At 45.0% G+C, this 57,671-nt stretch carries 55 protein-coding genes, 5 tRNA genes, 1 other RNA gene, 3 pseudogenes and 1 riboswitch (1 of these 65 running past the window's edge); of the genes and pseudogenes, 35 read left to right on the top strand and 29 right to left on the bottom strand.

The window, feature by feature from the left end; all coding sequences use genetic code 11:
• The 5 genes and pseudogenes from AZH43_RS19155 to coaD form a co-directional block, all read right to left on the bottom strand.
• A pseudogene (locus AZH43_RS19155) lies at positions 1 to 382 on the bottom strand (KAP family P-loop NTPase fold protein); it reaches 1,045 nt to the left of the window's first position.
• Positions 383 to 503: 121 nt separating this feature from the next.
• A tRNA-Met gene (locus tag AZH43_RS08150) sits at positions 504 to 580 on the bottom strand.
• Positions 581 to 653: 73 nt separating this feature from the next.
• Positions 654 to 1,030: RNase P RNA component class A (gene rnpB / locus AZH43_RS08145), an RNA gene on the bottom strand.
• Between the two features lie 26 nt (positions 1,031 to 1,056).
• Entirely contained in the window at positions 1,057 to 1,320 is a 264-nt protein-coding gene (locus AZH43_RS08140) for a YfhL family 4Fe-4S dicluster ferredoxin (RefSeq protein ID WP_067668545.1), read from the bottom strand.
• Between the two features lies 1 nt (position 1,321).
• Positions 1,322 to 1,813 carry a pantetheine-phosphate adenylyltransferase gene (coaD, locus tag AZH43_RS08135; RefSeq protein ID WP_067668543.1) on the bottom strand — a complete coding sequence of 164 codons (492 nt, stop codon included), beginning with the start codon at positions 1,811 to 1,813 and terminating at the stop codon, positions 1,322 to 1,324.
• 137 nt (positions 1,814 to 1,950) lie between these two features.
• On the opposite strand from coaD, the gene smpB reads away from it, so the two are divergent.
• Complete coding sequence (smpB, locus tag AZH43_RS08130; protein WP_067668541.1) at positions 1,951 to 2,427, top strand: SsrA-binding protein SmpB; 477 nt, start codon at positions 1,951 to 1,953, stop codon at positions 2,425 to 2,427.
• A 50-nt stretch (positions 2,428 to 2,477) separates the two neighbouring features.
• On the opposite strand, the gene AZH43_RS08125 is transcribed toward smpB, so the two are convergent.
• From AZH43_RS08125 to rluD, 4 genes are all read right to left on the bottom strand, one after another.
• Positions 2,478 to 3,827 carry a hypothetical protein gene (locus tag AZH43_RS08125; protein WP_067668537.1) on the bottom strand — a complete coding sequence of 450 codons (1,350 nt, stop codon included), beginning with the start codon at positions 3,825 to 3,827 and terminating at the stop codon, positions 2,478 to 2,480.
• A 220-nt stretch (positions 3,828 to 4,047) separates the two neighbouring features.
• On the bottom strand, positions 4,048 to 4,611 hold the full coding sequence (locus AZH43_RS08120; protein ID WP_067668535.1) for a flavodoxin family protein: 564 nt from the start codon (positions 4,609 to 4,611) through the stop codon (positions 4,048 to 4,050).
• Positions 4,612 to 4,651: 40 nt separating this feature from the next.
• Complete coding sequence (gene pgeF, locus AZH43_RS08115; protein WP_067668579.1) at positions 4,652 to 5,392, bottom strand: peptidoglycan editing factor PgeF; 741 nt, start codon at positions 5,390 to 5,392, stop codon at positions 4,652 to 4,654.
• Positions 5,393 to 5,462: 70 nt separating this feature from the next.
• Positions 5,463 to 6,515 carry a 23S rRNA pseudouridine(1911/1915/1917) synthase RluD gene (gene rluD, locus AZH43_RS08110; RefSeq protein ID WP_067668533.1) on the bottom strand — a complete coding sequence of 351 codons (1,053 nt, stop codon included), beginning with the start codon at positions 6,513 to 6,515 and terminating at the stop codon, positions 5,463 to 5,465.
• A gap of 71 nt (positions 6,516 to 6,586) precedes the next feature.
• Here rluD and AZH43_RS08105 point away from each other — a divergent pair, with 71 nt between their 5' ends.
• Positions 6,587 to 7,609, top strand: a complete 1,023-nt coding sequence (locus tag AZH43_RS08105) for an outer membrane protein assembly factor BamD (RefSeq protein WP_067668531.1) — start codon at positions 6,587 to 6,589, stop codon at positions 7,607 to 7,609.
• A 95-nt stretch (positions 7,610 to 7,704) separates the two neighbouring features.
• On the opposite strand, the gene AZH43_RS18545 is transcribed toward AZH43_RS08105, so the two are convergent.
• Positions 7,705 to 7,848 (bottom strand): hypothetical protein, encoded by a 144-nt coding sequence (locus tag AZH43_RS18545; protein WP_161485910.1) that lies wholly within the window; start codon positions 7,846 to 7,848, stop codon positions 7,705 to 7,707.
• Between AZH43_RS18545 and AZH43_RS08100 the strand changes: the two genes are divergently transcribed.
• Positions 7,847 to 9,763 carry a DNA primase gene (locus AZH43_RS08100; RefSeq protein WP_067668529.1) on the top strand — a complete coding sequence of 639 codons (1,917 nt, stop codon included), beginning with the start codon at positions 7,847 to 7,849 and terminating at the stop codon, positions 9,761 to 9,763. The genes AZH43_RS18545 and AZH43_RS08100 overlap by 2 nt on opposite strands.
• A 52-nt stretch (positions 9,764 to 9,815) precedes the next feature.
• Here the strand turns inward: AZH43_RS08100 and hemA are convergent, their stop codons facing one another.
• Positions 9,816 to 11,099 (bottom strand): glutamyl-tRNA reductase, encoded by a 1,284-nt coding sequence (hemA, locus tag AZH43_RS08095; RefSeq protein WP_067668527.1) that lies wholly within the window; start codon positions 11,097 to 11,099, stop codon positions 9,816 to 9,818.
• A 78-nt stretch (positions 11,100 to 11,177) separates the two neighbouring features.
• Here hemA and AZH43_RS08090 point away from each other — a divergent pair, with 78 nt between their 5' ends.
• From AZH43_RS08090 to panD, 11 genes are all read left to right on the top strand, one after another.
• Complete coding sequence (locus AZH43_RS08090; protein WP_067668577.1) at positions 11,178 to 12,890, top strand: tetratricopeptide repeat protein; 1,713 nt, start codon at positions 11,178 to 11,180, stop codon at positions 12,888 to 12,890.
• A 9-nt stretch (positions 12,891 to 12,899) separates the two neighbouring features.
• Complete coding sequence (lolB, locus tag AZH43_RS08085; protein WP_067668525.1) at positions 12,900 to 13,481, top strand: lipoprotein insertase outer membrane protein LolB; 582 nt, start codon at positions 12,900 to 12,902, stop codon at positions 13,479 to 13,481.
• Between the two features lie 23 nt (positions 13,482 to 13,504).
• Positions 13,505 to 14,332, top strand: coding sequence for a 4-(cytidine 5'-diphospho)-2-C-methyl-D-erythritol kinase (gene ispE, locus AZH43_RS08080; protein WP_067668523.1), 828 nt, complete (start codon positions 13,505 to 13,507; stop codon positions 14,330 to 14,332).
• Between the two features lies 1 nt (position 14,333).
• Positions 14,334 to 14,408, top strand: a tRNA-Gln gene (locus AZH43_RS08075).
• A 28-nt stretch (positions 14,409 to 14,436) separates the two neighbouring features.
• Positions 14,437 to 14,511: transfer RNA gene (locus AZH43_RS08070), tRNA-Gln, on the top strand.
• Positions 14,512 to 14,529: 18 nt separating this feature from the next.
• A tRNA-Gln gene (locus AZH43_RS08065) sits at positions 14,530 to 14,604 on the top strand.
• Positions 14,605 to 14,695: 91 nt separating this feature from the next.
• Positions 14,696 to 14,770 (top strand) — tRNA-Gln (locus tag AZH43_RS08060).
• Positions 14,771 to 14,806: 36 nt separating this feature from the next.
• Positions 14,807 to 15,760: a ribose-phosphate pyrophosphokinase gene (locus tag AZH43_RS08055; RefSeq protein WP_067668521.1), complete on the top strand. Its 954-nt coding sequence runs from the start codon at positions 14,807 to 14,809 to the stop codon at positions 15,758 to 15,760.
• A gap of 98 nt (positions 15,761 to 15,858) precedes the next feature.
• Positions 15,859 to 16,155 carry a 50S ribosomal protein L25 gene (gene rplY, locus AZH43_RS08050; RefSeq protein WP_067668519.1) on the top strand — a complete coding sequence of 99 codons (297 nt, stop codon included), beginning with the start codon at positions 15,859 to 15,861 and terminating at the stop codon, positions 16,153 to 16,155.
• Between the two features lie 18 nt (positions 16,156 to 16,173).
• Entirely contained in the window at positions 16,174 to 16,755 is a 582-nt protein-coding gene (gene pth, locus AZH43_RS08045; RefSeq protein WP_067668517.1) for an aminoacyl-tRNA hydrolase, read from the top strand.
• 143 nt (positions 16,756 to 16,898) lie between these two features.
• Complete coding sequence (gene panD, locus AZH43_RS08040; RefSeq protein WP_067668515.1) at positions 16,899 to 17,279, top strand: aspartate 1-decarboxylase; 381 nt, start codon at positions 16,899 to 16,901, stop codon at positions 17,277 to 17,279.
• A gap of 56 nt (positions 17,280 to 17,335) precedes the next feature.
• On the opposite strand, the gene AZH43_RS08035 is transcribed toward panD, so the two are convergent.
• Together AZH43_RS08035 and AZH43_RS08030 are read right to left on the bottom strand one after the other, a co-directional pair.
• The gene (locus AZH43_RS08035; protein ID WP_067668513.1) at positions 17,336 to 17,917 is read right to left on the bottom strand and encodes a GDYXXLXY domain-containing protein; all 582 of its coding nucleotides are present in this window, start codon (positions 17,915 to 17,917) and stop codon (positions 17,336 to 17,338) included.
• Positions 17,914 to 19,734 carry a DUF2157 domain-containing protein gene (locus AZH43_RS08030; RefSeq protein WP_067668511.1) on the bottom strand — a complete coding sequence of 607 codons (1,821 nt, stop codon included), beginning with the start codon at positions 19,732 to 19,734 and terminating at the stop codon, positions 17,914 to 17,916. The genes AZH43_RS08035 and AZH43_RS08030 overlap by 4 nt, the downstream gene beginning before the upstream one ends.
• Positions 19,735 to 19,905: 171 nt before the next feature.
• A riboswitch (FMN riboswitch) is annotated at positions 19,906 to 20,058 on the top strand.
• A 103-nt stretch (positions 20,059 to 20,161) separates the two neighbouring features.
• Here AZH43_RS08030 and ribB point away from each other — a divergent pair.
• Positions 20,162 to 20,821, top strand: coding sequence for a 3,4-dihydroxy-2-butanone-4-phosphate synthase (gene ribB / locus AZH43_RS08025; protein ID WP_067668509.1), 660 nt, complete (start codon positions 20,162 to 20,164; stop codon positions 20,819 to 20,821).
• Between the two features lie 74 nt (positions 20,822 to 20,895).
• Here ribB and AZH43_RS08020 read toward each other — a convergent pair whose 3' ends face one another.
• Complete coding sequence (locus tag AZH43_RS08020; RefSeq protein WP_171254446.1) at positions 20,896 to 21,390, bottom strand: HPP family protein; 495 nt, start codon at positions 21,388 to 21,390, stop codon at positions 20,896 to 20,898.
• 168 nt (positions 21,391 to 21,558) lie between these two features.
• Between AZH43_RS08020 and AZH43_RS08015 the strand changes: the two genes are divergently transcribed.
• Positions 21,559 to 22,119, top strand: coding sequence for a TetR/AcrR family transcriptional regulator (locus AZH43_RS08015; RefSeq protein WP_067668505.1), 561 nt, complete (start codon positions 21,559 to 21,561; stop codon positions 22,117 to 22,119).
• Here the strand turns inward: AZH43_RS08015 and AZH43_RS08010 are convergent.
• Both AZH43_RS08010 and AZH43_RS08005 read right to left on the bottom strand, forming a co-directional pair.
• Positions 22,101 to 22,699: pseudogene (locus tag AZH43_RS08010) on the bottom strand (LysE family translocator). The gene AZH43_RS08015 and the pseudogene AZH43_RS08010 overlap by 19 nt on opposite strands.
• Positions 22,700 to 22,747: 48 nt before the next feature.
• On the bottom strand, positions 22,748 to 23,236 hold the full coding sequence (locus tag AZH43_RS08005) for a DUF1289 domain-containing protein (protein ID WP_067668503.1): 489 nt from the start codon (positions 23,234 to 23,236) through the stop codon (positions 22,748 to 22,750).
• 179 nt (positions 23,237 to 23,415) lie between these two features.
• Here AZH43_RS08005 and trhO point away from each other — a divergent pair, with 179 nt between their 5' ends.
• The 4 genes from trhO (at position 23,416) to AZH43_RS07985 (ending at position 26,267) form a co-directional block, all read left to right on the top strand.
• Positions 23,416 to 24,348: an oxygen-dependent tRNA uridine(34) hydroxylase TrhO gene (gene trhO / locus AZH43_RS08000; RefSeq protein WP_067668501.1), complete on the top strand. Its 933-nt coding sequence runs from the start codon at positions 23,416 to 23,418 to the stop codon at positions 24,346 to 24,348.
• A 196-nt stretch (positions 24,349 to 24,544) separates the two neighbouring features.
• A complete protein-coding gene (locus AZH43_RS07995) occupies positions 24,545 to 24,832 on the top strand; it encodes a hypothetical protein (protein WP_067668499.1) in 288 nt (95 codons plus the stop codon).
• Between the two features lie 173 nt (positions 24,833 to 25,005).
• Entirely contained in the window at positions 25,006 to 25,629 is a 624-nt protein-coding gene (locus AZH43_RS07990) for a DedA family protein (RefSeq protein ID WP_067668497.1), read from the top strand.
• A 224-nt stretch (positions 25,630 to 25,853) separates the two neighbouring features.
• Positions 25,854 to 26,267, top strand: a complete 414-nt coding sequence (locus tag AZH43_RS07985) for an ABZJ_00895 family protein (protein WP_081406792.1) — start codon at positions 25,854 to 25,856, stop codon at positions 26,265 to 26,267.
• Between the two features lie 63 nt (positions 26,268 to 26,330).
• Here AZH43_RS07985 and AZH43_RS07980 read toward each other — a convergent pair whose 3' ends face one another.
• A complete protein-coding gene (locus AZH43_RS07980) occupies positions 26,331 to 26,855 on the bottom strand; it encodes a YecA/YgfB family protein (protein ID WP_067668493.1) in 525 nt (174 codons plus the stop codon).
• A 67-nt stretch (positions 26,856 to 26,922) separates the two neighbouring features.
• Positions 26,923 to 27,129 (bottom strand): PA3496 family putative envelope integrity protein, encoded by a 207-nt coding sequence (locus AZH43_RS07975; RefSeq protein ID WP_067668491.1) that lies wholly within the window; start codon positions 27,127 to 27,129, stop codon positions 26,923 to 26,925.
• 276 nt (positions 27,130 to 27,405) lie between these two features.
• Here AZH43_RS07975 and rpoD point away from each other — a divergent pair, with 276 nt between their 5' ends.
• From rpoD to AZH43_RS07945, 6 genes are all read left to right on the top strand, one after another.
• Positions 27,406 to 29,481, top strand: a complete 2,076-nt coding sequence (gene rpoD / locus AZH43_RS07970; RefSeq protein ID WP_264753348.1) for an RNA polymerase sigma factor RpoD — start codon at positions 27,406 to 27,408, stop codon at positions 29,479 to 29,481.
• A 132-nt stretch (positions 29,482 to 29,613) separates the two neighbouring features.
• A complete protein-coding gene (locus AZH43_RS07965; RefSeq protein ID WP_067668489.1) occupies positions 29,614 to 29,901 on the top strand; it encodes a YbeD family protein in 288 nt (95 codons plus the stop codon).
• Between the two features lie 152 nt (positions 29,902 to 30,053).
• Positions 30,054 to 30,713 carry a lipoyl(octanoyl) transferase LipB gene (lipB, locus tag AZH43_RS07960; protein ID WP_067668487.1) on the top strand — a complete coding sequence of 220 codons (660 nt, stop codon included), beginning with the start codon at positions 30,054 to 30,056 and terminating at the stop codon, positions 30,711 to 30,713.
• Between the two features lie 75 nt (positions 30,714 to 30,788).
• Positions 30,789 to 31,322, top strand: a complete 534-nt coding sequence (locus tag AZH43_RS07955; RefSeq protein ID WP_067668485.1) for a hypothetical protein — start codon at positions 30,789 to 30,791, stop codon at positions 31,320 to 31,322.
• Positions 31,323 to 31,325: 3 nt separating this feature from the next.
• Entirely contained in the window at positions 31,326 to 32,510 is a 1,185-nt protein-coding gene (locus tag AZH43_RS07950; protein ID WP_067668483.1) for an iron-containing alcohol dehydrogenase, read from the top strand.
• 266 nt (positions 32,511 to 32,776) lie between these two features.
• Positions 32,777 to 34,171 (top strand): APC family permease, encoded by a 1,395-nt coding sequence (locus AZH43_RS07945; protein WP_067668482.1) that lies wholly within the window; start codon positions 32,777 to 32,779, stop codon positions 34,169 to 34,171.
• Positions 34,172 to 34,251: 80 nt separating this feature from the next.
• On the opposite strand, the gene AZH43_RS07940 is transcribed toward AZH43_RS07945, so the two are convergent.
• From AZH43_RS07940 to rplU, 9 genes are all read right to left on the bottom strand, one after another.
• Positions 34,252 to 34,728, bottom strand: a complete 477-nt coding sequence (locus tag AZH43_RS07940) for a hypothetical protein (RefSeq protein ID WP_067668480.1) — start codon at positions 34,726 to 34,728, stop codon at positions 34,252 to 34,254.
• 165 nt (positions 34,729 to 34,893) lie between these two features.
• Positions 34,894 to 35,373, bottom strand: coding sequence for a tRNA (cytidine(34)-2'-O)-methyltransferase (locus AZH43_RS07935; protein WP_067668478.1), 480 nt, complete (start codon positions 35,371 to 35,373; stop codon positions 34,894 to 34,896).
• A gap of 70 nt (positions 35,374 to 35,443) precedes the next feature.
• Positions 35,444 to 36,826 (bottom strand): siroheme synthase CysG, encoded by a 1,383-nt coding sequence (cysG, locus tag AZH43_RS07930; RefSeq protein ID WP_067668476.1) that lies wholly within the window; start codon positions 36,824 to 36,826, stop codon positions 35,444 to 35,446.
• A gap of 76 nt (positions 36,827 to 36,902) precedes the next feature.
• Positions 36,903 to 38,174, bottom strand: a complete 1,272-nt coding sequence (serS, locus tag AZH43_RS07925) for a serine--tRNA ligase (RefSeq protein ID WP_067668474.1) — start codon at positions 38,172 to 38,174, stop codon at positions 36,903 to 36,905.
• A 119-nt stretch (positions 38,175 to 38,293) separates the two neighbouring features.
• Entirely contained in the window at positions 38,294 to 39,097 is an 804-nt protein-coding gene (locus AZH43_RS07920) for an RsiV family protein (protein WP_406564614.1), read from the bottom strand.
• A 214-nt stretch (positions 39,098 to 39,311) separates the two neighbouring features.
• A complete protein-coding gene (gene lolA / locus AZH43_RS07915) occupies positions 39,312 to 40,004 on the bottom strand; it encodes an outer membrane lipoprotein chaperone LolA (RefSeq protein WP_067668470.1) in 693 nt (230 codons plus the stop codon).
• Positions 40,005 to 40,226: 222 nt separating this feature from the next.
• Positions 40,227 to 41,867 carry a YadA family autotransporter adhesin gene (locus AZH43_RS19215; protein WP_106386926.1) on the bottom strand — a complete coding sequence of 547 codons (1,641 nt, stop codon included), beginning with the start codon at positions 41,865 to 41,867 and terminating at the stop codon, positions 40,227 to 40,229.
• Positions 41,868 to 42,093: 226 nt separating this feature from the next.
• The gene (gene rpmA / locus AZH43_RS07905; RefSeq protein ID WP_005011531.1) at positions 42,094 to 42,348 is read right to left on the bottom strand and encodes a 50S ribosomal protein L27; all 255 of its coding nucleotides are present in this window, start codon (positions 42,346 to 42,348) and stop codon (positions 42,094 to 42,096) included.
• A gap of 19 nt (positions 42,349 to 42,367) precedes the next feature.
• Positions 42,368 to 42,679, bottom strand: coding sequence for a 50S ribosomal protein L21 (gene rplU / locus AZH43_RS07900; RefSeq protein WP_067668468.1), 312 nt, complete (start codon positions 42,677 to 42,679; stop codon positions 42,368 to 42,370).
• A gap of 441 nt (positions 42,680 to 43,120) precedes the next feature.
• Between rplU and sdsA the strand changes: the two genes are divergently transcribed.
• From sdsA to AZH43_RS07860, 8 genes are all read left to right on the top strand, one after another.
• Positions 43,121 to 44,098 carry an All-trans-nonaprenyl-diphosphate synthase gene (gene sdsA, locus AZH43_RS07895; RefSeq protein ID WP_067668466.1) on the top strand — a complete coding sequence of 326 codons (978 nt, stop codon included), beginning with the start codon at positions 43,121 to 43,123 and terminating at the stop codon, positions 44,096 to 44,098.
• A 26-nt stretch (positions 44,099 to 44,124) separates the two neighbouring features.
• Positions 44,125 to 46,176, top strand: a complete 2,052-nt coding sequence (locus AZH43_RS07890) for a site-specific recombinase (RefSeq protein WP_067668464.1) — start codon at positions 44,125 to 44,127, stop codon at positions 46,174 to 46,176.
• Positions 46,177 to 46,328: 152 nt separating this feature from the next.
• Complete coding sequence (locus tag AZH43_RS07885; RefSeq protein WP_067668462.1) at positions 46,329 to 46,928, top strand: phosphatase PAP2 family protein; 600 nt, start codon at positions 46,329 to 46,331, stop codon at positions 46,926 to 46,928.
• Between the two features lie 35 nt (positions 46,929 to 46,963).
• Positions 46,964 to 48,220, top strand: coding sequence for an efflux RND transporter periplasmic adaptor subunit (locus AZH43_RS07880; RefSeq protein WP_067668460.1), 1,257 nt, complete (start codon positions 46,964 to 46,966; stop codon positions 48,218 to 48,220).
• Positions 48,221 to 48,232: 12 nt separating this feature from the next.
• Positions 48,233 to 51,412 (top strand): efflux RND transporter permease subunit, encoded by a 3,180-nt coding sequence (locus AZH43_RS07875; protein WP_067668458.1) that lies wholly within the window; start codon positions 48,233 to 48,235, stop codon positions 51,410 to 51,412.
• The gene (gene adeK, locus AZH43_RS07870; RefSeq protein WP_067668456.1) at positions 51,412 to 52,866 is read left to right on the top strand and encodes a multidrug efflux RND transporter AdeIJK outer membrane channel subunit AdeK; all 1,455 of its coding nucleotides are present in this window, start codon (positions 51,412 to 51,414) and stop codon (positions 52,864 to 52,866) included. Before AZH43_RS07875 ends, adeK begins: the two co-directional genes overlap by 1 nt.
• Before the next feature lie 134 nt (positions 52,867 to 53,000).
• Positions 53,001 to 53,357 (top strand): YbjQ family protein, encoded by a 357-nt coding sequence (locus AZH43_RS07865; RefSeq protein WP_067668454.1) that lies wholly within the window; start codon positions 53,001 to 53,003, stop codon positions 53,355 to 53,357.
• Positions 53,358 to 53,361: 4 nt separating this feature from the next.
• Complete coding sequence (locus tag AZH43_RS07860; protein WP_067668452.1) at positions 53,362 to 53,796, top strand: YbjQ family protein; 435 nt, start codon at positions 53,362 to 53,364, stop codon at positions 53,794 to 53,796.
• A gap of 93 nt (positions 53,797 to 53,889) precedes the next feature.
• Here AZH43_RS07860 and AZH43_RS07855 read toward each other — a convergent pair whose 3' ends face one another.
• Both AZH43_RS07855 and AZH43_RS07850 read right to left on the bottom strand, forming a co-directional pair.
• Positions 53,890 to 54,696, bottom strand: coding sequence for an SDR family oxidoreductase (locus AZH43_RS07855; RefSeq protein ID WP_067668450.1), 807 nt, complete (start codon positions 54,694 to 54,696; stop codon positions 53,890 to 53,892).
• 52 nt (positions 54,697 to 54,748) lie between these two features.
• Positions 54,749 to 55,420: a hypothetical protein gene (locus AZH43_RS07850; protein WP_067668448.1), complete on the bottom strand. Its 672-nt coding sequence runs from the start codon at positions 55,418 to 55,420 to the stop codon at positions 54,749 to 54,751.
• A gap of 207 nt (positions 55,421 to 55,627) precedes the next feature.
• Here AZH43_RS07850 and AZH43_RS07845 point away from each other — a divergent pair.
• Positions 55,628 to 57,671: pseudogene (locus AZH43_RS07845) on the top strand (valine--tRNA ligase); the annotation flags it as partial.

Below are 57,671 nucleotides of genomic sequence, written 5' to 3'. Positions count from 1 at the left end.
GCAACAATGCTGTACCTACAGATGCTGATAGATCTATTAGTTTTTTAACCTTACTTTTGGTCTTTTTGTCTTTACTTAAAGTATTTGTAATTTCTGAAGTCACAACTAAAAAAGGATCTTCCAAATAATCATTCGCAAAAGCATCTAGATAAATCACGTTGTGATCAGTATCTGTTAAATGCTTAGCCCAATGCCGCACAAACCACGTTTTACCCTCGCCCCAACGGGCATCCAAAGCAAGAACAGCTCCACAATTCAAACGATCAACATAGTTAGAAAGTTGTTCACCTAAACGACGACGATCCCAAAGATCACCATCCCATGCTGTTTCAATATTATCTAAGTTTGTACGAGACCAATTGAGCTGACTTTGTTCAAGCATTTTTAATTCATTATTAAGAAGTAAAATATAAACTATCTGAACAGAAAATTTTAATCAACTTATGACACTGCAAAAACTGCAGACAAAAAAAGACCACGTTTTGGAACGTGGTCTATAAAAATGGTGGCTATGACGGGACTTGAACCTGTGACCCCCGCATTATGAGTGCGGTGCTCTAACCAACTGAGCTACATAGCCTTAAACTGTGCGCGCATTATGTGGTTTTATCCAAAGTACGTCAAGTACTTAATGCGCTTAATTGATCAAAATTTGGTGAAGTGAGCCGATAAGCCGGGTTCTGTCGTGAACGATCATTCCTCTAGGCGTACAATCACTCGTACGCTCAAGCGACCTACCCGGATCCAGCACGGGCCGTGCCTCAGGATCCCTATTTGGTCTTGCTTCTGGTGGGGTTTACCTTGCCGTGAACTGTTGCCAGACACGCGGTGCGCTCTTACCGCACCCTTTCACCCTTACCTCCGAATTCGATTGCTCGAAAACATAATGGAGGCGGTCTACTCTCTGCTGCACTTGCCGTCGGCTTTCGCCGCCCAGGCGTTACCTGGCACCCTGCCCTATGAAGCCCGGACTTTCCTCCCCTGCTTCAATCACGGAGATTTCCACAGCAGCGATCGTCTGGCTCACTTCGAGCGGGATAATATCAAAGAAACAAACTAATTGCTTGATGTTTTTTGATCAGTCAGTCTTTCATACTTCAAATGCAGCTCTTCCTGCGTCTCTGCATGATTTGGATCAAGCGGAATACAGTCTACAGGGCAAAATAATTGACACTGCGGTTTGTCATGATGCCCAACGCATTCTGTACATAAATCCGGGTTAATCTCATAAATAGACTCCCCCATGTATATAGCCTCATTCGGGCATACAGGTTCACACACATCGCAATTGATGCATTCATCAGTGATATATAAGGACACTCTACCAGCCTTGTTGTTGTTTCCGCTTAAACGCGTCCACGACAGCCTGTGGTACAAACTGCGTTACGTCGCCATTTAAGCGTGCAATTTCACGTACTAATGTAGATGAAATAAAGGAATATTGTTCTGAAGGCGTCAAAAACACTGCTTCAAATTTTGAATCCAGCCGGCGGTTCATATTGGCTAACTGAAACTCATATTCAAAATCTGATACGGCGCGCAATCCGCGAAGTACAGCAGTCGCTTTCTGCTCATTAAAGAAGTTTACCAGCAGACCATCAAAACCTACAAATTCTACATTAGATAAATGGCTCAGCGAGTTTTTGGCCAGCTCTACACGCTCTTCTAAGCTAAACACCGGGTTTTTATGGTGACCAATAGCTATTGCGACCACCACTTCATCAAACATTCGTGATGCACGCGTGACTAAATCAATATGCCCATTGGTAATTGGATCAAATGTGCCCGGATAAATTACGCGAGTTTGAGACATCCATTTGTACTCAGTTTGTTGTGTAGATCTTTATTTTAGCAAAATCTTGTTTTTGGGTGAAGAAACTCCATCAATTTAAAAAGTTCATATATTTGCAAGTTCGGGTACAATAGTCCTAACTTTGGAATTTTTAGATTATGTCGAAAGTAACTGTAGTTAAAAAAAATAACGGCGGTACCATCGCGCAAAACAAACGCGCCCGCCATGATTATTTTATTGAAGAGAAATTTGAAGCCGGACTTTCTTTGCAAGGCTGGGAAGTTAAGTCGCTTCGCGCTGGCCGCATGACTCTCAGTGAAAGCTATATCACCTTTAAGAATGGCGAAGCTTATTTATTTGGCGCCCAAATTCAGCCCTTGCTGAGTGCATCTACCCATATTGTGCCCGAAGCGCGCCGTACCCGTAAATTGCTGCTCAGCAAGCGTGAACTTGAAAAATTAATGGGTTCGGTAGACCAAAAAGGCTATTCGTGCGTTCCTCTGGCGTGCTACTGGAAAGGCCGTTTAGCCAAGCTGGAAATTGCATTGGTTAAAGGCAAGCAATTGCATGACAAGCGCGCCACTGAAAAAGACCGTGACTGGCAGCGCGATAAAGCTCGAATTTTTCATAAATGATTGGCTTCAATTAAAAAAACCTCCTGTTTGGAGGTTTTTTTAATTGGCGGTCAGCAAAACTTTAAACCGCCAAAGCAGTTTGACTTCACTTCTTGATTGCCCAATATTTGATTGCGCAATGTTAAAGCCGCCGCGCCTGAATTGGACAAATCTAAAGAGCCGACATTTTTATAGATAGGCAAGCCAAAAGCTGCGCCAATTGAGGATCCTAAAGGAATATAAATCGGATCACGGTTTAAAATTTCAGAGACTTTTTGCGCCACCTGCGGCAGCACCCCTGAAATATCAACCGTCTCTGTCGGGTTCAATTTCCCAATATCAATCGGATCTTTAAACGACATCCACCAGCCCTTCTGCGCCACATCATCCGCATTTGCACCGGGCCAGCTGATATCCTGCGACTGCAGCGACAGATAGCCTGCTGTGCCGTTTAACGGGATGTTATGAATCATGTTCAGCGCCTGTTCAAAGGTAATATCCATTTTCAAGCCATCAATGGATGAACCGCTGTCCATAAAGAATTGCGCGCCTTGCACCCATAATACATTTTGATTGAGCTTAACCTGCAGGCTGCCGCTCTCCCGATCCAGCTGAATACTGGGCACAGAAGCTGAAATATTTTTTGCCACTGCCTGAGTTTGGCGTTTTCCATTCACCGTAATTTCAGGCACATTAAACGGCACATTCATTGCCGGAATAGTTAAACCTGCGCTGCTGCCCGGCTGGCTGACAAAGGTCCGGTCATTATTCCATATCGTATTGATGGTCAGCTTGCCCGTTAAAGTTTCATTGGCATCATTGCCGAATATAGCCGCTTGAGTTTTTGCCATTCCCGTTGTTTGTGCAATTTTCATATAACCGCTGAGTGATTTAATGCCATCTATGGGTGACTTGGCATTCGCTGTCCCCGCCGTAAGCAATCCGGTAATGGATTCTGCACTGAGCCGAAATCCCTTAACTTCACGAGTGGAGGCCTGATTTGGATTTTTAACTGCAAATTCAATAAATGGATTTTTAAATTCAGCACTGGTCGATGCCCGTTCACCATTAAAGGTCGGATTGCCTTGCGCATCCACGCCATTGGCTTTTCCGCTCAGCGCTAAATTTGAAATATCAATATCACATGCGCCTGCCCCATTGTCACCGCCGCAACCCAACTGCAAGTTTTTCACATTTGCATTCAGCTCCATAATTGCATCTAAACCCAGTTTATAGAAGCCGATATTCTGCGTTTTCATTTGCGCATTGCTTTGAGATGGGTCTGTATAGCTTAGATTCATCAATGCCTGTCCATTAATGCTAGACAGCTCACTATCATCCATTTGTGTTAAGCCGTCCGAAGCCAAACACCCTGAAGAATAAATGATTGATATTCCAAATACTGCAATGGCACTTCTCATTCTGATTTATTCCTTTTCATTTTTTGTGCCGTTCATGGCATTTTTTTATAACAAGATTAAATCAACTTATGACCCCAACTAAAATATCTTTTTGTGACAGAGTTGCCAGAATACTGATGAAAAATGCCAATCACGGAAAAGAAAAAGCCAAAAGACCGGTTAAGTTCTTTTGGCTTTTCATCATGTTATAAACGAATATTTACATGATTCTAAAAATGAATTATTTAAACTTATTCAAGAGAAATCCTAAATATTCACCAAACCAGATGGCTGTATCCAAATCGCCTTTTGGCGGTGTCACTTCTGCCGGCGCATTGTCCGATTGCGTCATTAAACCCAAAAAACTGGACATCCGGTTTAAATCATCACTGCCGCGTCCGGATGGCATCATCGGCAAGCCAGACCACAGCATGCCATGCTGCATGGCAAACAAATTAATTTGCTGCAACACTGCCAATTTATCGCCGCTTAAGCCGCCGCCATTGGTAAAACCCGCGGCCAGCTTGCCTTGCCAAGCCCGCGCCAGCCAACGCTTGGAAGACTGCTCCATAAACAGCTTTAAAGCCGAAGTAATACTGCCCATATAAGTTGGACAGCCAAATACAAGGGCATCGGCTTGGTCTAAAATGTCCCAGTCTATCTGTTCAACATTCATGACATGCACAGCAGCGCCCGTTTTTTCGGCGCCGTTCGCAATAAATGAAGCAACTTTGGCGGTATGCCCATAAGGGCTATGATAAACAATAGCAATAGATTTCATGGATAAAGGCGCGGGTAAAGACATAATAATTAAAAGTCTACAGATTCAATCAAGTTTAACAGTTTCATGCCATGAACACGAATGTCGCCATACGGCCTGTGTTGGATTTTCTGCGGTAAGAAAAATAATCATCTGGCTGTTCAAACGAACACTGATCGCCGCCTAAAACGGTTTGAACACCGTGCAGCGCCAAAATATAGCGGGCTATGGCATACAAGTCAGCATAAAATTTTCCGTCTTGCATGCCAGCTTTAAAAGCGCAGTCCAATTCAGGATATTTAGCGCAAAACGCTAATTTCACTTCTTCGCCAATCTCGAAATTGTCCTGACAAATCGCAGCGCCCAGCCACGCCCATGAAGGCTGGCTTTGCATTGTTTCAATGGTGTTTTCAATAATGCCGCCAGCCAAGCCGCGCCAGCCTGCATGCAAATTGGCGACTTCTGTACCGTCAGCATTGCCTAAGACCACAGGCAAGCAATCTGCCGTCATCATCATCAAGGCATGGCCAGCAGTTTGAGTCACCAAACCGTCTCCTTCTGGCGCATCAAAAGGCATTTCAGCATTGACCGTACGGCAGATGGTGCTGTGCGTTTGAGTCATCCACGTAATCTTTTTCACAGCATGAACAGAAAACTCGTCCAGCAACGCCATACGGTGCTGCTGAACCCGCTGAGGATCGTCCTGAACATGCAAGGCCAGATTAAAGCCTGCCAATTCGGGTGTTGATGCCGGCAGCGCCTTTTCATGATGCACTCGGGTCTGGCCAGCAAATACGCCTTTAGGCAAACCTTGAACAAATTGCATGTCCCATTCCTTTTGTCGGTAATCTATAGCGGCCGGCTGAATGCTGACCTCAGCCAGCATCCAACTCCGATCAATACGCCTTGTTTTCGCTGCGTAAAACCTCAACCAAATGGGTGAAATCTTCAGGCCAAGGCGCTTCAAACATCATTTCTTCACCTGTCCGCGGATGCACCAAACCTAATTTAGCTGCATGCAGCGCCTGACGCTTAAAGCCGCGCAGCGTATCTGCCAAAAGTTCTGATGCGCCGGCTGGCACCCGCACACGGTTCATGTATACAGGGTCACCGATTAAGCCGTGCCCAATATAGCTGAAGTGCACACGGATCTGATGCGTGCGCCCGGTTTCCAAACGCGCTTGAATGCGGGTGAAATGCTGGAAACGCTCTTTCACATTATAATGTGTGACTGCATCTTTCCCGCCCGGCAAAATCGCCATTTTAACGCGTTCCACAGGATGGCGCTTAATCGGCTCATCAATGGTGCCGCCGGCAATAATGGCGCCATACGCCACTAAATCATAAATTCGGTAAACCGATTTCTTGGCCAGCTGCTTGCTCAGCGAGAACTGCGCTTCCAGATTTTTAGCAACAACCAATAAACCGGATGTGTCTTTATCAATACGGTGCACTAAGCCCGCACGGGTCAGCTCCACCGATTTAGGATAATGGTGCAGCAGCGCGTTCACCAAAGTTCCAGACGAATTTCCTGCTCCAGGATGTACAACCATACCGACGGCTTTATTAATGACAATAATGTCATCATCTTCATACACAATGTCTAAAGGAATATCTTCGGGCATGCTTTTAGTTTGCGCTTCGAGTTCAACTTCCAGCGTAAGCAGTTCATCACCCTCAGATTTATACTTCGGTTTGACGCTGTTACCATTCACTAACAAATGGCCTTCTTTCATCCATTGTTTCAGTTTTTCACGGGAAAAATCAGGCCAGACAATAGCTGCGACCTGATCTATACGCTGTCCAAAAAAGCTGTCATCCAATTGAAATTGCAACGATAAACGTGTTGCAGTTGAGTCTGAAGTATGGTTATCTGCATCCTCAGAATCTTCAAGCAAATTGAAGTCAGTTTCAGGGATATTGGAATTAGAAGATTGTGCTTGAGTCATTTGATCATTCAGGCAAAAGTGGTTTAATAGTGCAATTGTAGCTCATTGCCAGTATTAACAGAGGAATTTTTATGTCGCTACCACATTATAAAATGACAATGCTTGCTCTAACCCTTGGCATTGCAACAGCAATGGCGGGCTGCAGCAGCAATCCCAAAAAAGATGTGGTCGATACTGGTCCGCAATCCAGCGAACAAGTTTATATAGAAAAAGCAAAAAAAGCGCTTGATCGCCATCAATATACAGATGCGGCTAAACACTTGGAAGCGCTGGAAACTTACTACCCGACCGGCAGCTATGCCACTCAGGCGCAGCTGGAGCTTCTTTACGTTAAATTCCAGCAAAAAGATTATGAAGGCGCAATCACACTGGCCGAACGCTTTATCCGCCTGAATCCGCAGCATCCGAATGTAGATTATGCCTACTATGTCCGCGGCGTTTCCAATATGGAACAAAACTATGACGGCCTGCTGCGCTATACGTCTTTAAAGCAGTCGCACCGTGATGTCAGCTATTTGAAAGTCGCCTATCAAAACTTTGTTGACTTTATCCGCCGCTATCCTTCCAGCACCTATGCAGTAGATGCTGCACAGCGCATGAAGTTCATTGGTCAGGAACTGGCTGAAAGCGAAATGAACGCAGCCCGCTTCAACATTAAGCGTAAAGCGTATTTGGCTGCCATTGAACGCTCACTGTGGGTAATTGAACATTATCCGCAAACGCCTCAAATACCGGAAGCTTTGGCAACCGTGGCTTACGGCTATGACAAATTAGGCGACAAAGCAGCGTCTCAGCAATACATCCAAGTGCTGAAAATGAACTATCCAGAATTGGTTAAATCTGACGGTACGGTAAATATGCGTGCGGCCCGCAGTGAAGGCAGCTTCTGGAACCGTGCAACATTAGGTGTATTCGGCAAAGAAGCTCAGACCCACTCTGAGCAGGATGAAGTTAAAAATACTGAAACAGAAGAAAAGCGCAGCTTAACCAACCGCTTATCTTTTGGATTGCTGGACCGTCCGAAAGCCGAAGCTGCTGAAATTCAGCCGCCTGCAGAAGCAGAAGCCTCAGATGCAGCGCAGCCAGCCGAATAAATCCTGCTTTTAGGATGATTTTTCGCAAAGGGCAAGTTATCATACTTGCCCTTTTATCATTCTAAGCTCGGCGTTTCAGTGCTTGAACTGAGTGATCAAAAAGGATACAAATGATTCATTGGCGCACATGCCAGCTGGTTCAGTTTGCTTAAGCGGCATTCACTTAAGCATAATCGCCGCAGTTTATTCAGCTGCTGTAATTTTCCAATGACTTTAAAGACATATTGATATAACAGCATGGCTATTCCTCAGCATACCATTGATCAGATTCTGGACCGCACCGATATTATCGATGTGATTGGCCAATTTGTGAAATTAAAAAAAACTGGGCGTACCTACTCAGGCTGTTGTCCTTTTCATCAGGAAAAATCTCCTTCATTTCACGTTTACCGCGACAAGCAGTATTTTCACTGTTTTGGCTGTCAGGCCAATGGCAATGCCATCCGTTTTTTAATGGATATCGGCAGCCGGAATTTCATCGAAGTGATGAAAGACCTGTCCAGCCAAACAGGCATTGAACTGCCCAAAGATAATTTTGATTCCAATAAATTAAAATATAAACGCGAAGCCCCTAAGCCCAAAGCGCCCGCACCGGCTGTCCAGCCCGCCGCCGCTGAAAAGAAAACTGCGTCAAATGAACAGGCGCCGGCATTTGAACATGATCCATTTGCCGAGTTTCAGCCTCAGGATGATGCTTTTTATGGCAATGATCCTTTTGCTGCGTTTGATCAAACGCCAGCATTTGAACAAACGCAGCCGGACGGCAACCTGTATGACTTGCTGGAAAATATCGTGCAATTTTACGAAAGCCAGCTTCCCAACAGCCAAACCGCGCAGCAGTATTTCAAACAGCGCGGTTTATCGGCAGAAACCATTGCCTATTGGCGCCTAGGTTATGCGCCAGAAGACTGGCAGCATTTAGAAAAAGCGTTTCCGCAAGATATTGAAGGCTTAAAAGTGCTGGGCCTGATCCGCACCAGTGACAGCGGGCGTGACTTTGACCTGCTGCGTGATCGGGTGATTTTCCCAATCCGCGATGCCAAAGGCCGTGTAGTCGGCTTCGGCGGCCGTGCGCTGAATGACGAGATCAAGCCCAAGTATATCAACTCCCCCGATTCTGAAGTCTTTCACAAAAACCAGCTGCTGTATGGCTTGTATGAAGGCCGCAAGCAAAAAGCGCAAGACTGGCTGATGGTCGAAGGCTACATGGATGTCATCGCCCTGCAGCAGTATGGCATTGCCGGCGCTGTCGCGACTTTAGGCACGGCCAGCAACACTGAACATCTGAATATTCTATTTAAGCAGAATAGCCGCATTACGATTGCTTTTGACGGTGATGCTGCGGGCCAGAAAGCTGCCCGCAGAACACTTGAGATTGCGCTGCCGCTGCTGAATGACGGCCGTGAATTGAAATTCTTTGTCTTGCCCAATGAGCATGATCCAGACTCATTGATCCGCCGCGAAGGCATTGAAAATTTTAGACGGCTTTTAGACACAGCTCCACTGTTGTCCGAATTTGTCTTTGCGCATTTGACCCAAAACTTTGATGTCGCCTCTCCGGAAGGCAAAAGTCAGGTGATGGGCGAACTGAAACAGCTGACAGAGCTGCTGCCGAAAGGCGGTTCCTACCGTTATCTGCTGCAGCAGTACTTCCGCGAAAAACTCGGTTTTAGCCGCAAATGGCAGCCGCAAGTGAATAATGACGCTTCACTGAGCTTCAGCACCAAAATTGATGCCGAAGAATATGTGATTGCCATTCTGATCAATCACCCCTATCTGTATATTCACTTTGAACCATTGCGCGCCTTAATCTCGCCTGATCTGCTGCTGTTCAACATTTTAAATATTTTCAATATTATTTTTGATGATCTGCCGGATGATCCTGAGCTGTCCCGCTACTATGCTTTAGGCGCATGTTCAGCCTATCATCATGAATTGCACAATATTTTAGAAAACGCCAATATCAGCGACTACACCTCATCGCCTGAACAGGCCGACAAATTAGCCGCTGATTTTTCAACCAAACTGCAGTACGAATGCCTGCAGCAAAAAATCAAATCCAAGAAATTTTCAAGCCTTGCAGAAATGCGCAATCTGAAACAGAAAATTTATGAAATTGGCAAAAAAAGATCGCTTACTCTTTTAGATGAGTAAACGATCTTAAAAATACAATTGTGAGCGCAGTTGCAGCCTAACTATTGCCGCATCAGCGCTTAGGCTTCCGGCGTTTTTCAGCCGCTTCAGTTAAATCCTGTTCCAGCATTTCAAAATAAGCCGGATCTTCTGCAGTCGCGGCATGACGCAGCGCAATTGATGTCGGATGCAGCAGCTTATTTGTCAAACGGTAAGAAAACTCCTGCAGTACTTGGGCAGCAGATTCGCCTTTTTGCAGACGCTCTAAAGCCTGAGCCAGCTCTTCCTGCCTTAAGACCTCACCTTGCTCTCGGTAAGCCTGAATGGTGGCCCCGGCCAAGTTGACTTTTTGCTTAGTCACCAGCTCAGTCGCCAGCTGATTGACCATGACCTCCGCTTCAACAGCCGCTTGGCGTCGCTGCGCAAGATTTTCATCAATCACGCTTTGCAAGTCATCTACGCCGTAAAGATAAACACCATCCAAGCTTTCAACTTTGCCTTCAATATCACGCGGCACAGCCAAATCGACCAAAAGCATCTGCTTATAGCGGCGTTTTTTTAAAGCGGCTTTAACATCTTTAAAATAAATGACTTGATGCAAACTGCCCGTGCAGCTGGAAATCACATCGGCGCGGTGCAGATTATCCGCCAGCTGATCAAAATCGATAATTTCAACTTCGACACGGTGCGCAATTTCCTGCGCCAGCGCTTCTGCACGGCTGCGGGTGCGGTTACAGATAATGATCCTGCCGACACCCATTTCAGCCAAATGCTTCGCCACTAAGCTGTTCATTTCTCCAGCAGCCACCACCATGACTGTTAACTGTTCGGGCTTGCTGAACACCTGCAGCGCCAGCTGGGCAACAGCATAGCCCATAGACACTGCATGACTGCCTACGGCTGTTTCCGAACGCACGCGCTTGGCCGCATAAAAAGCATATTCGAATATTTTGTTTAAACTGGCCGATACTGTCTCTGCATCTTTGGCCAAGGACAGCGCTGTTTTCACTTGTCCTAAAATTTGCGGCTCACCCAGCATTAAAGAATCCAGTCCGCTGGCAACCCGCATAAGATGAGTCACCGCTTGTGCATTTTCATAGCGGTAAACATGATTTGACAGCTGCTTGACATCAATCTGATTTGCTTGGGCGAGCCAGTTCAGCACCATATCTGCATTTTCAGACATGGCGTAAACTTCTGTACGGTTGCATGTAGACACGACCACCATATCATTCAGGCAGCCGTTCTGGCTTTGCTGCGCAAGTAAAGCACTTAACTTTTCAGGGTTAAATGCAATTTTTTCACGCAGCTCTACAGAGGCGGTTTGATGGTTGACACCCAATGCAAAGAAAGACATATCAGATCATCATTCCGCTAAATTTATGCTATTGTGCAATATCGGTGTCATAAAAAGCATTACTTGGATCAAGAAAAATTGCGTCAAACAAATAGCCGACTGAGCGGCGCGACAATTAAGCAGTATTCTACCACATTCTTGCTGGTCGGTAGCATGGCTTCCAGTGTTCCAGTTCGAGCAGCGGGAGAAGTTTACCACGCCAATTCAAATTATGATGCCATAAAACAGAGCATGATTGCAGAGTTTGCGCTTGCTTATGATGACATTCCGACCGCTCTTCACAACTATACCGTTCTGGCGATTAAAAGCAATTCCACCGCAGTCAAGCAGCGCGCCCTGAACGTTGCGCTGGAACAAAATGACTTGCAGGCCGCTTTAGATATTGCGACCCATTGGGTCGTGCAGGAGCCTGAAGACGTTCCCGCCCTATTTTACCTTTCACATATTGCGCTCAAAGCACATGAATATGATCTGGCGGCAGAAACATTAGATAAAATCCTGAATATCGACCCGAATGCCGATTTAGAACAGATTTTAGCCGGCATCTCCCCCGAATCTGCCGATGACCGGGACTTTCTTATTAACGCCTTGCGCGCCAGCAAAGAAAATAAAAACCCCTCCATTCTGGTACTGATTGCGGCTTTAGAAGCGCAAAACGGGCAATTGAACGAAGCTCTGAATACAGTTAATACAGCATTAAAAAAACGCCCGAAAACAACGGGCTATATTTTAATGAAAGCCAATTTATTAACTGCGCTTGGCGATGAAGACGCCACATTGCAATGGTATGCAAAATCCAGCCGCAAGCACCGCAATAACGTAGATGTCCGTTTAGCGGAAGCTAAATATTTGGTTAAGATCAATCAATCCGAACTGGCGCTGCAAAAACTTGATGAAATCATCAAGAAATGGCCCAAAGCCGATGAAGCCCTGTTCCTTGGCGGTTTAACCAGCATTGACTTGGAACAATATGAAAAAGCTGAAAAATACTTGGTTGAGCTACGCTATTCCGCACAGTATCAAAATGAAGCCTATTACTATTTAGCTGTCAATGCCGAACGCAAGCAGCACTTTGAAACAGCAAAAGCCTATTACCGCTTGGTGGATGGCAGCCTGTACACGGTTTCACGCCGCAGCATGATTAATATTTTTACCCAGCAGGATAAACTGCATGATGCCTTGCGTTTTTTAACGCAGGAACGGGTCAATTACCCGCAGCACGCCAGTTTTCTATATCTTACGCAAGCCGATATTTTAAAGCGCATGAACAATAAAAAAGCAGCGATGCGCCTGTTAGATGAAGCGATAAAAAATCTGCCCGATGACCCTGAGCTGATTTATGCGGAAGTCCTGATTCTTGATCCCTATCAAGAAAGAGACAAGCTCGACAATCTCCTGACAAGGCTTTTAACAATTGAACCGAACAGCCCGACTTATCTGAATGCCTATGCCTATACACTCGCATTGCAGAACAGGCGGCTGGATGATGCGCGAAAATTTGTCGAACATGCTTTGGAATTTGCGCCAGAGCAAGCCTCCATTTTAGATACTCTAGGATATATCTGCTTTTTGCAAAACGATTTTGCAACCTCCGCAGCCGTACTGAAAAAAGCGTATGAACTCAGCGGCAGCATAAAAATTGGTGTCCGTTATGCGCGTTCCGTATACATGCAAGGCCACATTGCAGAATTTAGCCAAGTGTTACAACAACTCAAACAAAAACACCCGAATGATCCTCAATTAGATCAATTAAATACGCTATTGTTACCCCAGCAAATGAAAAAGAGTTAAACCCAGTCTATGCATACCTTTTCAAAATTCTGCTTGTCTGTCATGACCATCAGCACCTTGGCTTTGGCTGGATGCCAGCAATATATTCAGCCTCAGGAGCAGCATCCTGCGCCAGCTGTTGAAGCGCCGGATCAATTTAATTTGCAAGGTAAAATTGGTGTCAAAACACCGCAGCAGTCTGGCAGCGCTTTTTTTACTTGGGTGCAGGAACAAGATGAATTCGATATAGAGCTGAGCGGCATTCTAGGTGTGGGTAAAACTCAAATTAATGGCAAACCGGGCGAAGTTACGTTAAACAGCGCCAAAACAGGCCTCATCAGCGCAGCCACACCAGAAGAACTGCTGGAGCGCGCAACCGGCTGGAATGCGCCCATCACCCATTTAGTGAAATGGGTACAGGCCAAACCGGCCACTCGGCAAGCGCAGCTGAACAAAGACAGCAGCGGACGCATTGGCCAAATTATTGAAGATGGCTGGACAGTCGATTTAAACTACAGCGACAACACAGAACTGCCAAATAAGCTGGTTTTGAAGCAAGCGCTTGAAACTGGAAAAGAAAACCGTATTACAATGGTCATTCAAAACCGCTAAGTTCATTTTAAGCTGATATTGCTATGATTCGAGTTCCCTCTCCTGCCAAACTCAACCTGTTTTTGCATATTACCGGGCGCCGCGCAGACGGCTACCATGAACTGCAAAGCATCTTTCAGCTGATTGATCTATTCGATTGGCTGGAATTTACGCAAACAGAATCAAATCAAATTTCCATAGATGGACTAGACGCCGTCGATCTTGAACAAAATCTCATCTATCGCGCCGCGCAGCTGCTGCAGCCATATGCAAAGCAGCCTTCCGGCTTGAATATCCGCATTGAAAAAAACATTCCCATGGGCGCGGGTCTGGGCGGCGGATCTTCAAATGCCGCGACTGTGCTGATTGTGCTGAATCAGTTATGGCAATGTGGATTGAATACTGATCAGTTAGCAAAACTTGGGCTTAAACTGGGTGCAGATGTGCCTATTTTTGTTCATGGACGCAATGCCTGGGCGGAAGGCATTGGTGAACACTTAACATTCATAGACTTAGATCAAAAACAATACATTGTGCTAAAACCTGATTGTTTTATCAGCACTCAATTGCTTTTTTCGCAAAAAACATTGACAAGAGACACGAAGCCTACTAAATTTTGCGCCTATCAGCTAACGCCGTTTAGTTTTGGAAATAATTTTGAGCCTGTGGCAAGAAGTTTATATCCTGAAGTAGACGAAGCGATGCAGTACTTAGATCAGTTCGGTACCGCGAAGCTTACAGGTACAGGTGCTTGTGTTTTTGCTGAAATAACTGAACAAATGAATGTAAATGACATTCTGAAAAACGCGCCATGTAAAGCTTATATGGTCAACAGTTTGACAGAGTCGCCATTGCTTCATTTTAAAGTTTGATAGGGGCGTCGCCAAGTGGTAAGGCACCGGGTTTTGATCTCGGCATCCGTTGGTTCGAATCCAGCCGCCCCTGCCATTAAATTCACCTGTAGATGATCTGTATTAGGGGTATCGCCAAGTGGTAAGGCACCGGGTTTTGATCTCGGCATCCGTTGGTTCGAATCCAGCTACCCCTGCCATTTTACAGTCATCAAATTAGGGGCGTCGCCAAGTGGTAAGGCACCGGGTTTTGATCTCGGCATCCGTTGGTTCGAATCCAGCCGCCCCTGCCATTTTCTCAAAAAAGACAGAATATTCTTTTGTGGCTGGCCTGTTAAATTACCTTGACAAAAAAGCTCGAAAATATTAAAATTCTGCCGCATTAGGGGCGTCGCCAAGTGGTAAGGCACCGGGTTTTGATCTCGGCATCCGTTGGTTCGAATCCAGCCGCCCCTGCCATCTATTCCCATACAAATCAACCGCCAAGGGTGCTTCATGCCCAATCTTGTCGTTTTTAGTGGAACCGCGCATCCACAATTCGCTCAAAAAGTCGTTAGCCACTTACACATTCCTTTAGGTGCTGCTTCAGTTTCAACCTTTTCTGATGGTGAAATTGCTGTAGAAATCACTGAGAACGTGCGTGGTAAAGACGTATTTGTTGTACAGCCAACTTGTGCCCCAACTAATGATAACCTTATGGAAATCTTAGTTATGGCCGATGCTTTACGCCGTGCAAGTGCTGGCCGTATTACAGCTGTCATTCCTTACTTCGGTTATGCCCGTCAAGACCGTCGTCCCCGTTCAAGCCGTGTGCCTATTACCGCTAAAGTTGTTGCCGATATGCTGACAACTGTAGGTATTGACCGTGTGGTAATGATCGATCTTCACGCAGACCAAATCCAAGGCTTCTTCGACATTCCTGTAGATAACATCTACGGTACACCAGCCTTGCTTGCAGACTTGCGTCAACAGTCACATGACAACTTAATGGTTGTTTCTCCTGACGTTGGCGGTGTAGTCCGTGCCCGCGCTGTTGCGAAGCAGATGGGGGATATTGATCTCGCAATCATCGATAAACGCCGTCAAAAAGCAAATGAATCACAAGTGATGCATTTGATTGGTGACGTAAAAGGCCGTGACTGCGTTATTGTCGATGACATGGTTGATACAGCAGGTACGCTATGTAAAGCTGCTGACGCGCTGAAAACATTCGGTGCGCGCCGTGTCGTTGCTTATGCAACTCATCCGGTACTGTCTGGCAAAGCTATTGAAAATTTGAAAAACTCTGTTATTGATGAATTGGTCGTTACTGACACAATCCCTCTTTCAGATGAAGCTAAAGCTCTTGGCAAGATTCGCCAAGTTTCAGTAGCAAGCATGGTTGCTGAAACAATTCGTCGTATTAACAACGAAGAATCTATTAGCGCAATGTTTGATTCTTATCTATAATATAGCGCTGAATTTTCAAAACCCTGCATTTTGCAGGGTTTTCTATCGCTGAACTGGTCGAAAGCTCAGCTCAATTAACTTAAAATAGGATGTCTATCATGGCAAACTTCGTATTAAACGCAGCAGCACGTGAAGAAGCAATTCAAGGGAAAGGTTCGAGCCGCCGCCTTCGTTTGCAAAACAAAGTACCAGCAATCATCTATGGCGGTGCTGCTGAGCCTGTAGCGGTAACTTTAGAACTTCGCGAGCTTGTTAAAGCTTTAGAAAACAACGCTTTCTTTGAAGAAGTTGTAGAAATCAAAGTAGGCGACAAAACTGAAAGCGTTAAAATCAAAGCGTTACAGCGTCACCCTGCTAAAAACACGCCTATGCACGCTGACTTCGTTCGCGCATAAGTGTTATTGGTGTAATTAGTGTCAAATATTTCACTGATTGTCGGTTTGGGCAACCCAGGTTCTGAGTATGCCCAAACCCGCCATAATGCAGGCTTCTGGTTCGTACAGCGCCTTTCAGATCAATATGGCATTAATCTGAAAGCAGACCCTAAATTCTATGGAATCAGCGGTCGCGGCAATATTGAAGGTCAAGACGTTCGTCTGCTATTGCCAACAACCTTTATGAACCTTTCCGGTAAAAGCGTTGTCCCCTTCGCCAAATTCTATAATATTGCTCCTGAAGCAATGCTCATCGCACACGATGAACTGGACATGAACCCTGGAATTATCCGCTTAAAAACAGGCGGCGGTCATGGCGGTCATAATGGTTTGCGTGACATTGTTCCTCATATCGGTCCGGACTTCCACCGCTTACGCATTGGAATTGGCCACCCAGGCTCTAAAGAACGTGTCTCTGGACATGTTTTAAGCAAAGCGCCGAGCAGCGAACAAGATTTAATGGATAATGCAATTCACCATGCTTTAGGCCGCATTAAAATGCTGGTTAACGGTGAAATTCAGCCAGCCATGAATCAAATCAATGCTTACAAACCAAACTGATAAGTCTATAAATTGTTGAACAATCCTGCTTGCCATGCTGCCGTTTTAAAGGCAAAATGCGCTTGCCTGACTGCTTACCCAGCAAGATCAGATTGATTCAGCGACAAGATCAAGATCCTAGGTCCACTAAGGAGACGCGAGCCATGCTATCTCGTTTATTAAAAGCTAAAATTCACCGTTGTGTAGTTACACAAGCAGAGCTTCATTACGAAGGTTCTTGTGCAATTGACGGAATTTTATTGGATTTAGCCGGTATCCGCGAATATGAAGAAATTCATATGTGGAACGTGACTAATGGTAAGCGCTTCACAACTTACGCAATTCGCGGTGAAGAAGGCTCAGGAATTATCTCAGTCAATGGTGGCGCTGCACTTCAGGCAGACGTAGGCGATTTGATGATTATTGCCACATTCGGCGATTTCACAGAAGCCGAAGCCAATGCGCATAAGCCCCGCTTAGTTTACGCAAACCCGAACAACACCGTGAACCACACGGCTAACTGCATTCCAGTTCAAGTTGCGTAATACCTAGATTCCTTAAAAAAGCCCGCATTCATGCGGGCTTTTTTAAACTCAAAATTTTAGTTTTGACTGCCCTTCCACCAATCCTTTTGCTGTTCACAATTCAGTGCTTTCAAGTTTTCGCTCACCAAATTTACCAGCAGCGGCTGGCCGTTTTCACGCACTTTCAATTCAGCAAATTGCGCATTTCGATAGCATGGCTCCAAACCTTCTGCAAAAAGAAAGCTGCTGGCGGCTGGATACAGCCCCGCAAAGGTATTTCGAGGATTCTGCAGCACTAATTTTGCAGATGAATAGGGATAGTCATTCAACAGCTGCGGATCAAAGCGGGTCTGAATGACTTTGCGCTGTGCATCAAGCTGTACATAGCTTAAGACGCTGGATTTATTATAAAAATACTCTTTTACAGCATCAGATGGTAAATGGTCTGCATTGATTTCAAGCACAGGCGGCAGTCCAGTAAAATACAGCTCATAATTCAGCGCCATATAATCTCCCTGTAAAATAGAGCGCGGATCGACTGGCTTAAGTTTTACATAAATGCTGTCACTGTGCGCCAAATGCCATTCATGCAGGCCAATCATCATAAGAAAGAGCGCAATACTGAATACAGCCAGCCATAAGGCAATCATTTTCTTCATGATTCAGCTCCCTGCAATTTCGTATCTGAAGATTTCAACAGTAGCTCAACCATAGTCAGCAGCAGCACGCCAGAAACAAAAATGCTCAGGCTCTTTAGCAGAAAACTCAAATCTAAATTGTAATACAGCAGCCATAGCATAAAGATCAGCAAAACAATCGTTAGCCCCTGCATTACTCGCTGGTGATATACGACAGCCCATGACAAGAACACCAGCAGCAGGAAAATTTCAAAATAGCCCAGCAAAATCAGCGTAAGGCCTAAAGCGGCCGCCAGCCATTTTTCTATACTCGTATCACGCCGATCTGTTAACCATATATACATACAGAGCCATAACAGCGGCAGACCGTAGAAAATAGTATTCTGCACCATCGGGCTCAATGAAAACGCCAAGTGCATAAAATTGCCCAGCAGTGTTTGCAGCACCGCCGCAGCCAATACAATAAACAGCATCCAAAGTGCAAATGCCTTACGGTACATGGATTTTTGCCACCAAACTCCTGTACACAGCAGCCCAATCAGCAGCGCATTATTTAGCGTCATAATGCTGAAAAACAAATGATCATCTGCGCTGAACAGATCCCCTAGGGCCAAAGCAGCAATACTCAATCCGTAACAGACCGCCAGCTGAATCAGCACAATTAGCCAATGCATGCGGCTAAGCATGCACAGCAGGGTAAAGCCCAGCTGAATCAGCACAATCAGGGCAAGACTATCTGTCAGCATTTGCGTATGCACCAATACAGCGACTTGACCGCATAACCATAAACAATAGGCAAATTGACGAAGAAATACACTGGCAACACGGCGGATCATCCACCAAGCCACAGCAACAAAGGCCAGCCCCATCAAAATAGAAAAAGCTTCCCAATACGTCAGCAGCAAAGACGCCAAAATAATGCCTGCAAACCAAGCGCCAATCGCGAGAGGAATAACAGCAAATTGGGCCTTAGGCAGCATTTTCATCAGCAGTAAGCTAATTGCCGCAAACCAAGCAAAAACCAGTAAAGCCAGCACCAGTAAACCTGCAATGGAATCCTCCAGCATCTGTTCGGCAAAATGGAATATTAAAATGCTGAAACTAGCCGCCAAACCCGCTGCCTGCAAACTGGTTTCTAAAGATTGCTGCTGTCTATAAAAATAGCCGCAGAGACAAAGCGGTAAAATAATTGAAAGCGCTAGATACGGCCATTGATACTGCTCCACCCCATTATAAGAAAAGCGAAACATGCAATACGCCGATAATGTCGCAATAAAAGCAATAAACACAAACCGCAAAGCTGGATAAAACTTTAGGCAAAACACTGCACTTAGTGCGGTAAGCACATTCATGCCGCATAAATAAGCCAACTCTTTCTGCTCTAAAAGAAAACTTTGTTTAAAAAACAAATACAGCGCCAACTGGCTGACCGTACAGAACAGTGCGAATACGCCAATATTTGGCCGGTATAGCCAAGGTAACAGCAGCACAGCCCAAATTAAAAACAGCAGATAACTGTCAGCTCCTGTCTGATACACCTGCCCAATCACCGCCATGCACATTCCCAGCATTAACCCGCTGAAGCCGTCTAGACTCTGCCGAATCCATTGCTGCGCTGAAAAATAGACACTGGACAAGGCGCTGCACAGCAGCAGAATCATCGGAATTGCCAGCTGAAAATATGCTGGAATCATCAGCCAATTCGCGGCGATTAAATACACGATGCTGGCAGCAATCAGTGACAGTCCAATAACCTGAAAATATTGAAGAACTTGGGCTTTGCAAAATAAGCGCGGAGAAAATTCATTTTTGGGCGCTAAAAATTCAGAATCAGTCATTTTTATGATTATTCATCCGTTTTAAAGATCTTTTGGCAAGATAGCACGCTTTTGCAGATTGAATAAAAAAGCTTACAAATCAAGTTATCTGTTTTACTTAGCTTAAATTCTGCAATGATTCGCTATAAAAAACATCCCCTTAAGCACTAAAACAGGAATATACTAATTGCACATCGCTTCAGGGCGGGGTGCAATTCCCCACCGGTGGTAAGTTCAGCAATTGATAATGACTGAATCAGCCCACGAGCCTATCGTTTAACCGCGATTCGCAGATTTGGTGAGAAACCAAAGCCGACGGTATAGTCCGGATGAAAGAAGACGACGTTAAAAGTTTTGATAACAGCCCGTGCTGTAATTGATCTGCTGCGCCTATTTTTCAATGTCCTGAAATGTTCAACCGTATTTTAAAACTTACGAGAGCGTTTCAATGTCTAGTTTAATTCAACCTCAAATTTTCTTTTCAGCCCTTCCGCCATTTGAACAGCGCATACAGCAAGCCTTGGAAGATATCCGCCAAGGCAAGCCTGTGTTAGTTATGGATGATTTTGACCGCGAAAATGAAGCGGACTTGATTGTGGCTGCTGAAACACTGAATACTGAAACCATGGCCCGCATGATTCGTGACGGCTCTGGCATTGTTTGCCTCACGCTGACCAATGAACTGGCCGACCATTTAGAACTTCCGCCTATGGTTTCAGACAACTCCAGCCAATTCAAAACCGCCTTTACAGTCACCATTGAAGCCGCTGAAGGCGTCACCACTGGCGTTTCAGCCAAAGACCGTACAACCACCATACATGCTGCCGTTAAAGATGGCGCAGCAGCAAGTGATTTAAACCGTCCTGGCCATGTCTTTCCTTTACGCGCGCGTGACGGCGGTGTTCTCAGCCGCCGTGGCCATACCGAAGGCAGTGTCGATCTGGCCCGCTTAGCAGGCCTCAAACCTGCCGGTGTACTCTGTGAAGTGACGAATCCCGATGGCTCAATGGCTTCCGGTATTCAAGTCCTGTCTTATGCACAGACACACCACCTGACCTTGATTACCATTGAAGAAATTGTTCAGTACCGTTTAGCGCATAATCTTTAAAAGGACGCAATGCTTAAACATTTTTAGCGATAGGATTTCAGCAGGTACAACCTGCTGGAATCCAGTATTATTGATTAAGGAATATCTTGATTCTTAGCTCGCCGATCCAAAATCCCCAAACCATACTCAGGCCATTGCTGATTTTTCCCAAAATTATTTACTGCATATGCCACTGCCACAAGACTGATTGCACCTGACAGCACAGGGAACAGCAAAAAACTCCAGTCATATTCCACTGCTTGCGCAGTTAATAAAATCAACAACGGATTAGCACCCGCAGGCGGATGTACGCAACGAAAATACTGCATGCTGGCAATTGCCAAACCCACAGCGATAGCAGTGCTGAATATACTCAAAGGGAAATACATCGCAATGCACAGGCCAATGGCTGCAGAAATTCCATGTCCGAAAATAACATTTCTTGGCTGCGCCAAAGGTGATTGCGGCACTGCGTATAATAATACACAGCTAGCCCCAAATGGCGCCATGATCCATAAATGATGAGAGTGCTCTCCCAGGAAAAATAGAATCAATATGCTCAATGTTCCGCCACTAAAACCGCGCAGCATTGCCCATCCTGCTGGCTTTGGCGACAGTTTTTCTTTTCCAGCCAATATGTTCACGGCCGTATCCTCTTAATTAATTGATTTTTGATTGAAGCGCGCGCTATAATTATAATAGTACAGATCTGTACTATTTATAAGTTTTATTTTACAAATCTAATTTAGAGAAGCGACATGTCAAAATCTGCACAGAAACTTTTAAATACGGCTGAACAGCTATTTAATCAGCATAGCTTCAGTGCTGTAGGAGTTGATCTCATTCGGGATGAATCCGGCTGTTCTAAAACAACTCTGTATACCTATTTCAGCAATAAGCATCAGCTAGTCAAAAGTGTGTTGCAAGCCCGTGATCAGCGCTTCAAGGAAAGCCTTCTGCAAACTGTTCAGAACTTAGATAAAATAGATGCTTTAGAAAAAATATATGACTGGCATATGAAGTGGTTTCAAGAGGATCACTTTAAAGGCTGCCTGTTCGTACGTGCTGTGGGGGAATCAAATACAGATGACAAAGAGATTATTGAAATTGCGCAAGCGCATAAAAAATGGCTGCGTTTACTCATTGATGATAAAACTGCAGGAATGCAGCGCAGCCATGATATTAGCGTCTTATTCTATCTGCAGCTTGAAGGTTTAATCAGCCGTTATTTAGTGGAAGGCTACAGCGTAGAAACAGCAGCTGAAAGTAAAAAAATTATTTTTGGCATTATTCAGCAATTTCAAAACAGTGCACTGTAAATTCCATAAGCCGCCACAATAACAAGTATCAATCCGCACATTCCCAGCAGTTTAGGATAAAGCTGAGATTTTGACAGCTTACTGAATGACAGATACACCAGTGACAGTGTCGCAAAGTCCAAAACAATCAAACTCAGATTCAAATCTGCTGTTATACCGACAAACTGCGGAAAAAAAGAAGCGAAGAAAATAATGTCTTTCGGATTGGAAATGCCGACTAAAAAACCCGTTTAAAACCGCCTGAATCAGTGTTCAGTTGCATTTTGGGCTGTGTATGCGGGCTATGCAGCACTTCTTTGATGATATCAAAGCCAATATAGGCAATATAGGCAATATAAAGACAGCCCAAAATTTTAATTATTGTGAGCCATTGCTCATTTACATTCAGAATGCCTTTTAAGATGAATACCGACAGCATAATCAGCACTAATGAGGCAAAATTTGTTCCAAATATTGTTTGAAGCGCTCTTTGATAACCGCCTTTAAGCCCCGCACTTGCCACCAGAAGCATTACAGGTCCTGGCACAGCGATCATAACAACAACTGCAACACAGTATAAAAAATACTCTGTAAAATTCACTTATCGCTCCATTCATAAAAAACTGGGTCATCCATAAAAAAAGAGGACTCAGTCCTCTTCATCCATGCTTTGCAGCAAATGAATACTTATGCCATCGGCTCTTAAAAAAGCCAGATCATAGCTGGCCGTTGCTAAAGCCAATATACGGCGTTCAAATTCATCCCAAAGCGGGCGGACTTGCTTATAGTGAATGCCTAGGCCGCTTTCCTCTGTAAAATGGCGGTTTTTTTCACACAGCTTTAAAGCATGGTAAAGTTTTCTGCCGCGTGTCGCATCCGGGCGCAGCCGAACCCGCTTCGACAATACAAAACCTTCAACATGACGTAAATCAGCCAAGGGCATCATCGGAATTAAAATCTGATCAAGCTGTGCATCCAGCCGCTGCCAAACAGTTCGCTGCTGTTCAGCGGTATATGTATTCCACTTGATCACTTCATGGTTAAAGCGCCTGCAGCCGCGGCAGACTGAGTCACCAAACACCGTCGAACAGCGTCCCGCACATGGAGTTAATGAGGCAATCCGGCGATCCGTACTCAAGGCATGCTCCTAAAAAGATAGTTCATCTGCACTGTCAGCACAAAACTGACAGGCCAAGAATATACACCCTCTCCAGCAGGAATTGAAGCTGTGAATCTGCATTGCATGACTCGCTAATTCTCATAAATCACGCTAAAATATGCGCCTTTCAAAAATTTATTGTCATAATTGGAGTATCCATGAACGCTACTGTAGAACAGCTTGCACCTGTAGAACAGCATGCGGCCACTGGCTGGGTTGTTGCGGCGCTTTATCAATTCAAAGAAGTTCAAAATTCTGCTGATTTACAGCAACGTCTTTTAGATTTGGTAAAAACCATCAACTTATGCGGTACTCTGATTGTGGCAGATGAAGGCATTAACGGCACTGTTGCGGGTGACCGCCCAGCCGTTGATGCTATTCATCAATTTCTTTTGAATGAAGGTTTTTCAACCATGGAATATAAAGAGTCTCACAGCTCTGAAAAACCATTCCGCAAAATGAAAATCAAACACAAAAAAGAAATTGTGACCTTAGGCGTAGAGGTTAAGCCGCGCAATTTGGTTGGGCATTATCTCGACCCGAAAGAATGGAATGAACTGATTGCCCGCGATGATGTCATTCTGGTTGATACCCGAAATGATTACGAATACAAAGCGGGTACTTTCAAAGGCGCAATCGACCCGAAAACGGAAACTTTCCGCGAATTTCCAGACTACGTCAAAAAAGAGCTGGAACAGCATAAAGATAAAAAAATTGCGATGTTCTGCACTGGCGGCATCCGCTGTGAAAAATCGACCTCTTTACTGCTGCAGGAAGGCTTTACCGATGTCTATCATTTAAAAGGCGGCGTTCTAAAATATTTAGAAGAAACCCCAGCTGAAGAAAGCTTGTGGGAAGGCGAATGTTTCGTATTTGACGGCCGTACCGCCGTAACACACGGCATGGAAGAAGGCGCGAATATCAAATGCCACGCGTGCGGCTGGCCGCTGCTGCCTGCAGAAGCTGAATTGACCAGCTATGAACACGGTGTGTCTTGCAAATACTGCATCGATAAAACATCGGAGCAGCAAAAAGCAGGCTTCCGTATGCGTCAGTCTCAAATTTTGGCAGCCAAACGCAAACGCCTATAAATTTTACAGCCAACTGCCCATTTAAAGCTGTATTCAGCAGGCCCTCTTAGCAGGGCCTGTTTTTACTCAATATACACAATAGACATAAAAAGTGACAAAAATCACAATTTAAACTCTTTTCGGCGGCTCTCCTGCTCTATATTCTGAATTTTAAATTGCCATTTCTATTCATAATTCATTGAAAAGGAAAGTAAAAATGCCTAAAAACCTAATCACGTCAGTGCAATATCATCAGACTGTACAGCAAAATACTCAGTATGCTGAATTAAATAAAATCAATCAGTTGCTGCATCAGCAATCCCATCTTTTCATTGTTGGCTTGGGCACTGTCATCGGTGCACTAATCTCGCTTTTAATCGGATATCATCTGGAAACCACAGCCGCCAATATAGCGCTGCTCAGTTTAATCCCTATGGCTTTGCCTTATTTGTTGCGTGAGGTCTACATATATACCCTTGTGCATATGCAAGATGATGAGGAATGATCAGCCGCCTCTGCTCAAGGACTTACAGCGGCAATGCATAAAACACAGCCTGCATACCGGAATTATGTCCAGCTTAAACAATAAAAGAAAAAGCTTAGGCAGCAGCGCATTGATGCTTTACCGGCGGCGCAATAACCCTTAGGATATTTTGGATACATTTGAACCTTTAAAGCATGAATTTAACTGAATGGATATTGTCCATCATGGAACAGCTGGGCTATTTAGGCATTGCCCTGCTGATGTTCTTAGACAATGTGTTCCCGCCTATTCCGTCTGAAATCATTATGCCGTCTGCTGGCTTTACCGCCTCACAAGGACAGCTGCTGTTGAGCGGCGTTATTGCTGCCGGGTGTATCGGCTCGTTAACTGCAGCGGCGCTGCTGTATTGGGTGGGCTACCAATTCAATCATGAGGCGATTTTCCGCTTTGTCGACCGCTACGGAAAATTCCTATTTATAAAATCTGATGATGTAAAAAAATCGCTGCTATGGTTTGAAAAATATGGACACCGCATAGTATTTTTTGGAAGGATGATTCCCGCAGTACGCTCACTGATCAGCATTCCTGCCGGCATGAGCCGTATGCCTTTTTGGAAATTTATGTTTTACAGTGCGCTTGGCACAATGATATGGACCACATTCCTAGCTGCTGTCGGTTTTTATTTTGGTGAAAATCAGGCCTTGATGCATGAAATTTTCAGCCGCGTAGGTTATGTAATTATTGGTATTGTCAGCACTTTACTGATCTGGCTGATTTACCGGCGTCAATTGCGCAAGCGCGCCAAAACCGGTAAATAACGGATGCGGAGCGAATGATATTGCTCCTGCTGCGGCACATCGGTATTTTTGGATATTCACGTACCTAGATAAAGGCCCAAGGACTTTCACACAAACATAAAAAGTTCCGGCATGACAAAAAAATTGCCTTGAATCTACATTTAATGAGCAGGACAGCGGTTTTCAAACTTTTATAATTTTTAAACCACACAATTTTCAACATTACAGCTAAAGCAAGAATGAATATGAAAAAGTATATCGTCTATTTTTCTATCTGTTATGCGGCAGCCATGGCGCTTATCGCCATTATTGTCAGCTTTTTTGATCTGTCGGGCGGAACTTCCGCGGCATGCTTGATTGCAGCCGGCTTTGCAACGGCAATGAAATTCGCGCAGGATCAGCGGCGCCCGCCTAATTCTCATGAAAAGAAACAGCTGATTTGGGGATGCCTTTTTGCTTCAATCGTGATCAGTATCATTGCTTCTGCCATGTCACTGCTCATTTTCTTCAAGACTTCTGATTTCTTCAGCATCCTCGGCACGGCTCCCATATGGATTTGGATCATCGCCATTTTATTGACCATTTTCATCCATTATTTAATCTTGTCACTATCTTTCGGCTGGTTTGCAAAACGAAGCGTCCGAACTGGCTTTAAATAATCGCTGTTTCAATCGATAAACAATAAAAAAGCGCCATTCAGGCGCTTTTTATATTTAAATAAATTAATCCGGTGTGTGATACATCAAATACAATTCATTTAAATTTTCTGGAATTTCTTCTGCCAATTCATCCATTAACTGACCATTACGGCGGAATGTTTCCATTTGCGGATCTTCTTCGTCTACACCGCTGAACACCATGATCGGCAATGTCAGATCGACCAGCTGCTCTTCAAATTCTTCAGTAAACCAAGCATCTTCATTCAGGAACATCGCGTCAACGAAGCCCACACTCCAGTCACCCAAGCTGGATTCAACATCCGCTTCTTCAATTTCAAAAGGAAATTCAATCCCTTCTTCATTCGCCAAATTTTGGCGAATGGATTCCAGCCATGCTTTGATTTGCACAATAATTTCAGCCGGCACTTTCTTTTGATTGTTATCAAAAAGTTCATCCAGCCATTTTGCAAAAGCTGGGCCAACAGCAATCGCACAAAGAAAACCGTGAGTCGCGGCAAAATCTAGACCGTGTTCATTGTCGTCACCGTCCAGATATTCACTCAATAGGTCTAAATCTAAAGCACTCATTTCACATCCAAACTTAGAAACTTAAAGCCGTAGCATAACATTTTCGTGGCCTGCAAAAAATCAGATTTTATTCGTCCTCGTCATCCAGATCATCATCGTCGAAATCATAATCAAATTCTTTTAATTCTCTTTCCAGGCGGCGCTGCGCCAAAAGATCATCGATTAAGCGGCGTTTTTCCAACGATTCCTTTGCACTTATCTTGCTGCCGGCTTCATCGAAACTAACGTCATCATCACCGTAGTTATCATCTAGTTCAAAATCTGTCGAAGACACTAAAACTACCTCATAATGAAAAATGTGAAGGTCCTAGCCGCTATTTATCTTTGTTCCAGAACCTTGTCAAGTTTTATTTGCATTTATGGCATTTAATTTGATTTTTGGTCTTTTTTTTTAACCCATTTCTATGGCATGATATAATCCACCCTGCGTCTTTTCAGTTTTATGACTTTAAATTCCAGTTTTTGCAAGCGTCTTTTTATAAACGCGCATTCTTGAATTAAGGTCTAACTGGAAACTTGTTCTGAAAAACAGAATAGGAATACGCTAGGGATGAACTTGAAAACAACAATTTCAGCCCCATCTAAATTACTGAATTTATATTTTAATATTTTATCAGGCAGCATCTTGCTGGAATTCCCTGATGAAATACGCAAGCTATTCACAGATAAATTTAAGCGAATTGTGCTAAAATGCACGGTTTTTTACTGCCACAGATTCAACGAGAAGAGTAAGCAAAAGATGAGCGATATGACTTCCCCTACTTCCCAAGTAGCGGCTCTGATTAGCCGAGGCAAAGAGCAAGGTTACCTAACTTTCGCCGAGGTTAACGATCATCTCCCGGACTCGATCACGGAAAGCGAGCAGATTGAAGACATCATTCAAATGCTGAATGACGTGGGGATTCCTGTACATGACCGCGCGCCTGAATCTGACGATACAATGTTCGAAGGCGGCAATGAAGCGGCTGATGAAGTTGCAGAAGAAGAAGCCGCTGCAGTACTTGCCTCTGTAGAAAACGAACCCGGCCGTACAACAGATCCAGTGCGCATGTACATGCGTGAAATGGGTACAGTTGAACTGTTGACGCGCGAAGGCGAAATCAGCATTGCAAAACGCATTGAAGAAGGCATCCGTGACGTTCTTCATTCGATTGCATATTGGCCAAATGCAGTTGAAGTTGTCCTGCAGGAATATAAAGATTATGAAGCGGGCGAACGCCGCCTTGCTGACATTCTTTCAGGCTATTTAGACCCTGAAAGTGATGAAGAAATTCCGGAAGTTCTGGAAGATGAAGCTGAAATTGCAGAAGAAGATGATACTTCAGGAAAGTCAGCCAAAGATGTAAAATTGGATGATGACGAAGAAGAAGAAGAGTCTGAAAGCGATGATGATTCAGAAGGCGAATCAGGCCCAGATCCTGAAATAGCGAAAGCGCGTTTCACTGAACTTGAAAATGCGTGGAAAAACACCCGCACCGCAATTGAAAAACATGGCCGCAGCAGCAAAGAAGGCGAAGATGCGCTTGAAGCATTAGCCTCTGTGTTCATGATGTTCAAGTTTACACCGCGTTTATTTGAAATTATTTCAGAACTGATCCGCGGCACGCATGAACAGATCCGTACATCTGAACGTGAAGTGATGCGTTATGCAATCCGCCGCGGCCGTATGGACCGTACGCAGTTCCGTACCTCTTTCCCGGGTCAAGAATCAAATTTTGCATGGTTAGATGAGCAAATTGCTAAAGCGCCTGCAGATCAAAAAGCTTATTTGGAAAAAGTTCGCCCTGACATTTTAGCTTTCCAGCAAAAAATTGCAGATATTGAAAAAGAACTCAAACTGAACGTGAAAGAAATTAAAGAAATTTCTAAACGTATGGCTGTCGGTGAAGCGAAAGCGCGCCGTGCGAAAAAAGAAATGGTTGAAGCAAACTTGCGTTTGGTGATTTCGATTGCGAAGAAATACACCAACCGCGGCTTGCAATTCCTTGACTTGATTCAAGAAGGCAACATCGGTTTGATGAAGGCAGTAGATAAATTTGAATACCGCCGCGGTTACAAGTTCTCTACTTATGCTACATGGTGGATTCGTCAGGCAATTACCCGTTCGATTGCCGACCAAGCGCGTACCATCCGTATTCCTGTGCATATGATTGAAACGATCAACAAGATCAACCGTGTTTCACGTCAGCTGCTTCAGGAAATGGGCCGTGAGCCGACACCTGAGGAATTGGGTGAACGCTTGGAAATGGACGAAGTGAAAGTACGTAAAGTACTTAAAATTGCCAAAGAACCGATTTCGATGGAAACTCCAATCGGTGATGATGAAGATTCACATTTGGGTGACTTCATTGAAGATGGCAACATCACATCTCCAATTGATGCCGCGACATCTGAAGGCTTGAAAGAAGCAACGCGTGAAGTGCTGGAAAACCTGACTGAACGTGAAGCGAAAGTATTGAAAATGCGTTTTGGTATTGATATGCCGACGGATCATACTTTAGAAGAAGTGGGTAAGCAGTTTGATGTAACGCGTGAACGTATCCGTCAAATTGAGGCTAAAGCATTGCGTAAATTACGTCATCCTTCCCGCTCTGAACACTTGCGTTCATTCTTGGAAAATGACTGATTGCTTAAAATACAATCTAACTTCTTAAGGCATGATGCAGACTTGAAAATTCATTGACCGTCTCCATTATGTAGTTAAGAGAATCTCAAAGCCTGCACTTTTGCAGGCTTTGTCTATAATTTGAGGTGAACTATGATAGACCGCACTCCATCTCGCGAACTCCGTGAAGATCTTTGGGTATTTCCAATGGACTACCCAATTAAACTCATTGGTAATGCAGGTACAGAATTGCACGGTGCTGTCGTAGAAATTTTAGTGAAGCATTTTCCTGCCTTTGATGAAGCGACTTTAAAAGTGCAGCCTTCCCGTACAGGTAAATATCACTCTATTACTGCGCAGCTTCGTTTTGAAGAGCTTGAGCAAGTTCATGCGCTTTATGCAGATCTTGCGGCTTGCGAACATATCCGCACAGCGCTGTAATCACCTGCTGAATAAAAACACACGCTTTCGGGCGTGTTTTTTTATGCCTGTTTAATTTGTTTAGCAACAGCCTGCTGTGCTTCAGTGCCCCATTTGGGCTGCAATTCATTATAATGAATCTATACATCTGCCATCACAAGGACACTCCGAGCGTGACTGAGACTGCGCAAAAACCCAAACTGATTATTCGTCAGTACAACCAGCTGACCCCCTATGCAGACCGATTTCAAGAAATGAAAACGCTCACTGAGCAGCGTGATGAAAACACTCCGGATGAGCTGTGGATTTTGCAGCACCACGATGTTCTCACCCAAGGTCAAGCAGGCAAACCTGAGCACATTCTTATGGCCAGCAGCATTCCTGTTGTGCAGACAGACCGCGGCGGTCAAGTCACATGGCATGGACCTGGGCAATTGGTCGCCTACTTTATGTTTGATTTGAACCGCTTAGGCTGGAATGTCAGAAGCTTAGTCTCTTATGCTGAAAATTTAATGATAGAACTGCTTAAAAAATACAGTATTGATGCGTATGCCAAAGCTGATGCGCCGGGCGTTTATGTGAATGAACGTAAAATTGGCTCTCTGGGTTTTAAAATCCGCAAAGGGCGTTCATACCACGGGCTGGCTTTAAATATTGACTGTGACCTTTTCGGTTTTCACACCATCAATCCTTGCGGCTATGCAGGTCTGGAAATGGTCCGCATTCAAGACCTCGCAGATCCTTACCCTAAATTTGAGAACTTGTGCGTCGATATCATTGAAACATTGAAAAACAGCGGTTACTTTAAAGAGATTCAGATAGAACAGCGATAAAGCTTTTGCTTTCAGTATGAAAATAAATTAGAGTATTTACTCTAAATAAATAAGATCTAAAAAAGGGATAACCGCGTGATTGCAGCAAAATCTGTTAAGCCCGCATTACAGCTAGCCTATGTCAAGCTCATGATGGATGTGATTGGCAGAGGCTTGGTGATGGCGAGCCAAGTTGATGAAGAAGTCAAACAGGAAGTCACTAAATTTCCAGAAAATTTCACGCTTTCAATGAAAGTTTTCCCAAATGGGCCAGCTTTTATTGCCCGTGTGACTGCTGGCAAGCAGCTGGAGTTGGTGCCGAATTTAGAATCTAAACCCGATCTCACCATTACCTTTAAACATCTGCATCATGCTTTTTTAGTATTTTCTTTTCAGGAAAGTACAGCTCAGGCTTTTGCCAATGACCGCATGATTGCCGATGGTGACATTTCCTATGCCATCCGCCTTGTCCGCTGCTTAAATAAAATGGAAGCGCTGATTCTGCCGAAACTGGTCGCAGAACTGGCTGTCAAAGAATACCCAAGCGATTTAAGCCTAAAAGAAAAACTTACTGGAGCCGCCAACATTTATCTCAAAGTGGCTCAATCCTATTTCAAACGGAGCGCATAACACATGGCTAAACCTTATTACGAATTTTTCTGTCCAGTAAAAGTGATTGCAGGCCATGCTGCCTTAGAACATATTCCGTTTGAACTTGCCGCTTTAGGCGCGGCCCGCCCATTGATCATTACCGATAAAGGCGTACGCAGCAACAATCTGCTTGCACCGATTGAAGCCGCTTTTGAATCGACTGATGCGGTAATCGGCTATATTTTTGATGATGTGCCGCCTGATTCAAGCCTAGAAACTGTCCGCAAGGCAGCGCAGCTGTACCGTGACAATAACTGTGATGCCATTATTGCTGTAGGCGGCGGCTCAGTAATTGATACTTCTAAAGCCACAAATATATTGGTCTCTGAGGGCGGCGATGACCTGCTGAAATATTCTGGCGCGCACAATCTGCCAAAACCATTAAAGCCTTTTTTCGTCATTCCGACGACATCAGGCACGGGTTCAGAAGTCACTATGGTCGCAGTCGTTTCTGATAATCAGAAAAATGTAAAAATGCCGTTTGCATCGTATTACTTGATGCCGCATGCAGCAATTTTAGACCCGCGCATGACCCAAACTCTGCCGCCGCATTTAACCGCCATGACCGCCATGGATGCGATGACCCATGCGGTTGAAGCCTACACGTGCCTTGCCGCCAATCCTATTTCTGACGCCTATGCAACCGCGGCGATTAAAAAAATCAGCGCCAATTTATTTAACGTGCTGGATAACCCAACTGATGCCAATGGCCGTTTAGAATTAGCCCAAGCCTCAACAATGGCAGGCATTGCCTTCTCTAACTCAATGGTCGGTTTAGTGCATTCTCTCGGCCATTCTTTAGGTGCTGTTGCCCACCTGCCGCATGGCCTGTGCATGAATCTATTCTTGCCTTATGTTTTGGAATTCAATAAAGAAACCAATGCAGAGAAGCTTGCAGATTTACTGCTGCCTTTGGCCGGCCCGGATATTTATGCGCAGACCCCTGCCCATCTGCGGGCGGATAAAACCATTTCAACGCTTCAAGCCATGCGTGACCGTATCTATGCATTGACTAAATTACCGCGTACCTTGCAAGAAACCGGTAAAGTTTCTGAAACTCAGTTTGATGAGATTGCAGAGAAAGCGCTGAATGACGGTTCAATCATTTACAACCCGAAAGAAGCCACCCTGCAGGATCTGAAAACTATCTTAGAAAAAGCTTGGTAATTGCTGAAAAATAAGCGAATATAGCGCAAATTCAAGCCTGATGTTTTTTTAAACATCGGGCTTTTATCTTGCAGAAGATAACGTTTGGCGCTTTTTAGCCAAACTGGCATGCTTTCTGCTGAAAAAATTCAAAAGTTGCTGACAAAAGCCGCCTTTTTAGAGTAGATTGGCGCGCTTTTAAAAATAAACACAGGGGGGATCGTTCGTCTCAAACGATCCTTATTCAATATGACTGATCCTTGATCAACGATTTAGAGGAAACGCCGTTGGCTAATACTTCTGGGACTCAATCGGCAGCAAAACTGCAAAAAACGCTAGGCCTCTGGCACATCATCATCATTGGTTTGGCCTATATTCAGCCAATGACCTTATTTGATACTTTCGGCTTGGTGTCGGAAGAAAGTCATTATCATGTGCCTACTTCTTACATTATTGCTTTAATTGCAATTTTGTTCACTTCCATCAGTTACGGACACATGATCCGCCGCTATCCGTCTTCGGGTTCCGCATACACCTATGCGCAAAAATCAATTCATCCGAATGTCGGCTTTATGGTGGGCTGGTCTTCATGGCTGGATTATTTACTGTCGCCAATGGTCAACATCATTTTGGCCGTAATTTATCTGGAAGCGCTGTTCCCAGAAATTAATCACTGGGTGTGGGTCATCGGGCTGACTGCATTCATGACAGCCGTCAACTTGCGCGGCGCTAAATTTGTCGCCAACTTCAACAGTATTATTGTCTTTATCCAGCTGGCTGTGGTTGCCTATTTCACATGGATGGTCTACAGCCTGCTTGAAAGCGGCGTAAATGCTGACGGCACTTTGGTCAATGCAAAATATCAGCTCTGGAGCCTAGAGCCGTTTTGGAATGAATTGACGCAAATAGGCCCTTTAATTACAGGCGCAACTTTGCTCTGCTTCTCATTCACAGGCTTTGACTCACTCAGCTCCCTTGCAGAAGAAACCAAAGATACTGAAAAAACCCTGCCTAAAGCAATTTTCTTAACTGCACTGATTGCGGGCGTGATCTTCATTATCAGCACGTATTTCATGCAGATTTACTTCCCGAACGATCCTAAGACCTACTTTGAAGATGTGGCGGCAACTCAGCCGGATATCCTTCAGGCTGTAGGCGGCGCAGCATTTAAAACAGTCGTGCTTTATTTCGCGATTGTGACTGTCATGGCATCCGGCATCTCTGCGCATGCAGGTGTTTCACGCTTAATGTATGTCATGGGCCGTGATGGCGTGATCAATAAAAAGATTTTCGGACATATCAGCCCGAAAAACTTTACACCGTCTTACAATATTTTAATTGTTGGCGCAGTGGCATTGACTGCCGGCTTTATGGATTTGGACATTGTGATTTCAATGATCAGCTTCGGCGCATTGACCGCATTCACTTTTGTAAACCTGTCTGTGATTTCACGGTATGCGCTGCGTGATGGCCGCACTAAGAACATGAAAGATATTTTCAGTTTTGTGGTGATTCCATTGCTTGGCTTTATCAGCATTTTTGCCATGTGGCTGGAAATTGAAGAAACTGCTCTGAAATTTGGCTTATGGTGGGCAATGTTCGGTATTCTGTATCTTGGCTACAAAACCAAAGGCTTCAAGCACCCTGCTCCGCAGCACAATGAATTTGATGACTCGCATTGATTTGCCTATCTATTCCATAAAAAAGGCGCTTCGAGCGCCTTTTTTATATTCAGATTTTTGTCCGAGCACAATCTTTAGGCTTAACGGATACGGCAGTTGAAACCCATCCGTGTATCTACAATATTGTTTTTATATCCCAGACTCTGAATAAAGGCATTGCGGTCACTCAGCAGCTTTTGATCAGCTTCCGGTAAACGGTTTTGGTTTTGCTGCGCCAATTTCAGCGTTTCATCTACCGATCTTTGATAAATGCCGCACACTTCCTGCCGTTTCGGCTTTTTCAGAATGCGCCCAAACCAGCTTCGTTCAAAATCTTCAGGCTTTAAGGTTTGGCCCCAGTCTTCAATCCGCTGATTCTGCCGTTCACGCAACTCCGACAGCCCCTGCTGCAGCTCTTCTTTGCTTAATGGGCGGACATCCGCCTCTAATACCGTTTCATCCATAGAGACGGCAGGAATAGACTCAGGTGCAGTTTCAATCTTCGCCGCCCAGCTGGGTGCAGAAGCGAAACCAGCTGTCAAAATCACCGCTGCAAAATTCAAATATATTGACTTCAAGTTCTAAGTGCCTGTTTTTGATTCATCATTTTCGTTATACACATTTTTACATTTCATCAGAAGCTGCTGGCTGTTAATTTTACAAAACTTCATCACTTTAAGCTGAAAAAGCCTGCTCCCTATAAAAAAGCCGCTCAATAGAGCGGCTTTTTTTATTGAATCGATTTAAAGCAATTCTTTAAAGCCTTGCTGACGCCATGCTTCATACAAAATAACCGCTGTCGCATTGGACAGATTTAAACTGCGTGAATTGGCAGCCATCGGCAATCTGATCCAGTGTTTTTCTGGGAACATCATGCGTACATCTTCTGGCAAACCGCGGGTTTCCGGCCCCATCAGCAATGCCACTGGACGGTTTAGATTTGAAGTATGCGGCGTTTCAAACCCTTTTGTGGTTAAAGGATAAATTGCATCATTAGCGATGCCCTGCGTTTCCAAATGCGCCAGACATTCCGCAAAATTTTCCCAGACCTTCATATGCGCCCATTCATGATAATCCAAACCGGCACGGCGCAATTTCTTATCATCCAGCTCAAAGCCTAAAGGCTTGACCAAATGCAGCTGTGCTCCTGTGTTGGCGCACAAACGAATGATATTCCCTGTATTCGCTGGAATTTCTGGCTCGTATAAAACTACATGGATCACTGGTTTTCTCTACTTTTTAATAAATGAAGCAAGGCGTAATTCGCCTTGCACTCGGGCAGCGTGACCGCTGCTATCCCTGCTCATGCCATTGCAATTGCTCACGCAGGCTCACAACATCGCCAATAATCGTTAATGTCGGCGCCTGTATCTGATGTTCGGACACTTTAGATGCAATATCTGCCAGTGTGCCAACCACCACTTTCTGCTCAGGTGTGGTCCCTTTTGAAACCAATGCAACCGGCATATCGGGGCGCTGGCCATGCGCAATCAGTTTTTCACAGATTTTTTCCAAACCAACCAAACCCATATACAGCACTAAAGTTTGGTTTTGATAAACCAGCTCATCCCATGGCAATTCAGGAGAACCTTCTTTCAAATGTCCAGTCAAAAATCTGACGCTTTGCGCATAATCCCGATGGGTCAATGGAATGCCTGCATATGCAGAACAGCCGGATGCGGCGGTAATGCCAGGCACAACTTGAAAAGCGACACCGGCAGCGAACAGTTCTTGAATTTCTTCACCGCCGCGCCCAAAGATAAAGGGATCACCGCCTTTTAAACGGCAAACCCGCTTGCCTTCTGACGCATATTTAACCAGCAAGGCATTAATGCCGTCTTGCGGCACAGCGTGATTAGAACGCGCTTTGCCGACATAGATTTTTTCCGCATCGCGGCGGCATAAATCCATAATTGGATCAGACACCAGCCGGTCATAAATGACTACGTCCGCCTGCTGCATTAAACGCAATGCTTTTAACGTCAGCAGTTCAGGGTCGCCTGGGCCGGCACCGACCAAATAGACTTCACCTTTCGGCTGTGTCCACTCAATTAAAGCCTGCTCAATCAGGCGGTCAGCTTCTGCCATATTGTCGTTGAAGACTTGCTCTTTTAGCGGGCTGGCATATAAGTCTTCCCAAAAAATACGGCGCTTATCTGGATTTTCAATTTTAGCTTTTACTGCAGCCCGCCATTTTCCTGAGAATTCTGCAAGCTTGCCCATGCCGTGCGGAATACTGCTTTCAAGCTGAGTACGGATTTGACGCGACAGAACCGGCGATGCGCCATTGGTCGCAATAGATACCACCAGCGGTGAACGGTCAATAATGGCTGGAACCATAAAGCGGCAATGCGGCGGATCATCCACACTGTTGACCAAAACATTTTCAGCCTCGCAGGCCTCAAAAACCGCCTGATTGACTGCTTTATCATCAGTCGCCGCAATCACTAAACGGTAGTCCCGCAGTTTCAAGCCTGTACTGAACAGCGCTTGCACATATTTCCCGCCGCTCTGCTCTACAATTTCCAGCAGATTAGCCGCTATTTCCGGAGAAATAACATGGATAGCGGCACCTGCTTTTTGCAGCAGCACCGCTTTGCGGTAAGCAATATGGCCGCCGCCAACAATCAGACAAGGCTGCTGCTGCAGCTTCAACGAGATTGGAAAAATATCCACACATGACCTCAATACATTTGTTCTGACTGTCTTAAGCAATTATCGTGCACAAAATTACGCTATGCATCGGCTGAAATTAGTCGATGTACTCTGCGCCGCCCATATAAGGGCGCAATACAGCCGGCACTTCAATTGAGCCGTCTGCACGCTGATAATTTTCCATTACAGCCAGCAGCGTACGGCCCACAGCCAAACCGGAACCATTCAGCGTATGAACAAATTCAGTTTTTTTCTGATCGGCACGGTAACGCGCTTTCATCCGGCGCGCCTGAAAATCGCCCATGCAAGAACATGATGAAATTTCACGATAGGTATTTTGGCTAGGCACCCAAACTTCTAAATCATAGGTTTTGATCGCGCCAAAACCCATATCGCCGCCGCACAGGATAATTTTACGGTATGGCAGGCCTAACGCTTGAAGAATACCTTCTGCATGGCCTGTCAGCTCTTCCAAAGCATTCATTGAATCTTCAGGCTTAATAATCTGCACCATCTCAACTTTGTCGAATTGATGCTGACGGATTAAACCGCGTGTATCGCGGCCATATGACCCGGCTTCACTGCGGAAGCATGGGGTATGCGCCGCATATTTCAAAGGAAGGCGCGCTGGATCGATAATTTCATCACGGACAAAATTAGTAACCGGCACTTCTGCGGTCGGAATTAAATAATATTCTTTTTCGCCTTGAAGCTTGAATAAATCTTCTTCAAATTTAGGTAATTGACCTGTGCCGCGTAAAGAATCAGCATTTACCAAGTAAGGCACATACGCTTCTGTATAGCCATTCACATCAGTATGAGTATTCAGCATGAATTGCGTAATAGCCCGCTGCAAACGCGCTAAAGGACCTTTGAGCACGCTAAAGCGGGTGCCGGTCAGCTTGGTTGCAGTTTCAAATTCCAAACCGCCCATCATTTCGCCAAGATCGGTATGATCTTTAATGTCAAAATCAAATTCGCGCGGTGTGCCCCATTTTAAAATTTCAACATTGTCACTTTCATCTTTACCTTCAGGCACAGATTCATGCGGCATATTCGGAATGGATAAAGATTTAGTTTCAATTTCTGCCTGAAGTTCTGCTAATGCAGTTTCTGCAGCTTTAATTTCATCGCCAATGGCAGACATGCGCGACATGATTTCGGACGCATCGCCGCCCGATTTTTTAATTTGACCGACTTGTTTTGCGCCCGCATTGCGTTCTGCCTGCAAGCTTTCAGTTTTAGACTGAATTTCTTTACGGCGCGCTTCTAATGCAGCCCATTCTGCCGCGTCCAGCTGAACGCCGCGTTTTGCCAAGGCTAAATTTACAGCCTCAATATTATTTCTGAGTAATTTCGGGTCGATCATAGCCAATCATTTGCAAAGAAAAAAACTGGCTATAGTGTAAGCTCTTAACGCTAAAAAATACAGTAATCGAGCTTACAGCTGGGGCTTATTAGTACAATAAACTGCAAGATTTTTACAGTTTACTGATTTTCATAATTGGGCAAATTCGGCAAATATTCAGGCTTGAACATTCCTTTAGTCATCTGATAAGGCAAATTCAGTTCTGTCATGCCTTCAGCGTAGCTGGCTAATTCATACAGCGGATAAACAAACACAATGCCGCTGGCGCCATAATAAAAATTATCACTCAGCTGCAGCTTGCCGCGTTCTATATTGTGCTCTTCCAGCCACATAGAATTGGCGTCATATAGCGCACTCATCACTTTGGCCTCTGCGCCTTTTAGCAATACATCCTGCAGCGCCAAACGTTTCTTTGCTTTTAAATCAAAGTTGACGTATTCCACATGATACATGCCATGCGCAGCGCCCGCCGTGTACGTGTAACTTTCCAAAGCGAATGTCGCTATTTTGCCCCATTGGCTGATATAGCGCACACTGGTTGTACTTTGCCCCAAACCCGGTTCTGCACCTTCTGCTAAATTCACCTTTTCATTCGGCACAGTTGAAAATGCAATCGGGTCAGCTTTCTGAATACGCTCTGCAAAATACTGATTAATCCAATCTACATTGGTCTCTACTGTCTGTATCGAATATTGCGTACAGCCTTCAGCATCGCAGGCTTCCGGCTTGGTCAGCTTCATGGCCGCAGCTTTGGATTCAATTAAAGGAATGCTATCAGTTTTGACAGCTGCTGCCTGCTTATTTTTATCACTGTCCTGCACCGGTTCATTTCTAGGCTGGCAGGCCGTCAGCAGGCTGATTGAAAAAAATGCAGCAATTGCAGCTGCCGCAGCCTTTTTATGAAAAACTTTCTGATGAAGCATATTCATGACGAGTTCCCTACTACCCAAAATGCAAAACAAATAAACGATCCCACTATACCTACTCTATACAACTGATAACATTACGAAATGTATCTCCAATTTTGCGTGACTTTTACATCAATAAAAAAAAGCAGGCGAATGCCTGCTTTTTCCGTTTGCTTAAAGCTGTCTCACTATCAGCAAACAATTTTCTGCCGAACAGATTGATCATAACTTACTGATCAATGATGTCAGTTCCTTTCGGTGGTGTAAAATTGAAAGTTGATGCAGGAATAGATGCATTCACTCTCATATTGCTGAACCGCACATATGTGGTTTGGCCAAGTGAGTCCGCAAGAATCATTAATGTTGGCGCTTTATTGGCGCCAAAACTGATGGTTAAGCTTTGAAATGCGCCATCATTATTTTTAGGATACAGCGTGTAATAAGTCTTGGTGTTATTTGGCTGAGTCACCCGGTATGACTGCATAATTTGGCTGGTATTGCCCGAAAGCAGCAGCGCCGGAGTGTTTGCAACCTGATCATCTAAGTTTTGACGCACGGCCTGCTGCAGGTCTGGATCGTAAATCCACACAGTTTTACCCGATGTCACAATCGTCTGCTTAGACGGACTTGACGTTTCCCAGAAAAATTTACCAGGCCGCTCAACCTTCATCACGCCTTTAAAAGTTTGATTCATATGCTGAGCAGACAAGCCCTTTTTCTGTGCAGTTTTACCGCTGCTGACTTTTGTGGTTTGTTCAAAATTGGCAGAAAAACTTTTCACACCGCTGAGCTGTTTCACCAAGCTGGCTGTCGCTTGCTGCTCCGATGCTGCAGTGGCAGCAAAAACTGTTGTACTCATCACAGGTGCTAATGTCGCCGCACCCAATGCCACAGCACACATGGTTTTACGAAGCATATTCATAGATTCACCTTTTTATATTTGCAGCATTGCAATTTGTCAGATTGCCCATCTTAAACCAATTTTTAAGACTAATATGAGTGAAAACAATAAGTTTTGTATTGTTATTAATGCAAAATGCGAAATTTTATTCATCATGATGGAGAAAAGTCAAAAAATAAAAAACCCTCATTTTTTGATGAGGGCTTTTTATCTTAATAAAGTTGAGCATATTGGGCATCTAAGCTATTTCCATTGCCAGCCGATAGAAGCGCCTGCACCAAAGTCACCTTCACTATTGGTTGTAGCTGCAAGCTTATAGACATATTTATTGCTTTCAGTCACGCCGCTGAAACCGACAGCAAACCCTTGCTCGCTTTCCCATGTACCCACACCGACACTGAACATATTGTATCCGGCATCTGTAGGCTGAGGTAAAGAAGCAATCGCAATACTGGATGCTACAGCTGCATGCAGCCCGTCTTTCAAGTTGTCAAAATTACGGTTTAAATCATTGATGCGGTTATTGGTATAACTGTTGGCTTGATTCAAAACAGTTGCGCCATGCTGATCTGTATAAGTCTTAGACTCATTCAGCACATTCAAGTCCGCTTGCCGCATTTGAGCAACGTTTACAGCATCAGTATCTTGTGTACCGGCGGCGACATGAATAATTTGCCGTTCAGCACCTGCAGCGCCCACAGAAACCGTATTGTTTCTATCCGATGCAGAACCGTTGCCCAGAACGACCGCATTGGTGGCAGATGTACTGACGTTATTGCCCAGTACATAGGTATTATCACCGCTGACGGTATTATTATTGCCGATTGCACCTGAATTATTGCCTGACACCGTATTATTTACACCAGCAGCAATTGATTGATCTCCCGCTGCAGTGTTGCCAGCGCCAACAGCAATTGCATCCTGACCGGTTGCGGTAGGTTTAGGAGCGGTATTGGCCACATTAGACTGAATTTTAATATAAGGGTCAGCTAAACCTTTTAAGCTAATCAGCCATTCAGTTTCTGTACCTTCAAAACCATTATTTACAGCAACTTCATATGCACTGAAACCGGTGTCTCCAGTTAAACCTACAGCACCTGTTGCTCCCGTAGCGCCTATCGCGCCAGTATCGCCTTTGGCACCCGTTGCGCCATCTTTCCCATTCACACCATTTGTACCTGCAACACCTTGAGCTCCTGTAGCGCCAGTGTCACCTGTTGCACCTGTTGCACCTGTATCGCCTTTAGCGCCTGTTGCTCCAGTGTCACCTTTGGCGCCTGTAGCGCCTGTTGCACCCGTATCTCCTGTGGCTCCAGTATCACCTTTGGCGCCTGTGGCTCCCGTATCGCCTTTAGCGCCTGTTGCTCCTGTATCACCTTTGGCACCTGTGGCTCCAGTGTCACCTTTAGCGCCGGTTGCACCTGTATCGCCTTTGGCACCTGTGGCTCCTGTATCGCCTTTAGCGCCGGTTGCACCTGTATCGCCTTTGGCACCTGTGGCTCCTGTATCGCCTTTAGCGCCGGTTTCACCCGTTGCTCCTGTATCACCTTTAGCGCCAGTTTCACCCGTTGCTCCTGTATCACCTTTCTCACCTTGTGGACCAGGTGTACCTGAATGACAGCCTGTACGGCAATAATTATCGGTAATGACCGGATCAGAACTGCCGCCAGCCCACACCATACCGCTTACAGCGAAAAGAGCGCTTGCAATCAATGCTCTAGGCATGCATTGAACACGATGATTAGATGACGTTGATTTATATAATTTATGGCTTGAGAAGCTGGATTGATCATTTGACAGCGTAATTCTCAAATTATTTTCTGAAAGTTCCCGATTTTTTTTGGGGCAGTCATTAAGCAATACATTTCTTAATATTTTATTCATGTCCTTATCCTTTTCTTGTATTTCTCCCCTCCTATTACACATGTATTTTTTTGTGACGCAAATCACATTATATTACATAATTGCGACGTAATTATTAGTAAAGATTTCAAAACATTTCTTTATTTTTACTGTGAATTATTATTTATTTTTTTAAATAAATCTTTTGGTAATGATTTATTTGGCAAAAAAAAACCCGCAAAATTTGCGGGCTTTTTTCTATTAAAGCTTAAACTTCAACAGATACGTAGCGACGACCGAATTGGCCTTTCACTTCGAATTTGATTACGCCGTCAGCAGTAGCGAACAAAGTATGGTCACGGCCCATACCTACGTTTGCACCAGCGTGGAATTCTGTACCACGTTGACGAACGATAATGTTACCAGCAGTCACAGATTGACCGCCGTACATTTTAACACCTAACATTTTAGGATTCGAGTCACGACCGTTTTTAGTCGAACCACCGGCTTTTTTAGTTGCCATGTCTATTTACTCCTCGTAATTAGCCTGAAATAGCTGTAATTTTCAACTCAGTGAACCATTGACGGTGACCTTGTTGTTTACGATAGTGTTTACGACGACGCATTTTGATGATGCGGATTTTGTCGTGACGACCATGGCTAACTACTTCAGCAGTTACAGTAGCGCCAGCAACAACTGGTGCACCGATTTGAATGCTTTCGCCATTCACAACCATCAATACATCGTCAAATGTAATAGTTGCGCCAGTTTCAGCTTTCAATAATTCAACTTTAAGGGTTTCACCCTCAACAACACGGTGCTGTTTACCACCGCTTTGGATAACTGCGTACATGATGTACTCCAAGCATGCCCGTGTCGTCGTGCCGGTAAAGGAATATACCGATCTTAAGACGATCGCCACTGGGGTTATACAAGGGCAAGGATTTTAAGCGATATGCAAACAAACAACAAGCCATTTGCACAAAAATTATCAAAGAAGCCATGATTGCTTTATGCACTATTTCTAAAAACGCCAGAACATTGACGCCAGCAGCCAAAACATCTATCAAAAATTCAAATAGATTTTTAAAATCAATTCGCTACTATATACAAATGACGAAATGCCGGAATGTTTAAATGATCAGACATTCCATATTGCATTGGGTGATTGGAACTCGGCTCTGTTTTTAAATTTATACTTAATTTTAATCAATTGCTGAGCTCTTATCTGTAATTATGATACTAAGTTGCTAAACTACAGCAGCAATTTAAAATTACTGAGGCTCTTCTTCACATGACCATCGACTTCAAGCAAGACATTCTCACTCCTGTTGCTACTGACTTTGCCGCGATGGACAAATTTATTAATGAAGGGATCACCTCAAAAGTCGCTTTAGTCATGGCTGTCAGCAAACATGTTGTTGAAGCTGGCGGTAAACGCATGCGCCCTGTTATGTGTCTATTGGCGGCCAAAGCCTGCGGCGCAGAAGACTTAGAAAAACACCGCAAATTGGCGGCTATTATTGAAATGCTGCATACGGCAACACTCGTGCATGATGATGTGGTCGATGAATCAGGCTTACGCCGCGGACGCCCAACAGCCAATGCCACTTGGAATAACCAAACCGCAGTTTTGGTCGGTGATTTTTTAATTTCGCGCGCATTTGATCTGCTGGTTGACTTAAATGACATGGTCTTATTAAAAGACTTTTCGACAGGCACGTGCGAAATTGCAGAAGGCGAAGTTCTGCAGCTGCAGTCTCAGCACCAGCCGGATACATCGGAACAGACCTATTTAGATATTATTCACGGTAAAACTTCCCGCCTGTTTGAGTTGGCGACTGAAGGCGCAGCGATTCTTTCAGGCAAACCTGAATACCGTGAGCCGCTGCGTAAATTTGCTGGCCACTTTGGCAATGCCTTTCAAATTATTGATGATATTTTAGATTACACTTCTGATGCTGAAACATTAGGTAAAAATATTGGCGATGATTTAATGGAAGGCAAACCGACTTTACCGTTAATCTCTGCACTGAAGAATACCGCTGGCGAAGAACATGAAATTATCCGCCGCAGCATTGCAACAGGCGGGACTGCTGATTTAGAACGGGTGATTTCCATTGTGCAGACTTCCGGCGCATTGGATTATTGCAGCCAGCGCGCAACTGAAGAAACCAACGCAGCGCTGGATGCACTCAATGCGCTTCCAGACAGTGAATACCGCCAAGCACTGATTAATCTTGCGAATTTGGCATTGCATCGCATTCAATAAAACTAAAGAATAGTTACCACTTGCTTATGCATATAAAATTTAATGATTTATTCCTGCAAATGCAGCAGCAGCTTGACAGCAGTCAGGCTGTGCTGGATCACAATCTGCTGATTGAACTGGTAAACCGCATTCGCCCTGCAGACACCAAAAACACAGAAGAAATACACCAAAATTTTGAAGCTTTTTATACTGCCCTGCTGCTGACGCCTGACGCAGCCTCCACCCTGCAAAGTTTTGTCCTTAGATTAATCAGCAAGTACAAACAGACCAGCCTCTATGCCGACACGGGAATTCTGTCTTTAGATGGTTTCTTAAATCAGTTTTTTCAGCGTCTCGGCGCGCATTTTCTGCCGTTGATTAATGATGCAAGCCAGCTGCAGGATCTGTTGCGCCAAGTGTTTCATCAGCGCAGTGATAAATACTGGCTGGACAGTATTGAGGAATCTGAATGGCAGAAACTGTTCAGATTGTTTAATCAGGGGCATGCCAATCAGGAGGAAAAAAAACAAATCCGCCGTGAATTGATTAAAGCCATAACTGTGCTGTCTTATCGTGTCAGCGGCATTGGCCTATACCCTGAGTTCATTAATGCGCACCCCGAACTGACCGAGTATGAATCGCCTTTTTTAGTTCAGAACCGTGAAATTAATGAGTTTATTCAGCAATATAAACAGCTTCATCAAAATGCCGAAAAAATGAGCGCCGTGGTGCCGCCGGATGCTTCTCAAGCGCTGGTCATGCTGGATCAATGCCGTGAAGTTGTGCTGAAAATTCGCAGAGCGACCAAACGCAGCGGCGTCAGCGTCAGCTTGACTTATTTGCTGTCTTTGCTGGAACAGTGTCTGGACCGAATAGAAATTCTGCTGAACCTGATTGTTGAAGAAGATGATGTCCGATACAGTTCCATCGGCTCATTGCTGGTTGATGTAACCGATGCGCTGTACAGCGAGCGCAGTGTCCGCTCGCTGTTAGCCACAAACAGCGAATTAATGGCGCTGCAGGTGACTGAGAATGCCAGCAAAACTGGCGAACACTATGTCAGCAGCGACAAAAAAGGCTTTATTGACATGTATAAAGCCGCGGCTGGAGCTGGCGTCATTATCGCAGCCATGGCATCGCTTAAAATTTTAGCGGCGCGCCTAATTTTAGCGCCGCTGATGCAGGCCTTTCTTTTCAGCATGAATTACTCCTTGGGCTTTATGCTGATTCATGTCCTGCATTTCACTGTCGCGACCAAGCAGCCGGCCATGACGGCAGCTGCGCTGGCGTCCACCGTTCAGCACCGCAAGGGTTCCAAAAACGCTCAAATTGCAGAACTGGCGGCGCTGATCATCAACATTATCCGGACGCAATTTATTGCCATTTTAGGCAATATTTCCATTGCCATTCCAACCGCTGCATTAATTACTTATTTTTGGCAGCTCGGCATGGATGAACCTCTGCTGAATCATGCCAAAGCGTCCCATCTGCTGCACAGCCTTGATCCGTTTACCTCTCTGGCTATTCCGCATGCGGCAATCGCCGGCGTCTGTTTATTTTTGTCTGGCTTGCTGGCCGGCTATTTTGACAACATGGCCATTTACCGCAAAGTCGGCCCCCGCCTAAAGGCGCATCCGGCTCTGAAACGCTGGATGGGGCAAGACCGTTTAGATGCTTTCGCATCTTATATAGAACGCAACTTAGGCGCTTTGGCGGGTAATTTCTTATTCGGCATCATGCTGGGAAGCATGGGAACACTGGGCTACATTCTAGGCTTGCCGCTGGATATCCGTCATATTGCCTTTGCATCAGCCAATTTCATTCAGGGCTTAATGTGCATTAACGGCGGCCCGGAAATCGGTTTAGCGATTGTTTCGTTTTTAGGCGTGCTGTGCATCGGCTTAACCAACTTATTTGTCAGCTTCACCCTCACTATTATTGTGGCGCTGCGCGCGCGCCGTGTACGTTTTGAGCAATGGAAACCATTGGCAAAATTGGTGCTGACGCATTTCCTGACCCGTCCAAGCGACTTCTTTTGGCCGCCGAAACAGCCTTTGGAAATTGAAGATTCATCCGGCCCGCATAAACAAAGTCATTAAAGAAATTGTTAATTTATATTATCAAGTGTTAAAAAAACACAAAAAAGAAATTAGCATAATTTACACGCACTTGAAATAAAGTGTACTGATGAGTACACTTTACTGCTTAGTTTATTCGGACTCGCTCCCAATAAAAAAACAAGGATTTAAGCATGCCGAAACTGTTGCTTTTCCTGGGTTTCTTCTTATTGATTATCAGTATGTTGCTGTATAATTCACATGCTTTTAGCGCTTATGATTTAGGCGCTGTAGCATGGATGTATGACCACAGAAGCAATGCTTTCAATATAGCGGCTCAAGGGTTTTCCATCGCAGGCGGCATGCCATTTGTATTATTTTTAACCACACTATGGTGTTTACACTGTGCATGGTATAAAAAACATTCAGAGATTGTTTTTATCAGTATAGGAATGATTGGAAGTATTTGCTTATCCTGGATGCTGAAGTACCTCGTCTCAAGACCGCGTCCACCTGAAATGTATTTTCTGGTGAAAACTTACGGAGATTCATTTCCAAGTGGACATAGCCTTTATGCAGCTGCTTTAGGCTGTTTGGCGATGTACGTTTCCCTGCAGCATTCACAGCATAAACTGATCTGCCTCATTGCAAGTATTTGGATCTTGCTGATGGGAATTTCAAGAGTTTATGCTGGCGCGCATTTTCCTTCCGATGTCCTTTCTGGCTGGAGCATAAGTTTTATTTGGATCACGTTGCTGTATTTGGCGTTAACTAAATATCAGCGAACTAAATAAATAATTTTAGATAAGAATCTAATAGAGGTGAAAGAATGATGTCTGCAAAGCTTTGGGCTCCCGCCCTGACTGCTTGCGCATTAGCAACAAGTATTGCACTTGTCGGTTGTAGCAAAGATCCAAAAGATGCCCAGCAAGCTGGCGCTGCTCAGCAGATGCCTCCAACTGAAGTTGGCGTGATTGTTGCCCAGCCGCAAAGCGTAGAGCAGTCTGTAGAACTTTCGGGCCGTACTACAGCATATGAAATTTCTGAAGTGCGTCCGCAAACCAGCGGTGTCGTTCTGAAACGTCTGTTTGCTGAAGGCAGCTATGTCCGTGAAGGCCAGGCGCTTTACGAGATCGATTCAAGCTCGAACCGTGCAACTGTTGATAATGCGCGCGCGGCTATTGCCAGCGCTGAAGCGGAACTGAATGTTCTGCGTATTAAAGAAGGCCGTTACCGCCAATTGGTCGGTTCAAATGCCATCTCTAAACAAGAATATGACGATATCGTGGGTCAAGTAAAATTGGCTGAAGCGACTTTGAATGCGAACCAAGCGACCTTGAAAAATGCCCAAATTAATTTGGGCTATTCAACAGTGCGTGCGCCAATTTCAGGTCAAACCAACCGTTCTACGGTCACTGTCGGCGCATTGGTAACAGCCAATCAAGCCGATCCGCTGGTCACAGTTCAGCGCTTAGATCCAATCTATGTGGATATTAACCAATCTAGCGCAGAATTGCTTCGCTTGCGTCAGCAGTTAAGCAAAGGCGCATTGGACAGCAGCAACAACACCAAAGTGCAGTTGAAGCTGGAAGATGGCAGCGACTACCCAGTAGAAGGCCGTTTAGCATTCTCCGATGCCAGCGTTAACCCTGATACAGGCACTGTCACTTTGCGCGCTGTTTTCGCCAACCCGAATCACCTGCTGCTTCCGGGCATGTTCGCGAACGCAAAAATTGTACAAGGTATTATTCCAAATGCTTACTTGATTCCTCAAGCCGCAATTACCCGTACTCCAACAGGTCAGGCCATTGCAATGCTGGTTAATGCAAAAGGCGCTGTTGAGTCTCGTCCAATTACGACTGTTGGCGTTCAAGGCAAAGACTGGATCGTGACTGACGGCTTAAAAGCTGGCGACAAAGTGATTGTAGACGGCATTGCGAAAGTTAAGCCTGAACAGCAAGTTACGGCTAAACCTTACCAGCCTCAAGCTGCTGCGCCGCAAGGTGCTCAAGGCGCCGCTGGCCAAGCGAAACCAGCTGCTCAAGCTGCTGCGAAGACTGAACAAAAAGCTACTTCAAATTCATAAGGGGTAGACTGAATGGCTCAATTCTTTATCCATCGCCCAATTTTTGCTTGGGTGATTGCGTTAGTCATTATGCTGGCGGGTATTCTCACGCTGACAAAAATGCCTATCGCGCAGTATCCAACCATTGCCCCGCCAACGGTAACGATTTCTGCAACTTATCCGGGTGCATCTGCTGCGACTGTTGAAAATACAGTGACGCAGATCATCGAACAGCAAATGAACGGCCTTGACGGTTTGCGCTATATTTCTTCAAACAGCGCAGGTAACGGTCAAGCCTCTATTTCTCTGAACTTTGAACAAGGTGTAGATCCTGATATTGCCCAAGTTCAAGTACAGAACAAACTGCAGTCTGCGACTGCGCTTTTGCCTGAAGACGTTCAGCGTCAAGGGGTAAAGGTTACTAAATCAGGCGCAAGCTTCCTGCAGGTAATTGCATTCTATTCGCCTGACAGCAGCTTATCTGCAGATGACATTAAAGACTATGTGAACTCGAATATTTCGGAACCGCTCAGCCGTGTTGCTGGTGTCGGTGAAGTACAGGTATTCGGCGGCTCATATGCGATGCGTATCTGGATGGATCCTGCCAAAATGGCAAGCCTCCAAGTAACTCCAAGCGATATTTCTGCAGCGCTGAAAACACAAAACGCGCAAGTTGCTGTCGGTCAATTAGGCGGTGCGCCTTCTGTCGAAGGACAAGTGCTGAACGCGACAGTCAATGCGCAAAGCCTGCTGACAACTCCTGAAGAATTTAAAAATATCTTCTTGAAAAACACAACAAGCGGCGCGCAAGTCCGTTTAGGTGATGTTGCCCGTGTCGAATTAGGCGCAGACAACTATCAGTTTGACTCTAAATTCAACGGCAAGCCTGCCGGCGGTGTAGCAATCAAACTGGCTACTGGCGCGAATGCGTTAGATACAGCGGCTGCAGTTGAAGCCCGTCTGGTCGATCTTCGTAAAAACTACCCTACAGGAATGCAAGATAAACTTGCGTTTGATACAACTCCGTTCATTCAATTGTCAATTGAGAGTGTTGTTCACACCTTAGTTGAAGCGGTGATCCTTGTATTCCTGGTTATGTTCCTGTTCTTGCAGAACTGGCGCGCGACCCTCATTCCAACCATGGCAGTGCCTGTGGTGGTATTGGGTACATTTGCTGTAATTAATGTCTTCGGTTTCTCTATCAACACGTTAACCATGTTTGCCATGGTGCTTGCGATTGGCCTGCTGGTCGATGATGCAATTGTTGTGGTGGAAAACGTTGAACGGATTATGGCCGAAGAGCATCTTGACCCTGTGGAAGCCACAGAGATCTCGATGAGGCAGATTTCCGGCGCATTGGTCGGTATTACATCTGTACTGTCTGCGGTATTCGTACCGATGGCATTCATGAGCGGTACAACAGGTGTAATTTACCGTCAGTTCTCGATCACGCTGGTGACAGCCATGATCCTGTCACTGATTGTCGCGTTGACCTTTACCCCTGCCCTTTGTGCGACCATTCTAAAACAGCATGACAAAAATGCGGCGCCAAGCAACAGCTTGCCTGCGCGTTTCTTCCGCTGGTTTAATGAAACATTCGACAAAGTCGCCGGTAAGTATCAAAACGGCGTAAACCGCATGACACACCATAAAGTGTTCTCAGGTTTACTGTATGGCGTTGTCATTATTATTTTAGGCCTTCTGTTCACTAAACTGCCGTCTTCGTTCCTTCCCGATGAAGACCAAGGTGTGGTGATGACACTGGTGCAGTTGCCGCCAAACGCGACATTGGACCGTACAGACAAAACAATCAGCACAATGACAGACTACTTCCTGAACAAGGAAAAAGATTACGTCGAATCTGTATTCAGCGTATCTGGCTTCTCGTTTACAGGTGTCGGTCAAAACGCTGGTTTGGCTTTTATTAAATTAAAAGACTGGGAAGACCGGACAACACCAGAAGCTCAAATCGGTAAGATTATTCAGCGCGGTATGGCATTGAACATGATCGTTAAAGATGCTTCTTACATCATGCCATTGCAGCTTCCTGCAATGCCTGAATTGGGTGTGACTGCTGGCTTTAACTTGCAGCTGAAAGATTCAAGCGGCTTAGGTCACGATCAGTTGCTGAATGCGCGTAATGCGATTTTAGGCATGGCTGCACAAGACAAGCGCTTAGCTGGCGTGCGTCCGAATGGTCAGGAAGATACGCCTCAGTACAAAATCATTGTTGACCAAGCGCAAGCTGGCGCGATGGGTGTAAGCATCTCTGAGATTAATACCACAATGGGTATGGCTTGGGGCGGTTCTTACATCAATGACTTTGTTGACCGCGGCCGCGTGAAAAAAGTTTATGTTCAAGGCGAAGCAGATTCCCGCATGATGCCTGAAGACTTGAACAAATGGTATGTACGCAACAGCCAAGGCACAATGGTTCCGTTCTCGGCATTTGCAACAGGCGAATGGACTTACGGTTCACCGCGTCTGGAACGCTATAACGGCATTTCATCGATGAACATTCAAGGCACGCCTGCTCCGGGTGTCAGTTCTGGCGATGCAATGGCAGCTATGGAAGAAATCATTGCGAAACTTCCGTCTATGGGCCTAAAAGGCTTTGATTACGAATGGACAGGCCTATCACTTGAAGAACGTGAATCTGGTGCTCAAGCGCCGATTATTTACGCACTGTCTTTATTGATCGTATTCCTGTGTCTGGCTGCGCTGTATGAAAGCTGGTCAATTCCATTCTCTGTACTTTTAGTTGTCCCTCTAGGTGTTGTCGGTGCGGTAGCGCTCACCTTCCTTGGCATGGTATTGCTTAAAGATTCCAATCTTTCCAATAACATCTACTTCCAAGTCGCGATCGTTGCAGTCATTGGTTTGGCTGCCAAAAACGCGATTTTGATTGTAGAATTTGCGAAAGAACTTCAGGAAAAAGGCGAAGATCTGTTTGAAGCGACAATGCATGCCGCAAGAATGCGTTTGCGCCCAATCATTATGACTACCCTAGCCTTTGGTTTTGGTGTACTTCCGCTTGCGCTGGCCTCTGGCGCAGGTGCAGGCAGCCAGCACTCTGTCGGCTATGGTGTACTGGGCGGCGTAATCAGCTCGACCTTACTGGGTATCTTCTTCATTCCTGTGTTCTACGTATGGATTCGAAGTATCTTTAAGTACAAACCAAAACAACAAAATAATCAGGAGCACACATCGTGATGCAAAATATATGGTCTATTACAGGTCGTAGCATTGCGGTTTCTTCACTAGCGCTTGCTTTGGCTGCCTGCCAAAGCATGCGCGGTCCAGAACCGGCCGCTCAGGCAAATATTCCGCAAAGCTACACTGAGAGCGCGTCTGGCACTTCAGCAGCGGCGCAAGGCTATAAAGACTTTTTCTCAGATCAACGTTTGGTTCAAGTACTTGATTTAGCTTTGGAAAATAACCGTGATTTGCGTACTGCAGCGCTGAATATTCAACGCGCGCAGCAGCAATATCAAATCACTGAAAACAACCAGCTGCCGACCATTGGCGCCAGCGGCAGTGTCTTGCGTCAAGATACGCTCAGCACTCAAAAACCGATTACGTCTTATAACGTGGGTTTAGGCGTGACAGCCTATGAGCTTGATTTGTGGGGCCGTGTCCGCAGCCTAAAAGACAATGCTTTAGATAGCTACCTTGCAACTGCAAGCGCGCGTGATGCAACTCAAATTGCATTGATCGGCCAAGTGGCGCAAGCATGGCTCAGCTACTCATTTTCAAATGCAAACTTGAAACTGGCAGATCAAACGCTCAAAGCTCAGCTTGAATCTTACAATCTGAACAAAAAACGTTTTGATGTCGGCATTGACAGCGAAGTTCCTGTACGCCAAGCGCAAATTTCTGTAGAAACTGCGCGCAACGACGTTGCCAATTATAAGACTCAAGTGGCGCAAGCGAAAAACTTGCTGAATTTGCTTGTCGGTCAGCAAGTGCCTGAAAATATGCTGCCTGGTCAGCGTATTACCCGCATTACCTCAAACAGCACAATCGGCTCTGGCTTGCCAAGCGACTTGCTGAACAACCGTCCGGATGTACGCGCTGCCGAATATAAACTGTCTGCAGCTGGCGCGAATATTGGCGCTGCCAAAGCCAGCCTATTCCCGACCATCAGCCTGACAGGTACTGCCGGCTATGCATCTACAGACTTAAGCGATTTGTTTAAGTCTGGCAGTTTTGTATGGGGCTTGGGGCCAAGCTTAGATATTCCAATCTTTGACTGGGGCACACGTAAAGCCAACATCAAAATTTCAGAAACAGACCAGCAGATCGCTTTGTCTGATTATGAAAAATCAATTCAGTCTGCATTCCGTGAAGTGAATGATGCATTGGCTGTACGTCAAAACATCGGTGACCGCTTATCTGCACAGCGCCGCTTGGTAGATGCGACCAATACCACCTATAAATTGTCAAATGCCCGCTTCCGTGCTGGTATTGACAGCTACTTAACTGTATTGGATGCGCAGCGTACGTCTTATTCAGCGGAACAAGGTTTGCTATTGCTTGAACAAGCAAATTTAAACAACCAAGTTGAGCTGTATAAATCTTTAGGCGGCGGCATTAAAGCCAATACTAGCGATGCTGTTCAACAGCAGCCGTCTACAGCAGAACGCAAGGCAGATGCGGCTAAATAAGCCATTGCCTTAAAATAGAAAAAGCTCACTCCGGTGGGCTTTTTTATTGCCGCTTATTTATTGGCGAACAAAGTTGCTTTTATCAATCACTTTGCCTATCTTCAATACATCAAAAATAAACACATGAATCAGCTATGATTTTAAGCAATCTTGAAACAGTTCCCGGACACACCATTACTCAGCAATTAGATGTGGTGTACGGCAGCACGGTGCGAAGCAAGCATGTCGGCCGTGATTTTATGGCTGGCCTAAAAAATATTGTCGGCGGTGAACTCAAAGGCTATACCGAACTGCTGGAAGAGTCGCGTCAGGAAGCGATGAGCCGCATGATTGAGAAAGCCCGCGGCTTAGGCGCCAATGCTATTGTCGGCATCCGCTTTTCAACGTCGAATATTGCCCAAGGCGCCTCAGAACTTTTTGTTTATGGTACAGCCGTGCGTGTAGAAACGCTGGCGCCAAAGCTGGCTGACTCATTCCCTGCTCAAGGCTGAAGCTATGGATGCTTTTTTATTTAAAGTCGCTATCTTTGTGATTTTATTTGCAGTCGGCTGGACATTTGGCCGGCATGCAGAGCGCAAGCATTTCAAACAGCTGGAAATACAGGAACAGCGCTTGGCGTATATCCGAATTGACAATAACCGCTTCAAAACTAGCGAACATTCAGGTCAGCTGGTTTCAAGCAATGTGGTGATTTCCCATGATTATTTTAAATATGTCATTGCCAATATCCAGAATTTTTTCGGCGGCCGCTTGACCAGCTATGAAAGCGTTGTTGACCGCGCGCGCCGTGAAGCGGTCGTCCGCTTAAAGCTTGAAGCTGAAAAAATGAGGGCAACACACATTATGGGCTTACGTTTAAGCACCACTGAGCTGGGCATGCAAGGCGGCATGATTGAAGTCTTTGCTTATGGAACGGCGATAAAAGCCTGAGGCTTTGCTCCTTCTGCGTGATAGGGCGTTGCTGAACTTTTTAAATGAACTCCTGCTCTCCCTCTCCCTAAAAGAGAGGGAAGAAAATAGGCGTTATTTCACTTTCGCTTTACGAATCATTTTATACAGTGTGCTTGGTGACAGACGCGACACCCAGGTACCAAGTACTTCTTTGCGGCCACCAACCACAATGTACTCCTCGCCTTTCAGTAAAGCTTTTACTGAAATTTGCGCAAATTCATCCGCTTCCAAACCATTTTCAATCGCTTCATCCTGATGCCCTTGAGCTTTCCCTTCGCCATTCAAGGCATTGAAAGAAACATTGGTTTTGACAAATCCGGGAAAAATCACCGAGACATCCACGCCCTCATCCGCCACTTCTGCGCGCAGGCTATTGGCCCACATATGAATAGCCGCTTTAGCCGCCGAGTACGAAGCGCGGTACTGTGTGCCCAGTAAGCCTGCAACACTCGAAACAAAGACAATACGGCCAGTTTTTTGATTTAGAAAAGTCGGCAATACCGTTTTGGTCAAAAAGACTTGAGAGAAGTAATCGACTTCCATAATCGCGCGTTCAGTCTGCATGGTGGTATCTGCAATTAAAGCGCGCTGGCTTAAGCCTGCATTATTGATCAGCCAGTCAATCCGCCCCTTGCACTCCAGCACTTTTTCATACGCTTGGCGGACTTGGCTTTCATCTGTAATATCTGCTGGAATAGATACATGCAGATCCGGATTCAGCAAACTGACACGGACATTTTCCAGTTCATTAAAACGGCGCGCCGTCAACACCACTTGCGCGCCCTGCAACGCGCATTCCTGCGCCAAGGCTTTGCCCAAACCGGATGAAGCGCCTGTAATCCATACGACTTTACCGTTTAAATCATCCAGCTTTGCCATGATGCATTCCTCATGAAATCATTGTTTTATTAAAAAGTTGCTATCCTGCAGTTTAATCGTTTTTTTGTTTCTGCTCATTATTTAAAAAAATCAAAAAGTGATCAAAATATCCGCTCATAGAATTTGCATCATAAATTTGACCCAATTTATCAAACCGCTTATAGCCGAGCTGCGTGGTCACATTAATCACGCCATTTAAGGTTTTATCCACCACCACATTGAATTTCAGCATTCTTTTCGGTTCACGGATTAAATGCGTTACCCCTTGATCCACCACCTCTGTAAAGGCTTTTAAAGCCGGCGGAACATAAGCATTATTGCCGTCTTTCATTTTTTCAACATGGCCCAGAAGCGCATTGGCCAGCGTATGATCTATAGGATAGGTCACATAAAAGTGCCCGTCCTTTTCTATGGTTAAATCATGCAGATAATTCACCATCGGCAGCAAACGCTCATTGCCGAAAAAAGACACTGACCACGGCATGTATTTGCGCGTTGTTTCTAAAATATGCTGAATAATTTTTTCCGATTCACGGTCGCCGGATTTAGACATTTTAGCAATATTGCCAAAAACCTGATCGATAATTTCACAGGCGATATCTGCCAAATTTTCACCTAAGGGCTTGGCTAAATTGGATGCGTCCCCAGTATTCAAACGCTGATGCAGATTGATAAAACGCTGATGGGTTTCCGGCTGAATTTTCAGTGAAATGCTATAGCTCATTCATCGGCTCCTCTTTTTATTTATAGTGGCTGCGAACTTGGCGCTTTTATCTTCACTCTATCATAAGGCTTCGGATGAAAACTGCCAACCAGTTCTTATTTCTAACATGCAAACATATGAAGTTTCCATATCTTCAAAATGCCTAAACCCAGTTTTTTTTTGCTACAATAGATGCAATTTTTTATCTACTTTTGATCTGTTTAGACTATGACTGATTCAGCGCAAAATATTGCTACGACCTACGATCCTACCGAGATCGAGAAAAAATGGTACAAGACTTGGGAAGAACGCGGCTACTTCAAGCCATCTAAAAAGGGTGAATCATTCTGCATCATGATTCCGCCACCTAACGTCACAGGCAACTTGCACATGGGTCATGGTTTCAACAATGCCATCATGGATGCCCTGACACGCTTTAACCGTATGTCTGGTAAAAATACCTTATGGCAGCCGGGTACAGACCACGCGGGTATCGCAACACAAATGGTTGTTGAACGCCAGCTGGGTGCTGAAGGCATCAGCCGCCATGATCTTGGCCGTGAAAAGTTCATCGAAAAAGTGTGGGAATGGAAAGAACAGTCTGGCGGCAACATTACCCGTCAAATCCGTCGTCTAGGCTCATCGGTAGACTGGTCACGTGAACGCTTTACCATGGATGACGGTTTATCGAACGCAGTAAAAGAAGTGTTCGTGAGATTGCACGAAGATGGCTTAATCTACCGCGGTAAACGCCTAGTCAACTGGGATCCAAAATTACAAACTGCGCTGTCTGACTTAGAAGTTGAGTCTGATAAAGAAGAAGCAGGTTCACTTTGGCACTTCAAATATTTCTTTGAAGATAAATCCGTTCGTACCCACGACGGTAAAGATCACATCGTTGTTGCAACCACTCGTCCTGAAACATTATTAGGTGATACCGCTGTTGCTGTTGCGCTGGATGACGAACGTTATGCGGCATTGGTTGGCAAAAACATTATTCTGCCAATTACAGGCCGTGCTGTTCCTATCGTTAAAGATGAGTATGTAGACAAAGAATTTGGTACAGGCTGTGTGAAAATCACCCCTGCGCACGACTTCAATGACTATGAAGTCGGCAAACGCTGCGAATTGCCAATCATCAACATTTTCAACAAAAATGCGGAAGTGTTGGCTGAGTTTGAATACATCGCGAAAGCGGGCGAACAAATTTCTAAAACCATCCCTGCACCTGCTGCATACGTAGGTTTAGAACGTTTTGCTGCACGTAAGCAATTGGTTGAACAAGCTGAAGCTGAAGGCTGGTTGGATCAAATTCAGCCGTACACGCTGAAACCGCCTCGCGGTGACCGTTCAGGTGTGATCGTTGAGCCGCTATTGACTGACCAATGGTATGTGAAAATTGCACCGCTTGCTGAGCCTGCAATTAAAGCTGTAAAAGATGGCGATATTAAGTTTGTGCCTGAACAATACAGCAACATGTACATGGCTTGGATGAACAACATTCAAGACTGGTGTATTTCACGTCAATTGTGGTGGGGTCACCGCATTCCAGCTTGGTACGATAAAGACGGCAATGTATATGTTGGCCGTGACGAAGCGGAAGTTCGTGCGAAAAATGGCATTCCTGCTGATGTTCAATTGGATCAAGACGAAGACGTGTTAGACACATGGTTCTCTTCTGGCCTTTGGACATTCTCAACTTTAGGCTGGACTGGCGATGCTGCGAAAGATAAAGAAAACTATTTCTTAAATACTTTCCACCCAACTGATGTCCTTGTCACTGGTTTTGACATTATCTTCTTCTGGGTTGCCCGCATGATCATGATGACCATGCACTTCATGAAAAATGAAGACGGCACACCGCAAGTACCGTTTAAAACTGTGTATGTACACGGTTTGGTACGTGATGGCGAAGGTCAGAAGATGTCTAAATCTAAGGGCAACGTGCTTGACCCACTCGACTTGATTGACGGTGTGGATCTTGAAACCTTGGTACAAAAACGTACCACTGGTTTAATGAACCCGAAACAAGCATCAAAAATTGAGAAATCAACGCGTAAAGAATTCCCAGAAGGTATTCAGTCTTACGGTACAGATGCGGTTCGTTTCACATTCTGTGCGCTTGCGAACACAGGCCGTGAMMTKAAKWKCKRTWKSWAAAAGGCCATATACGGCAATAGATATGCGGTTCTACATATTCTCCGGACTAAAAGCCATTTTGAAGGCAGCCATCATGACGGACCATGCATTTGTTTATCTGTTGCTGCTATAT

The sequence above is a fragment of the Acinetobacter pragensis genome (assembly GCF_001605895.1).
Classification (GTDB): Bacteria; Pseudomonadota; Gammaproteobacteria; order Pseudomonadales; family Moraxellaceae; genus Acinetobacter; species Acinetobacter pragensis.
The sequence above is the reverse complement of the archived record's forward strand: the minus strand, read 5'-3'. Positions and strand labels throughout refer to the sequence as shown.

Excerpts from the sequence above, each read along its gene's own strand:
- coaD (WP_067668543.1), bottom strand. The coding sequence starts at position 1,813 with ATGTCTCAAACTCGCGTAATTTATCCGGGCACATTTGATCCAATTACC.
- smpB (WP_067668541.1), top strand. The coding sequence starts at position 1,951 with ATGTCGAAAGTAACTGTAGTTAAAAAAAATAACGGCGGTACCATCGCG.
- AZH43_RS08125 (WP_067668537.1), bottom strand. The coding sequence starts at position 3,827 with ATGAGAAGTGCCATTGCAGTATTTGGAATATCAATCATTTATTCTTCA.
- AZH43_RS08120 (WP_067668535.1), bottom strand. The coding sequence starts at position 4,611 with ATGTCTTTACCCGCGCCTTTATCCATGAAATCTATTGCTATTGTTTAT.
- pgeF (WP_067668579.1), bottom strand. The coding sequence starts at position 5,392 with ATGCAATTTGTTCAAGGTTTGCCTAAAGGCGTATTTGCTGGCCAGACC.
- rluD (WP_067668533.1), bottom strand. The coding sequence starts at position 6,515 with ATGACTCAAGCACAATCTTCTAATTCCAATATCCCTGAAACTGACTTC.
- AZH43_RS08105 (WP_067668531.1), top strand. The coding sequence starts at position 6,587 with ATGTCGCTACCACATTATAAAATGACAATGCTTGCTCTAACCCTTGGC.
- AZH43_RS08100 (WP_067668529.1), top strand. The coding sequence starts at position 7,847 with ATGGCTATTCCTCAGCATACCATTGATCAGATTCTGGACCGCACCGAT.
- AZH43_RS18545 (WP_161485910.1), bottom strand. The coding sequence starts at position 7,848 with ATGCTGTTATATCAATATGTCTTTAAAGTCATTGGAAAATTACAGCAG.
- hemA (WP_067668527.1), bottom strand. The coding sequence starts at position 11,099 with ATGTCTTTCTTTGCATTGGGTGTCAACCATCAAACCGCCTCTGTAGAG.
- lolB (WP_067668525.1), top strand. The coding sequence starts at position 12,900 with ATGCATACCTTTTCAAAATTCTGCTTGTCTGTCATGACCATCAGCACC.
- ispE (WP_067668523.1), top strand. The coding sequence starts at position 13,505 with ATGATTCGAGTTCCCTCTCCTGCCAAACTCAACCTGTTTTTGCATATT.
- AZH43_RS08055 (WP_067668521.1), top strand. The coding sequence starts at position 14,807 with ATGCCCAATCTTGTCGTTTTTAGTGGAACCGCGCATCCACAATTCGCT.
- rplY (WP_067668519.1), top strand. The coding sequence starts at position 15,859 with ATGGCAAACTTCGTATTAAACGCAGCAGCACGTGAAGAAGCAATTCAA.
- panD (WP_067668515.1), top strand. The coding sequence starts at position 16,899 with ATGCTATCTCGTTTATTAAAAGCTAAAATTCACCGTTGTGTAGTTACA.
- AZH43_RS08035 (WP_067668513.1), bottom strand. The coding sequence starts at position 17,917 with ATGAAGAAAATGATTGCCTTATGGCTGGCTGTATTCAGTATTGCGCTC.
- AZH43_RS08030 (WP_067668511.1), bottom strand. The coding sequence starts at position 19,734 with ATGACTGATTCTGAATTTTTAGCGCCCAAAAATGAATTTTCTCCGCGC.
- ribB (WP_067668509.1), top strand. The coding sequence starts at position 20,162 with ATGTCTAGTTTAATTCAACCTCAAATTTTCTTTTCAGCCCTTCCGCCA.
- AZH43_RS08020 (WP_171254446.1), bottom strand. The coding sequence starts at position 21,390 with ATGCTGCGCGGTTTTAGTGGCGGAACATTGAGCATATTGATTCTATTT.
- AZH43_RS08015 (WP_067668505.1), top strand. The coding sequence starts at position 21,559 with ATGTCAAAATCTGCACAGAAACTTTTAAATACGGCTGAACAGCTATTT.
- trhO (WP_067668501.1), top strand. The coding sequence starts at position 23,416 with ATGAACGCTACTGTAGAACAGCTTGCACCTGTAGAACAGCATGCGGCC.
- AZH43_RS07995 (WP_067668499.1), top strand. The coding sequence starts at position 24,545 with ATGCCTAAAAACCTAATCACGTCAGTGCAATATCATCAGACTGTACAG.
- AZH43_RS07990 (WP_067668497.1), top strand. The coding sequence starts at position 25,006 with ATGAATTTAACTGAATGGATATTGTCCATCATGGAACAGCTGGGCTAT.
- AZH43_RS07985 (WP_081406792.1), top strand. The coding sequence starts at position 25,854 with ATGAAAAAGTATATCGTCTATTTTTCTATCTGTTATGCGGCAGCCATG.
- AZH43_RS07980 (WP_067668493.1), bottom strand. The coding sequence starts at position 26,855 with ATGAGTGCTTTAGATTTAGACCTATTGAGTGAATATCTGGACGGTGAC.
- rpoD (WP_264753348.1), top strand. The coding sequence starts at position 27,406 with ATGAACTTGAAAACAACAATTTCAGCCCCATCTAAATTACTGAATTTA.
- AZH43_RS07965 (WP_067668489.1), top strand. The coding sequence starts at position 29,614 with ATGATAGACCGCACTCCATCTCGCGAACTCCGTGAAGATCTTTGGGTA.
- AZH43_RS07950 (WP_067668483.1), top strand. The coding sequence starts at position 31,326 with ATGGCTAAACCTTATTACGAATTTTTCTGTCCAGTAAAAGTGATTGCA.
- serS (WP_067668474.1), bottom strand. The coding sequence starts at position 38,174 with ATGATCGACCCGAAATTACTCAGAAATAATATTGAGGCTGTAAATTTA.
- AZH43_RS07920 (WP_406564614.1), bottom strand. The coding sequence starts at position 39,097 with ATGCTTCATCAGAAAGTTTTTCATAAAAAGGCTGCGGCAGCTGCAATT.
- lolA (WP_067668470.1), bottom strand. The coding sequence starts at position 40,004 with ATGAATATGCTTCGTAAAACCATGTGTGCTGTGGCATTGGGTGCGGCG.
- AZH43_RS19215 (WP_106386926.1), bottom strand. The coding sequence starts at position 41,867 with ATGAATAAAATATTAAGAAATGTATTGCTTAATGACTGCCCCAAAAAA.
- rpmA (WP_005011531.1), bottom strand. The coding sequence starts at position 42,348 with ATGGCAACTAAAAAAGCCGGTGGTTCGACTAAAAACGGTCGTGACTCG.
- rplU (WP_067668468.1), bottom strand. The coding sequence starts at position 42,679 with ATGTACGCAGTTATCCAAAGCGGTGGTAAACAGCACCGTGTTGTTGAG.
- sdsA (WP_067668466.1), top strand. The coding sequence starts at position 43,121 with ATGACCATCGACTTCAAGCAAGACATTCTCACTCCTGTTGCTACTGAC.
- AZH43_RS07890 (WP_067668464.1), top strand. The coding sequence starts at position 44,125 with ATGCATATAAAATTTAATGATTTATTCCTGCAAATGCAGCAGCAGCTT.
- AZH43_RS07885 (WP_067668462.1), top strand. The coding sequence starts at position 46,329 with ATGCCGAAACTGTTGCTTTTCCTGGGTTTCTTCTTATTGATTATCAGT.
- AZH43_RS07880 (WP_067668460.1), top strand. The coding sequence starts at position 46,964 with ATGATGTCTGCAAAGCTTTGGGCTCCCGCCCTGACTGCTTGCGCATTA.
- AZH43_RS07875 (WP_067668458.1), top strand. The coding sequence starts at position 48,233 with ATGGCTCAATTCTTTATCCATCGCCCAATTTTTGCTTGGGTGATTGCG.
- adeK (WP_067668456.1), top strand. The coding sequence starts at position 51,412 with ATGCAAAATATATGGTCTATTACAGGTCGTAGCATTGCGGTTTCTTCA.
- AZH43_RS07865 (WP_067668454.1), top strand. The coding sequence starts at position 53,001 with ATGATTTTAAGCAATCTTGAAACAGTTCCCGGACACACCATTACTCAG.
- AZH43_RS07860 (WP_067668452.1), top strand. The coding sequence starts at position 53,362 with ATGGATGCTTTTTTATTTAAAGTCGCTATCTTTGTGATTTTATTTGCA.
- AZH43_RS07855 (WP_067668450.1), bottom strand. The coding sequence starts at position 54,696 with ATGGCAAAGCTGGATGATTTAAACGGTAAAGTCGTATGGATTACAGGC.
- AZH43_RS07850 (WP_067668448.1), bottom strand. The coding sequence starts at position 55,420 with ATGAGCTATAGCATTTCACTGAAAATTCAGCCGGAAACCCATCAGCGT.